At 61.9% G+C, this 57,671-nt stretch carries 44 protein-coding genes (2 of these 44 cut by a window edge); 22 read left to right on the top strand and 22 right to left on the bottom strand.

The annotated features are described in order from the left end of the window. The 3 genes in view from AB6Q56_RS17805 to AB6Q56_RS17795 are tightly spaced (each overlapping or abutting the next) and all read left to right on the top strand, a layout consistent with a single transcriptional unit that may run on beyond the window. On the top strand, window positions 1-220 hold the final stretch of the coding sequence (locus AB6Q56_RS17805; protein WP_434514385.1) for a WecB/TagA/CpsF family glycosyltransferase. 536 nt of this gene lie to the left of the window's left edge; the window shows 220 of its 756 coding nt (coding positions 537-756); the start codon falls outside the window, past its left edge; the stop codon is at window positions 218-220. Next, complete coding sequence (locus AB6Q56_RS17800; RefSeq protein WP_434514384.1) at window positions 210-752, top strand: GDP-mannose mannosyl hydrolase; 543 nt, start codon at window positions 210-212, stop codon at window positions 750-752. The genes AB6Q56_RS17805 and AB6Q56_RS17800 overlap by 11 nt, the downstream gene beginning before the upstream one ends. Next, window positions 749-2,191, top strand: a complete 1,443-nt coding sequence (locus tag AB6Q56_RS17795; RefSeq protein ID WP_434514383.1) for a mannose-1-phosphate guanylyltransferase/mannose-6-phosphate isomerase — start codon at window positions 749-751, stop codon at window positions 2,189-2,191. The genes AB6Q56_RS17800 and AB6Q56_RS17795 overlap by 4 nt, the downstream gene beginning before the upstream one ends. 128 nt (window positions 2,192-2,319) lie before the next feature. Here the strand turns inward: AB6Q56_RS17795 and AB6Q56_RS17790 are convergent, their stop codons facing one another. Continuing rightward, window positions 2,320-2,754, bottom strand: coding sequence for a PEP-CTERM sorting domain-containing protein (locus AB6Q56_RS17790; RefSeq protein ID WP_434514382.1), 435 nt, complete (start codon window positions 2,752-2,754; stop codon window positions 2,320-2,322). Between the two features lie 273 nt (window positions 2,755-3,027). On the opposite strand from AB6Q56_RS17790, the gene AB6Q56_RS17785 reads away from it, so the two are divergent. The 6 genes from AB6Q56_RS17785 to AB6Q56_RS17760 all read left to right on the top strand — a co-directional run bounded on the left by AB6Q56_RS17785 (window position 3,028) and on the right by AB6Q56_RS17760 (window position 9,608). After that, window positions 3,028-3,324, top strand: a complete 297-nt coding sequence (locus AB6Q56_RS17785) for a nucleotidyltransferase family protein (RefSeq protein ID WP_434514381.1) — start codon at window positions 3,028-3,030, stop codon at window positions 3,322-3,324. 98 nt (window positions 3,325-3,422) lie between these two features. Continuing rightward, on the top strand, window positions 3,423-4,919 hold the full coding sequence (gene istA / locus AB6Q56_RS17780) for an IS21 family transposase (protein WP_434517118.1): 1,497 nt from the start codon (window positions 3,423-3,425) through the stop codon (window positions 4,917-4,919). After that, on the top strand, window positions 4,909-5,709 hold the full coding sequence (gene istB, locus AB6Q56_RS17775) for an IS21-like element helper ATPase IstB (RefSeq protein WP_434517117.1): 801 nt from the start codon (window positions 4,909-4,911) through the stop codon (window positions 5,707-5,709). Before istA ends, istB begins: the two co-directional genes overlap by 11 nt. Window positions 5,710-5,916: 207 nt before the next feature. Then, window positions 5,917-6,726 carry a sugar phosphate nucleotidyltransferase gene (locus AB6Q56_RS17770; RefSeq protein ID WP_434514380.1) on the top strand — a complete coding sequence of 270 codons (810 nt, stop codon included), beginning with the start codon at window positions 5,917-5,919 and terminating at the stop codon, window positions 6,724-6,726. Window positions 6,727-7,194: 468 nt separating this feature from the next. Beyond that, entirely contained in the window at window positions 7,195-7,431 is a 237-nt protein-coding gene (locus AB6Q56_RS17765; RefSeq protein WP_434514379.1) for a hypothetical protein, read from the top strand. Continuing rightward, window positions 7,428-9,608, top strand: coding sequence for a GGDEF/EAL domain-containing response regulator (locus tag AB6Q56_RS17760; protein WP_434514378.1), 2,181 nt, complete (start codon window positions 7,428-7,430; stop codon window positions 9,606-9,608). The genes AB6Q56_RS17765 and AB6Q56_RS17760 overlap by 4 nt, the downstream gene beginning before the upstream one ends. 3 nt (window positions 9,609-9,611) lie before the next feature. Here the strand turns inward: AB6Q56_RS17760 and AB6Q56_RS17755 are convergent, their stop codons facing one another. Continuing rightward, window positions 9,612-11,447: an EAL domain-containing protein gene (locus AB6Q56_RS17755; RefSeq protein WP_434514377.1), complete on the bottom strand. Its 1,836-nt coding sequence runs from the start codon at window positions 11,445-11,447 to the stop codon at window positions 9,612-9,614. Window positions 11,448-11,677: 230 nt separating this feature from the next. Here AB6Q56_RS17755 and AB6Q56_RS17750 point away from each other — a divergent pair, with 230 nt between their 5' ends. Beyond that, window positions 11,678-13,141 (top strand): undecaprenyl-phosphate glucose phosphotransferase, encoded by a 1,464-nt coding sequence (locus AB6Q56_RS17750; RefSeq protein ID WP_434514376.1) that lies wholly within the window; start codon window positions 11,678-11,680, stop codon window positions 13,139-13,141. Beyond that, the gene (locus AB6Q56_RS17745) at window positions 13,131-13,490 is read left to right on the top strand and encodes a VanZ family protein (RefSeq protein ID WP_434514375.1); all 360 of its coding nucleotides are present in this window, start codon (window positions 13,131-13,133) and stop codon (window positions 13,488-13,490) included. Before AB6Q56_RS17750 ends, AB6Q56_RS17745 begins: the two co-directional genes overlap by 11 nt. A 123-nt stretch (window positions 13,491-13,613) precedes the next feature. Here AB6Q56_RS17745 and AB6Q56_RS17740 read toward each other — a convergent pair whose 3' ends face one another. From AB6Q56_RS17740 to AB6Q56_RS17725, 4 genes are all read right to left on the bottom strand, one after another. Beyond that, window positions 13,614-15,728, bottom strand: a complete 2,115-nt coding sequence (locus AB6Q56_RS17740; protein WP_434514374.1) for a S8 family serine peptidase — start codon at window positions 15,726-15,728, stop codon at window positions 13,614-13,616. Beyond that, the gene (locus AB6Q56_RS17735) at window positions 15,725-17,461 is read right to left on the bottom strand and encodes an alkaline phosphatase D family protein (protein WP_434514373.1); all 1,737 of its coding nucleotides are present in this window, start codon (window positions 17,459-17,461) and stop codon (window positions 15,725-15,727) included. Before AB6Q56_RS17735 ends, AB6Q56_RS17740 begins: the two co-directional genes overlap by 4 nt. 136 nt (window positions 17,462-17,597) lie before the next feature. Continuing rightward, entirely contained in the window at window positions 17,598-19,106 is a 1,509-nt protein-coding gene (locus tag AB6Q56_RS17730; RefSeq protein WP_434514372.1) for a hypothetical protein, read from the bottom strand. 159 nt (window positions 19,107-19,265) lie between these two features. Continuing rightward, window positions 19,266-19,496 (bottom strand): hypothetical protein, encoded by a 231-nt coding sequence (locus AB6Q56_RS17725; RefSeq protein ID WP_434514371.1) that lies wholly within the window; start codon window positions 19,494-19,496, stop codon window positions 19,266-19,268. A gap of 169 nt (window positions 19,497-19,665) precedes the next feature. On the opposite strand from AB6Q56_RS17725, the gene AB6Q56_RS17720 reads away from it, so the two are divergent. The 4 genes from AB6Q56_RS17720 to AB6Q56_RS17705 all read left to right on the top strand — a co-directional run bounded on the left by AB6Q56_RS17720 (window position 19,666) and on the right by AB6Q56_RS17705 (window position 23,059). Further along, window positions 19,666-20,244, top strand: a complete 579-nt coding sequence (locus tag AB6Q56_RS17720) for a hypothetical protein (protein WP_434514370.1) — start codon at window positions 19,666-19,668, stop codon at window positions 20,242-20,244. Next, the gene (locus AB6Q56_RS17715) at window positions 20,231-20,860 is read left to right on the top strand and encodes a hypothetical protein (protein WP_434514369.1); all 630 of its coding nucleotides are present in this window, start codon (window positions 20,231-20,233) and stop codon (window positions 20,858-20,860) included. Before AB6Q56_RS17720 ends, AB6Q56_RS17715 begins: the two co-directional genes overlap by 14 nt. Window positions 20,861-21,006: 146 nt before the next feature. Then, window positions 21,007-22,422: an esterase-like activity of phytase family protein gene (locus tag AB6Q56_RS17710; protein ID WP_434514368.1), complete on the top strand. Its 1,416-nt coding sequence runs from the start codon at window positions 21,007-21,009 to the stop codon at window positions 22,420-22,422. Beyond that, entirely contained in the window at window positions 22,412-23,059 is a 648-nt protein-coding gene (locus tag AB6Q56_RS17705; protein WP_434514367.1) for a lytic transglycosylase domain-containing protein, read from the top strand. Before AB6Q56_RS17710 ends, AB6Q56_RS17705 begins: the two co-directional genes overlap by 11 nt. Window positions 23,060-23,080: 21 nt before the next feature. Here AB6Q56_RS17705 and epsL read toward each other — a convergent pair whose 3' ends face one another. The 16 genes from epsL to AB6Q56_RS17625 form a co-directional block, all read right to left on the bottom strand. Then, entirely contained in the window at window positions 23,081-24,295 is a 1,215-nt protein-coding gene (gene epsL / locus AB6Q56_RS17700) for an XrtB/PEP-CTERM-associated polysaccharide biosynthesis outer membrane protein EpsL (RefSeq protein ID WP_434514366.1), read from the bottom strand. Window positions 24,296-24,389: 94 nt separating this feature from the next. Then, window positions 24,390-25,085, bottom strand: a complete 696-nt coding sequence (gene phoB / locus AB6Q56_RS17695) for a phosphate regulon transcriptional regulator PhoB (protein WP_434514365.1) — start codon at window positions 25,083-25,085, stop codon at window positions 24,390-24,392. Between the two features lie 89 nt (window positions 25,086-25,174). Then, window positions 25,175-25,876 (bottom strand): CAAX prenyl protease-related protein, encoded by a 702-nt coding sequence (locus AB6Q56_RS17690; RefSeq protein ID WP_434514364.1) that lies wholly within the window; start codon window positions 25,874-25,876, stop codon window positions 25,175-25,177. Further along, entirely contained in the window at window positions 25,873-26,466 is a 594-nt protein-coding gene (locus AB6Q56_RS17685) for a hypothetical protein (protein ID WP_434514363.1), read from the bottom strand. The genes AB6Q56_RS17690 and AB6Q56_RS17685 overlap by 4 nt, the downstream gene beginning before the upstream one ends. Next, a complete protein-coding gene (locus tag AB6Q56_RS17680; protein WP_434514362.1) occupies window positions 26,453-28,123 on the bottom strand; it encodes a putative porin in 1,671 nt (556 codons plus the stop codon). The genes AB6Q56_RS17685 and AB6Q56_RS17680 overlap by 14 nt, the downstream gene beginning before the upstream one ends. 33 nt (window positions 28,124-28,156) lie before the next feature. Continuing rightward, on the bottom strand, window positions 28,157-28,819 hold the full coding sequence (locus tag AB6Q56_RS17675) for an energy transducer TonB family protein (protein WP_434514361.1): 663 nt from the start codon (window positions 28,817-28,819) through the stop codon (window positions 28,157-28,159). Window positions 28,820-28,824: 5 nt separating this feature from the next. Beyond that, the gene (locus tag AB6Q56_RS17670; RefSeq protein WP_434514360.1) at window positions 28,825-29,229 is read right to left on the bottom strand and encodes an ExbD/TolR family protein; all 405 of its coding nucleotides are present in this window, start codon (window positions 29,227-29,229) and stop codon (window positions 28,825-28,827) included. 2 nt (window positions 29,230-29,231) lie between these two features. Further along, entirely contained in the window at window positions 29,232-29,636 is a 405-nt protein-coding gene (locus AB6Q56_RS17665) for an ExbD/TolR family protein (RefSeq protein WP_434514359.1), read from the bottom strand. Between the two features lie 16 nt (window positions 29,637-29,652). Next, the gene (locus AB6Q56_RS17660; protein WP_434514358.1) at window positions 29,653-31,389 is read right to left on the bottom strand and encodes a DUF2341 domain-containing protein; all 1,737 of its coding nucleotides are present in this window, start codon (window positions 31,387-31,389) and stop codon (window positions 29,653-29,655) included. 62 nt (window positions 31,390-31,451) lie between these two features. After that, the gene (locus AB6Q56_RS17655; protein WP_434514357.1) at window positions 31,452-42,896 is read right to left on the bottom strand and encodes a filamentous haemagglutinin family protein; all 11,445 of its coding nucleotides are present in this window, start codon (window positions 42,894-42,896) and stop codon (window positions 31,452-31,454) included. Window positions 42,897-42,925: 29 nt separating this feature from the next. Then, window positions 42,926-44,512 (bottom strand): ShlB/FhaC/HecB family hemolysin secretion/activation protein, encoded by a 1,587-nt coding sequence (locus AB6Q56_RS17650; protein ID WP_434514356.1) that lies wholly within the window; start codon window positions 44,510-44,512, stop codon window positions 42,926-42,928. A gap of 188 nt (window positions 44,513-44,700) precedes the next feature. Continuing rightward, entirely contained in the window at window positions 44,701-46,218 is a 1,518-nt protein-coding gene (locus AB6Q56_RS17645) for a substrate-binding domain-containing protein (protein ID WP_434514355.1), read from the bottom strand. Between the two features lie 27 nt (window positions 46,219-46,245). Continuing rightward, window positions 46,246-47,028 (bottom strand): PEP-CTERM sorting domain-containing protein, encoded by a 783-nt coding sequence (locus tag AB6Q56_RS17640; RefSeq protein ID WP_434514354.1) that lies wholly within the window; start codon window positions 47,026-47,028, stop codon window positions 46,246-46,248. 420 nt (window positions 47,029-47,448) lie between these two features. Further along, window positions 47,449-48,210 (bottom strand): XrtB/PEP-CTERM-associated transcriptional regulator EpsA, encoded by a 762-nt coding sequence (gene epsA / locus AB6Q56_RS17635; protein ID WP_434514353.1) that lies wholly within the window; start codon window positions 48,208-48,210, stop codon window positions 47,449-47,451. A 12-nt stretch (window positions 48,211-48,222) separates the two neighbouring features. Beyond that, window positions 48,223-49,014 carry an ankyrin repeat domain-containing protein gene (locus AB6Q56_RS17630; protein ID WP_434514352.1) on the bottom strand — a complete coding sequence of 264 codons (792 nt, stop codon included), beginning with the start codon at window positions 49,012-49,014 and terminating at the stop codon, window positions 48,223-48,225. A 119-nt stretch (window positions 49,015-49,133) separates the two neighbouring features. Further along, window positions 49,134-49,514: a PilZ domain-containing protein gene (locus AB6Q56_RS17625; protein ID WP_434514351.1), complete on the bottom strand. Its 381-nt coding sequence runs from the start codon at window positions 49,512-49,514 to the stop codon at window positions 49,134-49,136. A gap of 274 nt (window positions 49,515-49,788) precedes the next feature. Here AB6Q56_RS17625 and AB6Q56_RS17620 point away from each other — a divergent pair, with 274 nt between their 5' ends. The 7 genes from AB6Q56_RS17620 to AB6Q56_RS17590 all read left to right on the top strand — a co-directional run. Then, entirely contained in the window at window positions 49,789-52,071 is a 2,283-nt protein-coding gene (locus AB6Q56_RS17620; protein ID WP_434514350.1) for a putative bifunctional diguanylate cyclase/phosphodiesterase, read from the top strand. Continuing rightward, complete coding sequence (locus AB6Q56_RS17615) at window positions 52,068-52,967, top strand: phosphate/phosphite/phosphonate ABC transporter substrate-binding protein (protein ID WP_434514349.1); 900 nt, start codon at window positions 52,068-52,070, stop codon at window positions 52,965-52,967. The genes AB6Q56_RS17620 and AB6Q56_RS17615 overlap by 4 nt, the downstream gene beginning before the upstream one ends. An 86-nt stretch (window positions 52,968-53,053) precedes the next feature. Further along, a complete protein-coding gene (locus tag AB6Q56_RS17610) occupies window positions 53,054-53,365 on the top strand; it encodes a hypothetical protein (protein WP_434514348.1) in 312 nt (103 codons plus the stop codon). 156 nt (window positions 53,366-53,521) lie between these two features. Next, complete coding sequence (locus tag AB6Q56_RS17605) at window positions 53,522-54,283, top strand: PEP-CTERM sorting domain-containing protein (RefSeq protein WP_434514347.1); 762 nt, start codon at window positions 53,522-53,524, stop codon at window positions 54,281-54,283. A 21-nt stretch (window positions 54,284-54,304) separates the two neighbouring features. Beyond that, complete coding sequence (locus AB6Q56_RS17600) at window positions 54,305-56,632, top strand: 5'-nucleotidase C-terminal domain-containing protein (protein WP_434514346.1); 2,328 nt, start codon at window positions 54,305-54,307, stop codon at window positions 56,630-56,632. A gap of 30 nt (window positions 56,633-56,662) precedes the next feature. After that, window positions 56,663-57,136: a PEP-CTERM sorting domain-containing protein gene (locus tag AB6Q56_RS17595; RefSeq protein WP_434514345.1), complete on the top strand. Its 474-nt coding sequence runs from the start codon at window positions 56,663-56,665 to the stop codon at window positions 57,134-57,136. Between the two features lie 140 nt (window positions 57,137-57,276). After that, window positions 57,277-57,671, top strand: partial view of an ExeM/NucH family extracellular endonuclease gene (locus tag AB6Q56_RS17590; protein WP_434514344.1) — the start only. It continues 2,626 nt past the right edge of the window; the window shows 395 of its 3,021 coding nt (coding positions 1-395); its start codon is at window positions 57,277-57,279; its stop codon lies beyond the right edge, outside the window.

The following is a 57,671-nucleotide window of genomic DNA, read 5'->3' as shown; positions in this document are numbered from 1 at the left end:
CCGGGGCCGGGTGCGGGCGGTAATGATCGGAGTGGGTGCGGCTTTCGATTTCCACGCCGGCACGGTGTCACGCGCCCCGGCCTGGATGCGCAACAACGGTCTGGAATGGCTGCACCGCCTGGCATCGGAGCCGCGCCGCTTGTGGAAGCGATATCTGGTGACGAACTCCCTGTTTGTTGTTGGTGCGATAAGACAACTGGTATTTGGCCATGCTCGATAGACAGGCTTTTCTCTCCGTGGTCGATCGGACCGCACTTGTTTCAGTGGACCTCATTGTGGTGCGCGATGCCAGTGAGGTCTTGCTGGGATTGCGCAAGAACCGCCCTGCAAAGGATGTCTGGTTTGTTCCCGGTGGGCGGATATTCAAGAATGAAAAAATCGCCGATGCCCTGATTCGGGTTGCCGGAAGCGAACTTGGCCTGGGAGAAGAAATCCGCCACGGCACGATTCATCCCAAACCGATCGGCTGTTTCGAGCACTTCTACCCGGACTGCTTTGCCGAGGAGCCTCGTATCTCGACCCATTACGTCGTCCTTGGGCATCTTGTCGAAGTACCACACGACTTCAGGCTGCCGGCAGCAGATACCCAACATGCCACGTTTCGTTGGTGGCCGATCGAGGAGGCTGCGGCCGCCAGAGATGTTCATCAGTACACGAAGGATTATCTGGTGTCGGCGTATTTGGATTTGAAACATTTGCCGAAGCTTGCCGCCCACTCCCCTGTTGCCGTTTCCGACTTTCCGAACCCATGATTTCATCCGTTCTCCCCGTCATCCTCTCCGGTGGCTCCGGCACCCGCCTGTGGCCGCTCTCCCGCGAGAAATACCCCAAGCAGTTGCTGCCGCTGGTCGATGACCTGTCGATGCTGCAATCGACGGTAGCCCGGCTCGATGGTCTGTGCGGCCTGGCGCAGCCCTTGTTGATCTGCAATGAGGAACATCGATTTGCGGTAGCCGAGCAGGTGCGCGTGCAGGGCAGGCAAGGTACGGTACTGCTTGAGCCGGTGGGCCGCAACACGGCCCCCGCCATGACACTGGCTGCCTTGTGGGCGCGGCGTGCCGGCGACGACCCGGTGTTGGTGGTGATGCCGGCGGACCATGTGATAGCCGAAGGCGCGGTGTTCCGCGCTGCCGTGGAACGGGCGGTGAAGCTGGCCGAACAGGGCATGGCGGTGACTTTCGGCATTACGCCGGATTGCCCGGAAACGGGTTACGGCTACATCCAGCAGGGTCCGGCGCTGGACGATGGCTCCGGTGCCTTTGCCCTCGCCCGCTTTGTCGAAAAACCGGATCGCGCCACGGCCGAGGGCTATCTCGATGCCGGCGACTACCTATGGAACAGCGGAATTTTCGTAATTCGTGCCTCGGTCTGGCTGGCCGCGCTGGCCGTAAGCCGGCCGGACATCCTGGCGGCGTGCGAGGCTGCCACGGCCGGAGCGTGCAACGACGGCGATTTCGTACGCCTGGCGCGCGAAGCCTTCGTGGCCTGCCCTGCTGATTCGATCGACTATGCGGTGATGGAACGGCTGACTGCCGGCAGCCCCGGCTTGCCCCAGGGCGTTGTCATCCCGCTGGCCGCTGGCTGGTCGGATGTCGGCGCCTGGGATGCCTTGTGGAAGGTCCTGCCCAAATGTGGCGAGGGAAACGCCAGCCGGGGCGACGTGCTGCTGGAAAACTGCCGCAACACACTGGCAATCTCGGAAGGTCGCCTGGTAGCCTGTGTTGGCATTAGCAGCCTGGTGGTGGTGGAAACCGACGATGCCGTGCTGGTGGTCGATCACACCGCAACGCAGGATGTGAAGAAGGTGGTGGATCGCCTTAAGGCCGAGCAGCGCAGCGTGACGCAATGGCACCGCAAGGTGTTCCGGCCCTGGGGCTGGTACGATGGCGTCGATGCCGGGGAGCGTTTCCAGGTAAAGCGCATCGGCGTCAAGCCAGGCGGCACGCTGTCGCTGCAGATGCACCACCACCGGGCCGAGCACTGGATCGTGGTCACTGGCACCGCCCGCGTCACGCGCGGCGAGGAAACCTTCCTGGTGAGCGAAAACCAGTCCACCTACATTCCGCTTGGCGTCACCCACCGCTTGGAAAACCCTGGTGTGATCCCGCTGGAGATGATCGAGGTACAGTCCGGCAGCTACCTGGGCGAGGATGACATCGTGCGCTTCGAGGACACCTATGGGCGAGCCTGAGTGCCCCCCGGCCGCAAAAAATGTCTTTGCCCAACGGCTCACGGCGAGCACCGCCCTCCCTCCGCAGTTTCTCAGCCCAAAGGAAAACAAGGCGGCCGAAGCCGCCCAAACTGATGCAGAGGGAAATTCTATTTTCGACGTGCCATCAAGCCCGATATGACGACGATGCCGCTCAGCAGCATGTAATAGGCTTGGGGCTCGGGAACAGCAGATACCGACGGCTGCAAAACACCATCGCCAGCACTCAATCCGATTTCTCCGCCACGAATCACGATCTGCCCGCCGGGCGCGGGCTGGATTATGGAGGGGTAGGGAATTCTATTCCCAAGACCGGGCACGAGGTCGCCCCCGGGCGAGGTGATCACAGCACCGGCACCTGCACCGAGTTCATCATTCGGTGGCCGCATCAGAACGCAGCAGTCAGATGAGAGTGCTAACCGGCCATCCAGACCCGGCAGCCTGATCTGCATGCCAGCTTCCAGCGGAACTTCTGTCGCATCGATGGTGGCATGGCAAATCAACGGTAGCACAACAAGCAGAGTCAGCAGCGAGAGCGTTTTCATGGCAGGCTTATGAAAATTGAATTAATCAAGTCTAGTTCGCGCCCGTTGTTCATACCATCCGCCGAACGGCTCATTGGCCTGTCACAGTCGGACACGAAGACACCGACCGGATTCGGGAGATTGCACGACTGAAATGGCTTTCCTCATGGTGCGAAAGGGGTTTAACAATTCCCAAACAATCGTCGATCACAATGTCATTTCAGTTTCTTCAAGATTACGTTACTACGGGCCATGATCAGCACTGCCTGACGGCGCCCTATCAAGGAATTCAACATGGCAAAAGGCATGATTCTGGCAGCCGGCCAGGGAACTCGCGTTCGTCCGTTGACCAAGGATTGGCCCAAGCCGATGGTTCCCATCCTGGGAAAACCGGTCATGGAGTACCTGATTGAGCATCTGGTTCGCTACGGCATCACGGAAATCATGGTGAATGTGGCTTATCACCATAAAAAAATCGAGGAATACTTCGGCGATGGCCGGCGCTGGGGTGCTTCGATTGGCTACGCTTATGAGGGCATACACGATCATGGCGATATCGTGCCAAAGCCCAAAGGTGTTGACGCTCGTTGAAAACTGACCAGAAAAGTGGGGGTGTGCGCGCTGAAAATTGACCAGGGTGATTAACTCGTCCGCTCATTTTTTGAGCAGGATTTTAGGAGATGATCACCATGAAGGATCTGGGAAGGATTCGGCGGTTGTTTTATCGGGATGGCCTATCGCTGTCCGAGATTTCGCGGAAGACGGGGTATAGCCGGAACACCGTCAAACGTTGGTTACGGACACCGGAAGGGGCGGAGCCGAAGTACGAACGGCAGAACCCGAACATCAAGATTGCCCCGTATGCGGCGCGCCTGATCAAGGCACTGGAGGCGGATGCCCGCCGTCCGAAACGGGATCGGCGCACAGCACTGAAACTGTTTGGCGAATTGCAGGCCGCCGGATTCACCGGTACCTACTGCCGGGTCACCGAATTCATCCGGCGCTGGCGGGCCGATGGCGGTGCAGCCGTCAGTAAAGCCTTCGTTCCGCTCCACTTCGAGTTGGGCGAAGCCTTCCAGTTCGACTGGAGCGAAGAGCATCTGGTCATTGGCGGGGTCTGGCGCAAGATTCTCGCCTCACATCTGAAACTCTGCGCCAGTCGGGCCTTTGTCGTTCAAGCCTATCCGACGCAAGGTCACGAGATGCTGTTCGATGCCCATACCCGCTCGTTTGCGGCGCTGGGTGGCATTCCCCGGCGCGGCATCTACGACAATATGAAGACGGCCGTGGATAAGGTGCAGAAAGGCAAATCCCGCATCGTCAATTCGCGCTTCTCGGCGATGGCCTCCCACTACCTGTTTGATCCGGATTTCTGCAATGTCGCCAGCGGCTGGGAGAAAGGCGTCGTCGAGAAGAACGTCCAGGATAGTCGGCTCCGTCTCTGGCAGGATGCCGGCAAGGAGCGATTCAGTTCATTCACCGAACTGAACGTCTGGCTGCTCGAGCGCTGCCGGGGGCTGTGGCAGGAATTGCGTCATCCCGAGTACGCTGACCTGACAGTGGCCGAGATGCTCGAACACGAACAACCGAGCCTGATGCCGATGGTCGCATCCTTCGATGGCTACGTCGAAACCTTGGGCAAGGTATCGAGCACCTGCCTGGTGACGCTGGATCGCAACCGCTACTCGGTACCGTGCGAACTGGTGGGCCAAGCCGTCAGCCTGCGTCTTTATCCGGAACGGATCGACATTGTGGCGCACGATACTCGGGTGGCCAGTCATCCCCGCAACTTCAGTCGGCAGCAAACCCTCTACGACTGGCAGCACTACATCCCGCTGATCGAACGCAAGCCAGGGGCCTTGAGAAATGGCGCGCCGTTTGCCGACATGCCGGAGCCATTGCAACGATTACGCAGCTTGCTCCTGCGCCGGGAAGGTGGTGATCGGGTGATGGCCAAAGTGCTATCGGCAATTTCGCAGTTTGATCTGGAAGCGGTGCTGGTTGCCGTCGATCTGGTGCTGGAGTCCGGCCTACCCAGTGCCGAGCACATCGAGAACATGCTCAACCGCCTGAAGTCGGGTCCCATGCCGCCACCGGTGGAAACGCCACTCACCCTCAGCGAAGTACCGATTGCCGATACCGGCCGCTATGACCGCTTGCGTACCGAGGTGACTGATCATGCGTGAGCTGATGAGCGAGTTCAAGGAACTGCGTTTGCACGGCATGGCCGGTGCCTGGGAGGAGCTGACAGCCAACGGTAGCAGCCGTGTCGAAGCCTCACGTTGGCTGATCGAACATCTACTGCAAGCCGAGCATACTGATCGAGTGATGCGTTCGATTGGCTATCAGATGCATGCGGCCCGCTTCCCGGTACATCGTGATCTGGCCGGATTCGACTTCGAACAATCGAAGGTGGATCAGAAGCTGATCCGGCAACTGGCCGACCTCTCCTTTGCCGAGGAAGCCCAGAACGTCGTGTTCATTGGTGGCACGGGCACTGGCAAGACCCACCTCGCGACGGCGCTGGGTGTCTCGGGCATTACCCATCACAGCAAGCGGGTGCGTTTCTTCTCGACGGTTGATCTGGTCAATGCGCTGGAACAGGAGAAGGCTGCTGGCAAAGCCGGGCGGATTGCCTTGGGGCTGCTGCGCATGGATCTGGTCATCCTCGATGAGTTGGGCTATTTGCCGTTCAGTCAGGCCGGTGGCGCCTTGCTGTTCCACTTGCTGTCGAAACTCTACGAGCACACCAGTGTGATGATCACGACCAATCTGACCTTCGCCGAATGGCCGAGCGTCTTTGGCGATGCCAAGATGACCACTGCCTTGCTCGACCGGCTGACGCATCACTGCCATATCGTCGAGACCGGGAATGAGTCGTTTCGCTTCCGGCACAGCACGGCAACGGCCAAGTCGAGGATCAAGGCGCGGGAGCAGAGCAAGCGGGGAAATCCACCCGAAGCAGATCCGTTCTGATCGAGGCCGCGTTGGGAAATCCGTTCCGGACTCCGTCCTCCACGGCTTTCCCAACGCATTCGTCGTGGCTCGGAAATCAGTTGTTCTGAGCTACACTTATCCACAAGCCCACCTATGTCAGGTGGCTATCACACCTGGTCAAAATTCAACGCGCACAGGTGGTCAAATTTAAACGCGCGCCGACAGCCCAAAGGATCTGCCGGTGGCATGAAAGCCATTCAGGACTTTGGCGGCTTCTTTGATGAAACGACACTGGTCATTTGCGGTGATGCGATCATCGACCTCGACATTGGGGCTGCCCTGCAGGAACACCATGAGAAAGGCGCATTGGCCAGCGTAGTTGCGCTGGACGTTCCTCGGGAACAGGTACAGAACTACGGCATAGTCGTGACCGATGAAAACGGCCGGGTGGCGTCCTTCCAGGAAAAACCCAAGCCCACTGACGCCAAATCCACCTTGGCGAGTACCGGTATTTATCTGTTTGAACCGTCCGTTCTGGATTTGATACCCTCGGGAGTCGAATTCGACATCGGTAGCCAGCTGTTTCCACTCCTGGCAGAACGCGGCCTCCCCTTCTACGCACAAAACCGGTTTTTTAACTGGATCGACATTGGCCGGCTGACTGATTATTGGTCGGTGCTGCAACGCGTGCTGCGCGGTGAGGTCGCCGACATAAAAATGCCGGGCAAGGAAGTTCAACCGGGTATTTGGGTTGGCCCCAATACCTCGATTGCCTGGGAAAGCAGCAAGATCATCGGCCCCGTCTACATCGGGTCCGGCGTGAGGATCGAAACGGGAAGTTCCGTCATTGGTCCGGCCTGGATTGGCCATGGCAGCCATCTGCGAAAAGGTGCCAAGGTGATTCGCAGCGTACTTTTCGAATACACGCGGATCGGCGAGGGTATGGAGTTCTCGGAGATGATCGTGTCGCCTCGCTACTGTGTTGATCGTGAGGGCAATACCACCTATGTGGGTGATGATCAGTGTCGGCTGCGCTGGGGTGACGCCCGAGGCTGAATGGCACTAACCGATCAAACTGGAGCGATTAGCGCGGGTTTTCTGGCATTTTGTCACATAGGCGGTGCTTACTAGCTCCATTCGATCCCCACTACAGACAATGTATTTCGGATGCCGACCTCGCCTTCAAACCGAGATGCCAGCGGAAGGCAGTCGGCAGGGTTGGCATTCACCTACTCATCGGTCGCGCATCGCTGAGTCCAGATTCCTACGACATTTGCCCTGAAGCGACGCTTCCAATTTTCGCCCACCCAAAAATACTTGTTTGCCATACACGGAACTTGTCTCACGATTTTCATATTGCTTACTTATTGATGCTGTAACTTGACAGGATTTAGCGCAATCTTGCGGCAATTCATCGGGCCCGCCTTTTCATCACCAGGCCATTCTGCTGACATGCTCCCTCTCCCCGAAGCCGTCCGAAAGTCGATCGAAAGCAGGCAGATTCAGTCGCTGTCGGAAATCTTGATGCGTGCGCAGGATAGCGAGCCGGTGGCGATAACGTCTCTGGGGATCATCGTCGAGAGGAATTCCAGGCTGGCCGGCCGGTTTCGCGGCATCGTCAATCCGTTGGCTGGCGGCCTGACTCGACAGGAGCGCATCCAGATCTCTTGCCGCAGCTCCCTGGGCGTTGAAACGAGCACTGCCTCGTTGATCCCCGGCCCCGACGAAAGCCGCGACCGAACCTTGGATAGCGACTCATGAATGCGATCAATGCGCTGTATGAACTGGCAAGAACCCCGGATGTTCCGACTGAGCAAAACATACTGATCGTCGATGACGAGCCGCGTTTCCGCCATGCCTACCGTACCCTGCTCGCGGCCGATGATCGCAAGATCGGCGAAGCCGGCACGGGCCGCGAAGCGATCGACAAGCTCAAGCATGGCCATGTCGATCTCGTCATCCTCGATCTGATGCTGCCGGATGTTTCCGGGCTGGAAATCATGGCATGGCTGACAGCACACAAAATTGACACTTCGGTGATCGTATTCAGTGCCGACAAGTCGATCAATTCAGCGATCCATGCCCTTCGCCATCGTGCCTTCGAGTTTCTGCGCAAGGATTGCGACCCGGACGACATGATCATCGCCGTCGAGCGTGCCTTGAGCCAGCGCAGCAGGGAGAGGGAACTCACGGCCATCGCTGCCCGATTGCGGCATTCGGAGAGACTGCATCGCTTTCTGGTGGAGGAGTCGCCGGACCTGATCTTCACGCTGGATAGTGAGGGGAGGTTCATCTTCACCAACAACCGGATTCAGTCACTGCTGGGCTATACACCCGAGGAACTGGCCGGCCAGCACTACACGGTCATCGTCGATTCGCGGGACCACGAGCATGCCCAGTATGCATTTACCGAGCGGCGTGCGGGCACGCGCTCGACCAATAACATCGAGGTCCGCTTCAAGTACAAGCCTTCGGCCTCAACGGCACTGAATGGCACGTGTATCACGGTCATCCTGAGTTCGCAGGGCTTGTACAAAACTGCGGAACTTGGTCAATCGCCTGTTTTCCTCGGCACGACCGGCGTCGCAAGGGATATCACGGAACGGAAACAGGCCGAGGAAACAATCGCCTTCCAGGCATTTCACGATCAGCTGACCCGCTTGCCGAACCGTATCCTGTTCACCGATCGCCTGGAAATGGCCATCAAGCAGGCAGCGCGCCGCGAGGAAAAGCTGGCCGTGATGTTTCTCGACCTAGACCGCTTCAAGCTGGTGAACGATACCTACGGACACCAAGCAGGAGACCAGCTTCTGCGGGAATTTTCCGCCCGCCTTCGCCGCTGCCTGAGGACAGGCGATACCCTGGCCCGCCAAGGTGGCGACGAATTCACGGCGTTGTTGCCCAACCTGACGACCCACGATGACATCAATATCGTTGCCGAGAAAATCCTCGCCGAACTGCGCAAGCCATTTCTGGTTGGTGATACCGAGTTTTTGGCCACGGCGAGCATTGGTATCGCTGTTTTCCCTGACGATGCTTCCAGCGCCCAGGATCTGGTTCGCTGTGCCGACATGGCGATGTACCAGGTCAAGGCGCAGGGAAAGAACGGTTACGTAGCCTTTGAGCCTTATATGCACGATGCTCAGCTGGATCGTTTGTCCATCGAAAACGATCTGCGCAACGCGGTCAAGGCCGGCGACCAGTTCGAGCTCCACTTCCAGCCGCAGATCGATGCCATCTCGGGGCGCGTAGTCGGCCTGGAAGCGCTGATCCGCTGGCATCACCCAAGTGCAGGCTTGATCAGGCCCGATGTGTTCATTCCGATTGCCGAAGAATCCGGGCTGATCGTGGCGATCAGCGACTGGGTGCTATACGAGGCGTGCGCAAGACTGAACGATCTCCGGCAACGTGGATTCGGGCATTTGCGCATGGGCGTCAATCTGTCGCCCCGGGAGTTCGAGCGGGAAGACCTGCTGGAACGCATTGCAGCACCACTCGCCCGCTTCGGCATCTCGCCCGAGTCGCTGGAAATCGAGATTACTGAAAGCCTGCTGATGCGGGATGTCGAGAATATCGTCGCCAGGGTCAAGCGCTTGCGCAGCACTGGCGTGCATATCTCGATCGACGATTTCGGCACACGCTATTCGTCCCTGAATTACTTACGTCGATTTTCTGTCAGCCGGATCAAGATCGACCAGTGTTTCGTCCGCGATCTGCAAGCACCGCAGGACTCCTGCGCGATTATCCAGGCCATCGTCGGCCTCGCCCGCAACTTCAACCTGCAGGTGATGGTCGAAGGTGTCGAGACCAAGCATCAGGTTGCCGTGCTTCGCCAACTCGGCTGCAACGAAATGCAGGGCTATTTCTTCTGCCAGCCGATGCCCGCCGAGCAGTTGAACAGCTTCCTGGAGCCCGAGTCCTGCCTGACAGCCAACTGAACTTCAGGTAGCGCCAACTCCGCCCAGCCACTGTTCGACCTGGCTGGTGTTGAGTGGCCGGGCGAAAAAATAGCCCTGTCCTTCCTTGCACCCCAGGCTGTTGAGGAAATCGTTCTCGACAGACTCCTCGATCCCTTCTGCAACCACGTCGAGCGACAGGCTATCGGCCAGAGCGATGATAGCCTTGGTAATGGAGGCGTTGGCCGGAGTCCGGGTAATGCCGCGGATGAAGGACTGGTCTATTTTCAATCGGTCGATGGGAAAGCGTCGCAGGTAGTTGAGACTGGAGAAGCCAGTACCAAAATCGTCGATGGCGAGCATGACACCATGACTCTTGATGCGGCGTAGATTGTCGAGGACCTCCTCTACGTTGTGCATGAGCACGCTTTCGGTCAGTTCCAGTTCAACCAGCGTCGGATCGATGTCGAATTCAGCCAGAGCACGCGCCAAGAGGTCGGCAAAGTCGCCGTGGTGAAACTGAACGGCCGAGATATTGATGGCCATGCGCAATGCTGGCAGTCCGGCAGTTTTCCAGGCTGCCATTTGGGCAAATGCCTGACGCATCACCCAGGCACCGACCTGAACGATCAACCCGGTTTCTTCAGCCAGCGGGATGAACTCGAGCGGTGAAATAAGCCCGCGCTGTGGATGGTTCCAGCGCAACAAGGCTTCGACACCGCGCGGCAAACCACTGGCAATCTCGACCTGAGGCTGGAACACGAGGCTGAATTCGTTACGCGCCAAGGCATGGCGCAAGTCGTTTTCCAGGGAGAGGCGGGATGGGTTGAAGGTGGCAGTAGCTTCGGTGTACATGCGGAAGCCGTTGCGTCCCTTGGCCTTGGCCTCGTACATGGCGGCATCAGCCTTAGCCATCAAGCGGCTGAAGTCGCGGTCGTCACGCGGGTAAATGGCGACACCGATGCTGACGGTGACAACCAGCGAATGGCCAAGCACTTCGATCGGAGCACGCATGGCATCGACCAGGCGACCGGCGAGTAGGTCGGCCGATTCGGGCGTGGCGAGGTTTTCCATGAGGATCATGAACTCGTCGCCACCGATGCGGGCAACGGTATCCATCTTGCGGGCTACCGACTTGAAGCGGCTGACCAGGGCGCGCAACACGGCATCGCCAACCCGATGGCCAAGCGAATCGTTGATTTGCTTGAAACGGTCCACATCGATGAAGAGCAGCGCCACCATACCGTCATTGCGCTCTGCCTCACGGCATGCTTGGCCGATACGGTCGGCGAGCAGCACGCGATTAGGAACGCCCGTCAGGTGATCGTAGTGTGCCAGGTAATAGAGTTCGGCCTGCTTGCGCTGGGTGATCAGGCTGAGCAGGTCGTGGCCGTTGGCGACCCCGACGTACTGTCCGGCATGGGTAACGATGAAACCGGTAACCATGTGCTCGATACCGGAGGAGATAATGATCTGTGCCACATCCTCGATACTGCAAGTCTCTTCGACGATGACTGGAGCTGGCGCGAGATAGTGGTTGCCGTTCAGGAAATCGACGATGCCCTGCCTGCCGAAGAGTTCCTTGCTGTAGGGTTTGGTAAAGAATTCAACGAAGCGCTTGCGGTCGACCAGTGCCACCGGACAGCCTTTGCCATCCACGATGGGCAGTGCATAGACGGCGGACTCGGCGAGAAAGCGCTGGATCAGGTGCTCGCAGGGCGAAAACTGCTCCACCGGGGACATCCAGCGTACCAGGCTGCGCACCGTAGGGGCTTCCTGCAGATGATCGTCTTTGATGAAGAGCATCTGCCCGAGGAATCGCTCCGGCGCTTGCTCTGCATTGTTGTCGAGACATTCTTCCGGCAGTTTGGCTCTATCCATGGCTCTCGGGTGGAATAGTGAATTCGGAAGAGCAGACTACGGCTATCTCATGACGAAATTATTGCCTTAGTAATACCCAATAACGTGATGCCAACAACAAAGCCGCTCACACGTCGGGTAGCGACGGGGAGGTGCGGCAAATCGCCATGCCTGTTTCACACAAGCTTAATGAACTGTGAATATTCTGGACAGTCCGTACCCGACCGGGTACCCGAGCAATCCGGAACTCGATGACTGCAATCACCTCCCAACCCGATACGGAAATCCAGAACTCGGTATCACCACCCCACCTCGGGAGCATCACACGCTTCCGACGTGCCGCGAGCCTGCATATTGGACGTGACGACCTGATCAATCTGGTCGAGGTTATTCTCGAACCCGCAGTGCTGACACTGACGATCTGGCTCATCGCGTTTCTCGAGGAAGGCGAACTCACCCTGCCCTACCTCATCCTGTCGCTGATGTCTTTTTCGCTGACCTTTCCCGCCAAGCAGCGACTCCAGGAATCATTTGCCCGCAGCACCGTGGAGATCTTGATCGGCTGGCTGCTGCTATCGAGTTTGATGCTGCTTTTCGGATATGCCACGCAAAGCCTTACGCTTTTTTCCGCTCATGCCGTGATTACCGGCCTGTGGTCCATCCCGCTCGCCCTGGTGACGACGCATGGCCTCTTCCGCCTGGCTGCCCCCATACTCCTCAAGGCGCAGGGCAGCAAGCAGGCGGTTGTCATAGGCATGAACGAACAGGGAGCAGAATTGACCACCCGTCTGACCCACAGCCCCTACACCGATCTGCGTCTGCTCGGCTTTTTCGACGACCGCAACCCGGAACGCTTGCACAACAGCGGTCGGCATGCCGCCCCGCTGCTCGGACGAATCGACGATGTGGCAGATTTCGTGAAGCGAGAGGGAGTACACCTGATTTACATTTCACTCCCCATGGCAACGCAGCCACGCATCATGCGCCTGCTCGACGCACTGCGCGACACGACCGCTTCCGTCTATTTCGTGCCAGACCTGTTCGTAACCGACTTGATTCAGAGCCGCATGGAAACGGTGTGCGAGATGCCGGTCGTTTCGGTTTGCGAAACGCCATTCACGGGCAGCAACGGCATCCTGAAGCGCCTGTCGGATATTGTGCTCAGCATGCTCATACTGGCGCTCATTTCACCGCTACTGCTGACCATTGCAGCCGGAGTCAAGCTGTCGTCTCCGGGGCCGGTGATTTTCAAGCAGCGTCGCTACGGCCTCGACGGCAAGGAAATCATCGTCTACAAGTTTCGCTCGATGACGGTCTGCGAAGACGGCCGCCAGATCGCCCAGGCCCGCAAGGGCGACCAGCGCGTGACGCCCCTGGGTCGTATTCTGCGCAAAACCTCGCTCGACGAATTGCCGCAATTCATCAACGTATTGCAGGGCCGCATGAGCATCGTCGGACCCCGTCCCCATGCCGTTGCCCACAACGAAATGTACCGCAAGCTGATCAAGGGCTACATGGTGCGCCACAAGGTCAAACCCGGAATCACCGGCTGGGCTCAGGTAAACGGCCTGCGCGGAGAGACGGAAACATTGGACAAGATGAAGGCACGCGTCGATTGCGACCTGGATTACCTGCGCAACTGGTCGCTAGGCCTGGATATTTACATCATCTTCAAGACCGTCGCGGTCGTTATCAAAGACCAGCATGCCTACTGATGCGTTGAGGCGCCGCACCCTTTTGACGGTGCTGGGCACGGCAGTGGTAGTAGGTATATTTTTCCTGCTTTTCGGCTTCGGCAGTACGCCGGGTTCCGGCAATCTGCTACCCAATCCTTGGGACAAGGGCGTGCACATCGCCGTTTTCGCGATACTGGCCATTGGCCTGCGCATGCTGATGCCTGGTCTGCCCGGCTGGGTGCTGTTCGGCCTGGCAATCGTGATTGCATTGGCCGACGAACTGCATCAGCTCTGGGTACCAACCCGGCAGCCGGATTGGAACGATGGCATAGCCGACCTACTCGGTGCCGCCCTCGGCCTCACCTTGTGGGCAAATCTGCTGAAATAGCGAACTGCACTGGCCGCGGAGGGGCTACTACCCTGCCGAACACGAGAGCCCCTAGTCCGGACGCTATCCCGACCGCAAGCCACGGTTAATTCGAACGCGTTGCGTCAAGGGGATTCCCGCGTGTCAGTTGCGCCGACCAGAAATTCCGCGCCCTAGCGCAAGTGCCAACAGGAGCAGGCTCCAGGCCGGGAGCGGCACCTCTTCGCTGGCTCCGTCAGCGGCAAGCATGGTGATCGTGGTAGCTGCAGCCGCGCTGTCGTTGCTTCCCTGAGGATCGCTCCAAGTGCCGGCTGTGTTGGCAACAACCGTGGCGCTACCTGCAGCGCCGGTCGTAACAACAACCTGCCGGACCAGGCTTTGCCCGACGGTGAGGTCACCCAGCGGGCACGCTACCGCCGTGACGGCGATGGTGCAGCCATCGCTGGCGGAGCGAACGCTGACACCACTCGGAATAGTGAAGTTGAGCAGCACGGATTCAGCGACACTCGGACCATTGTTCAGCACGGTGGCGGTATAAGTGACATCGCTTCCGGCCACCACCGGATCCGGGCTATCGACCAAGGTAACGGCAAGGTCGGCAACCGGTTGGCTCAGGCTCCAGGCGAGCGCAATGCTGCCCGTTGCGCCGCCACTGCCGGCCACGGCCAGGCGATAGGTCATTCCGGCACTGGCCCGAAAGGCGATGCGACTGGCAGTCTGGCCTGTTGCGGCATTATTGTTGGCCTTCACCAGCGTCAGCCCGCCAACGCTGTTGCCGGTATACGCGGCGAGTACCGTATCGAAACCGCTGCCCGTCGTTTCGAAAACGGCATCTCCCCCGGTGGGAGCAGTCCATGTCCACCATACCGAGCGAACCGGGCTGGCTCCCGCATGACTCGGCTCGCCACTCTCGACCGTAGCGAGTACGTTGCTACCGTTGACACTGCCGCTTGTTCCGACCAGCGTCAACGCGGCAATAAAATCGTCGTTGCCCGGGAAGTCGAGGGCAGCAGCAAGATTGATGCGTGGCCGGGACAAGCCGTTACGCACATCGGTCACTGCCACGCCGTAGCTGGCCAAGCGACCCGCTGCTCCTTCCGCCCCCTCGGCGGGGCGCGCCGCTCGCAGCACGGCATGCGCACCGGCGGCATGCGGTGCCGCGTAGGAAGTTCCACCCCCCGTTGATCCGCCTGCCGTGATCAGCGCCCCAGGCGCCAGCAGGTCGAGAAAGCTGGCGCTGTTGGAAAAACATGCAACCTTGTCTGCCGTAGTCGTGCTGTCGGTGCAGGCGCTCCACGTCACGCCGCCGACATTGGCGTCATAGACAGCACCGACCGATTCCGCTTCCGGCGTGCAGGCGGGCATGGCCAGGCCGTCGCTGTATGCACTGTTGCCGCTGGCCACGTAGGCGACGATGCCGACCGAGCGCGCACCCTGCAGGGCAGCCCGGAAAGGATTGCCGGTGGTGCAGGGGCTGGTGAACTTGGCCGTCCCGCCCAGGCTGAGGTTGAGGGCAACGATGTTGTAGGTGGTGCGATTGCCAATAGCCCAGTCGATGGCTTCGACAACATCGACGCTGGATGCACTGCCGCCATCGAAGACATCGAGCGCAAGGATTGCTGCGCCCGGCGCCGTGCTGGCGGCGATGGCGGCGACCACGGTGCCGTGCCCGTTGGCATCTCGGACACCATCGTCGGTAGCAAAATCGCCCGCGTAGGCGACGCGGCAACCGGCCGGCACGCCCGGTGCCGTGCAACCGCCGAATTCGCTGCGCGTGTAGTCCACACCGGTGTCGATGACGGCAACAGCAGTGCCTGCTCCCAGTTGCCCCTTTGCTATAGCGACTGGCCGGCCGATTTGCGGCAGACTTTGCTCGAGAATGGGGTAAAGCCGGACATCCTCATAAATCTCCAGCACATCCTCGCTGGCAGCAAGGCGGCGCAAGGCATCGGCGCTGCGAACGCGAACAGCCAGCATGGGCAGTTGCTCGTAGCGGCGGATGCGCTCGACACCGCTGTCGGCAACGCTCGCTTCCAGACGATCCTTGACCGTATTGCGGGCCACGCGCCGCACTGCTTCGGCTATCGAAGCAGATTGGGGCAGAAGGACATCCGGCTCCGCCAGGCGAACCAGCAGCACCGTTGCCTCCCCCTTTTCCACCCCGGCCAAGACGGCACGGGGTATCTTGCCTTCGCTGGCCAGCGTACCGCCGCACACACACGAGGCAACGAGCAGCGCAGCCGGCCGCAGCGAAATCACACTGACTGCAGCCTGCGCTGGCCGACTCCCGGCAGCGTGCGCAGCGACCTGCCGTCAAACGCCGTGTAGTCGGTGCTCTTGACGGTGCTGACATAATGCCAGTCGCAACGGCATTCTTCCGCCGTGGCTGTAACGACCATGTAGCCGCGATCGCCGGTGTTGGCGTAGCGGAGCGGCCCGATGAGGGCTTCCAGCCCGGCAGCGACAGCCAGCGGGCTCTCGGTCGGGAAATATTCCTCCAGCCCAGGCGAGGAAACCGAGGCGACGGCATATTCGACGCCGACCGCGTTACCGTGCATGTCCTGCAAGTCGCTGGCCCAGGCATTGTGGGTGTCGCCGGCGAGCACGACGAGGTTCTTGTCGAGAAAGCGTGCCATGCCGAACACGGTTTCCCGGGCGACGGTGTAGCCATCCCAAGCATCAAGATTATAAGGAATGGCCGGCATGGCGAGAATGGCTTGCTCCTGCGCGGTGAGGCTGCCGGGGGCCGTCTGTGCCTTGACGAGCAGCGCGCTGTAGGCCGAGAAGCTGATCTGGCCGAGCACGAGCGGTGCCGGGATATTCATGCGGCCCATCAGCACCTGCTGACCGAGCACCTGCCAGGTGGCGGACGATTCGCGCAGTTGCCGATGCAGCCAGAGCATCTGTTCGGCACCAAGCAACTGGCGGGCCGGATCAGCCATGTCGGCAGCAAAGCGGGCGCTATCGAAACTGCCGTCGCTGCCGAAGTAAGTGGCATAGTCAAGTTGCAGGTCGCGGGCGATGACGCGGGTGTCGAGCATGTGCAGCGAGACAAGGTTACCGAACTGGAAGGAACGGAATATCTTTTCCTTGCGCTGCGGATCGGGACTGCGGATCGGAAGCCATTCGTGGAAGGCCTGCAGCGCAGCGGCACGACGGACACTGAATTCGCCTTCGCTGGCCATGTCGTGGTTTTCGGCACCGTTCTTCCAGGTGTCGTTGGCGATTTCGTGGTCATCCCAGACGTTGATGAAGGGCATGGCGGCGTGCACGGCCTGCAGGTCTGGATCGGTACGGTATTGAGCGTAGCGCTGGCGGTAGTCGACGAGGCTGAGCAGTTCGCCCGCCGGTTCAACTTCGCGGCCGAGTTCGGCGGCATCGCCCGAGGCGTAGCCGTCGCGACCATACTCATATATGTAGTCGCCAAGGTGGATGGCGGCATGAATGTCGTCGCGGCGGGCGGCCTCGCCGTAGGCGTGGAAATAGCCGGCCGGATAGTTGGAACAAGTGAAGACTGCCAGCCGAACCTGCTCTATGGTGCCGACAGGCAAAGTGCGGGTGCGGCCAATCGGCGAGACATGGCGACCGATGCGGAAGCGGTAGTAATAGATGCTGTCCGGACGCAGGCCCGTCACATCAACCTTGACGGTGTAGTCCTGCTCTTCCCCGGTGAAAGCGACACCTGCACGCACGACCCGGCGGCAGGCTGCATCGGTGGCAACCTCCCAGAGAACGGGTATCCGGCCCTGGCGGTCGGTGGTGACACGAGTCCAGATGATGACCTTGCGAGCCAGCGGATCGCCACTGGCCACACCATGCGCGAAGCTGACATCGAAGCGCTGGCCCAGGACATGCCGGGCATCCACCATCGGATCGATGGCCGCACCATGTGCCAGTACCTTCCCGGAAATGGAAAGAGCCCCGAGCGTGGCACCACCGGCAGCGACGCGCTTTAGGAATTGACGACGATGACGGCGCGGCTGGCTGGACATGGCGGACTCCCTGTTGAATAACGTAATGTCCGGACGATAGACACGTGCAATTACATTGGCATTTCACCCAGGTTTAACCGGTATTGCCGGCAGCTCATGAGCCGCTCCTGGGCATGCCCGGGAGCGGCTGGCGCGCTCAGGGTGCGAGCAGTACGGTGCAGTGGCCGGGCTGGTCAGGCAGCTCGGCGATATTGCCGCCGCGTGCGATGCACTGATCCGGGGGCAGTTCCAGTCCCTTTTCAACATGGCCGACCAGCAGGTCGAAGGCATGCTGGGCATGCGGCTGGATCAGCTCCAATTGCGGCAGGAGCGCCTTGTAGGTCTCGATGTGGTTGCCGTTCTGCACTTCATAGAGGCGATAGGCCGGCTCGCCATGGTGGTGGCGACGCCAGCCGCTGTGGCGCTCATGGTGCACTCCGTCATCGTGCGCCTGGGCAACCTTGCGGGCGTAAGCGCGGGCGTGGCGGTCGATGGGCAGCAATGCGTCCATGGTGCCGGCCACCGTGACAAGCGGGCGCTGGATGCGGCCGCTGGTCGCAAAGTCGGCAATGTTGTCGGCCACCTCGGACACCGCCTGGCGGGCGACGACGTTGTAGTTGGCCGGGCCCGCACCGTAGGTGTCGTAGGCGGGGTCAAGGCGCTTCTGCCATTGGCAAAGGGTAACCTCCCAGAATGAGGCGTTGTTCATCGCCCAAAGGCTGGTGGCCCCGCTGCCGATGTCGGGCGGGAAGCCGGCGGCGCGTATGTTCCTGGCTGCGGTTCCGACCGGATCTCTACCCCCGGCGGCGTAGTCGGGGTAGTTGAGGACGGCGGCCGGCAGATCGCTCAGCAAGTTGGGGGCGACGGCATCGACGAAAGTACCTTCCCAGTCCACGCCGCCATCGAACCACTCCGGTGCCGTCTCGATGGCACGTCGAACCTGATAGCCACCGTTGGAGGTGCCGACCGCATAGGTATAGCGCGGCTTTTTGCCATAGTGGGCACGACTGCCCTGGTGGGCCAACCGTGAGGCGAGCACCATGTAGTCGCGCCAGCGGGTGAATTCCTGACCAGGATCGTTATCGTAGAAATGCACCCAGGTGGAGGATGCGGGATTGAGGCGGCATGCCAGCGGGTCCGACGGATCGCTCAGCTTGAGGTTGAGCGTGCCTTTGTTCTGCGAGGCGTAGGCATAGCCTTTTTGCACGACGTAGTCACTCCAGGCGAAGTCGCCATTGAATTCGCTACGTGTGCCCGAGGCACCAGCGACTACCAGGCGGCCGTTCCAGTCGTTTGGCAGGCGTAACAGGAAACGCGCCTGGCCGGTCGGATCGCTGGCAATGCGGGCATTGAGCTGAATGCCTGGCACCACCTTGACGATGGGCGTCCGGTTGGCGGCATCGGGGGCGATGGTGGCACGGTCGGTCTGCGGGGTGAAGGCAAGCGGTGGCAGGCCGGGCAGGGAATTGTTGGCCGGTGTGGTCGCCATGTTGGCGGTGGTCAGGTCGGCGCTGTCGGTACAACTGACATCAGCCAGCTGGCTGCCGAAGGCCTCTACCAGCGTGCTGCAGCGGTCTGCATAAGCCATGCCGGCCGTGGCAGCGAGGATGGTTGCCAGCAACCCGCGGCAAAGCGTGTGGCGAGCGGTTCTGCGGTAATCGTGCATGAATTGTCTCCTGTCGTTGGTATTGGCATGCATTGCATGCGATGCCATCCGGATATCCGGCAGGAGCCATATTCAACGCCAATTGTTACAAGTCGTGCGCGCCAACATGAGCCGAACAGCTCATCGGCACAAGAGGGAGAACCATGGCGACACTGATCCCTAAGGCATTTCCTGAATTGCTGCCCTGCCCTTTCCCTGGCGCAATCCGTGCCAGAGCAGGCCAGCCCAGATCAGCGACCCGAGAGGCAGTATGGCCCCGGCGATGAACAGGGACATTTTCACCGAGCGTCCGGCACGGCTTGGAGCATCCAGCATCACCCTGGCTCGCCCTGGCATCCATGCCGTCACCCGTAGCGAGCGGCGACTGAGGTATGCGAGGGCCTTGTTCATGATGTGGGCACGACGTGCTGTTAGGTGAAACGACCATGCTGGCAGCCACAGGTTGCCAGATCATGACAAAAACATGACCGTGCAACACACTCCCCGCCACACTGTCGAAATATTTGCGCTCCATCATCGCCAGCATCCTCCATCTGCCTCCTCCATCACTAAAAACTGGATGCCCACCGACCACTCCCCGACCTCTGCGCCAACACCGGGCTGGTCGGCGGACGCTCACCTCGCCCCTGCGTTGCCCCCACCTCGGCCGGGCTGGTTCGGCATCGCTGTCTTTCTGGCTGTGTTTGTCGCCCTGCAAGGCCTCTATGGGCTGGCTGGAGGCTCTGCCGTGGAAAACTGGGTCGTCGAAAAGGCGACCGTGATACCGGCTGCAGGGGCAGTGGCGCTGCTCCAGCCGGAATGGCAGGTGCGTGCAGACGGGCCACGCCTTATAGTGCTTGGAAAGCGCATCAACGTGCGCTATGGCTGTGAGGGTACCGAAGTAGTATTCCTGCTCGTTGCTGCCATGTTTGCCGCCCGTGCTGGCTGGCGCTGGCGGCTGGCCGGCCTGCTCACCGGCATCGCCGTCATCTGGCTTCTCAACCAGATGCGACTGGTGGCGCTGGTGCATGTTCTGGTTCTGCGCCGCGAGTGGTTCGCCAGCATTCACGGCGCCATCGCCCCGCTGCTGGTTGTCGCGCTGGCCACATTGTTCTTCCTCGCCTGGCTGCGCCTGGCACCGGCTGATGCAGCAAGCTGAGCCGGCGATCCTGGCATGGCGAACACTGCTCGCCATCGCCATCGTGCTGCCGGCTACCGTGCTGTTTGGCGAAAGCGTGATCCAAACCTGCCTGCCGGCGATGCGCGCGGTCATCACCTGGCTGGCGCCGGATTTCGTCGTCGAAAACCTGTCCATCGCCGGTCTGAATGCCGACCGCGTGCTGCGCCTCGACATTGCCAACCGCCACCACCTCCACCTTGGCAAGCACCTGATCGCCCCCGGGCGATCGATCAATGCCACGATCAATATCCTGGCGCCACTGGTTCCGGTCGTCACCGCGCTGGTTACCGCGCTGGCCTGGCCGGACCGCTGGCCGCGGGTACTGCTCCGCTTGCCGGTCCTCGCCCTGCTTCTCCCTCCCGTTCTGCTGGCGGACGCTCCCCTGGTGCTGGTCGCCCTGACCTGGGATTTCTGGCAGTACGCCGCCAATCCCGGCGACACCTCAGCCTGGACGCTATGGATGCAGTTTCTGACGCGCGGCGGCCGACCGGCACTGGGCATTGCCTGCGGCCTTTTGGCCATATTGCTGACGCAGCATTACGCCAGCCGCATGAGCCGTTCGGCTCATACCCAGCCCCCAGGAATGACAAATTGATGTAACAGCGGGTCCCGATAATGGGTTCGGGAAGTGGCTGATCGATGGCTGTCGGCTTGCGCGGTTGCCTGCCACACGCGACCACTTCCCGACTCGCCGCGCCCAACCGCCGGTGCCGAACGAACCCCAGGAACAGGAACCCCGACGTGAACAAGAACAAGTCCAAGATAGCCATCGCCCTGCTGGCGATGCTGACTGCAGGCGCCGCCCAGGCGGCCCCCTCCTTCGTCAACGGCCTCGCCCTTGATGGTGGCATGCTCGACCTTTCGAGCGGCACCACGGCCAATAACGGCCGGGTTGGCTATTTCTCCGACATTTACTACGACACCAACCGCAACCAATGGTGGGGCCTCTCCGACCGCGGCCCGGGCGGCGGTACGCTGAGCTACGACACCCGCGTACAGCGCTTCTCGCTCGATATCGACCAGAACACCGGCGCCATCTCGAATTTCAAGATTCTCGAGACGGTCAAGTTCAGCAATGCCGGCAGCGCGATGAACGGCCTGGCCCCCAGCCCCAGCAGCACCCTGGGTAACGCCTTCGACCCGGAAGGCTTCGTGGTCAACCCGAAGACAGGCAATTTCCTGGTTTCCGACGAATATGGCCCGTCGCTGTATGAATACGACCGCAGCGGCAACTTGCTCCGCACCTTCGCCACCCCGGCCAATCTGATCCCGCGCAATGCGGCCAGCGGCATTGCCAATTACGCTGGCGACACCGGCAACGATGCGGGCAAGCGAACCAACCGCGGCTTCGAGGGCCTGGCAATCAGCCCGGACGGCAAGTACGCCTACGCCATGCTGCAGAGTGCAACTCTCGACGAAGGCGGTGGCAACGGCAGCGTGAATCGCATCGTCAAGTTCGACACCGCCACCGGAAACGCCGTCGGGCAGTATGCCTACGAGATGAAGCGCTCCAGCCAAGGGCAAGGCATCTCGGCGCTGGTCGCCATCAACAATCACGAGTTCTACGTGCTCGAGCGCAACAATCGCGGTATCGGCGTCGGTGCCACCCTGGCGACAGCCGACAAGGAGGTCTACAAGATCGACATCTCCGGTGCCACGGACGTTTCCAACATTGACCTCGATTCCGGCGCCGCTTATACCAAGGTCACCAAGTCGGGCCAGATTCTCGACCTCGACGCCAACACGCTGGCCGCACTGGGCAACAAGTCACCGGAAAAATGGGAAGGCCTGGCCATCGGTCCCAAACTGGCCGACGGTAGCTTCATGATGCTGGCCGGCACCGACAACGACTACAGCGTGACGCAGAATGGCACCGGTACGCAGTTTGACGTCTATTTCCGCTTTAGCGACGCCGACCCATACGCCTCGTCGATCCAGTGCCCGCTCGGCACCACGACCGGCTGTACCGGTGCCGCCACTAGCGTACCCGGCGATGGCAGCTACCGACTGCTGCCTGGCGTGCTGCATTCCTACAAGGTCTCGGCCGCAGAACTGGCTGCTTACACGGCTCCGGTTCCCGAGCCGGAAAGCTGGGCGATGTTGATGGCCGGCCTGGGCTTGGTTGGCTTCGCCGCCCGACGCCGGCGTGCTGACTGAAAAGCTTTGGCGGTGGCCGGCCAGCGGCCGCCGCCTGGCCCAACTGGTGTGCCTGACGTGGGTAACCTGCACCCAGGCCAATGGGATTTTTGCATTCACCGACGATGAAGGGGTGGAGTATCTTTCCAATGTACCTGACGACCGCCGCTATCGCCTGATCTGGCGCGATGGCGGCGAAGCACGTACCCCTCTAGGCCGCCCCGCCAGGGGCTTGCTTGCCTTGCCACTGGTTCGCCGGCCATTTCATGCGGAAATTCATCGGGTGAGCCAGGATACGGGCCTCGACCCGGCATTACTGCATGCCGTGGTGACGGTCGAATCCGGTTACAACCAGGCCGCGATATCCCCCAAGGGAGCCCGTGGGCTGATGCAGTTGATGCCGGCTACCGCCCGCCGCTACGGGACGGGAAACCCGTTCGACCCGGAGGAAAACGTGCGCGCCGGGGCACGCTACCTGCGCGACCTGCTGGCCTTGTTCGACAACAATCTGGAACTGGCTTTGGCCGCCTATAACGCCGGTGAGAACGCCGTCCTGCGCCACGGCCGGAAGCTTCCTCCGTATGCCGAAACCCGTCGCTACGTGCCGATGGTGGTGGCCCACTACAACCAGCTTAGCCGGCAATCAGCCAGCAACTGAGCGGCTGCTTCCAGCGCCCCCTCAGAACAGAAACTGGGCATTCAACGTCAGCAAGTTGGCCTTGTAGTCCCAATTGTCCTGGTTGGAGTTGCGACGATCCTGTTGTAGCGCAAGGGAGAGTGAACTCCACTCGGCCGGCATCCACTCCAGGGAGAGGCGGACCACCTGCAAGGTATCCCGCCGCTCGGGCAGTCCCGGGAAAATACCCCCCTCGTAGCGCCGCCTTTCCCAGTCATATTTGAAGCGCAATGCGGTCCGCGCCGAAATCTGCCAAGCCGGCTGCAAGCTCATACCGTCGGTCAGGTAGTAACTGCTGGCAAAGTTCTGGAAAGCAGCGATATCGCGGCGCAACGCGGCGTTCAGGCTCAGTTTTCCGCTGGGCTGCCAGATGTATTCGAGGCGGCCGACAGTGGCCGCGTAATCGCGGTCCGAAAAATGCTCATGCCGCCGCTCCTGCCGCGCCACGCGGGCATTGACGGTGGATTTTCCGGTGAGTGGCAGGTAGAGCTTGAATTCGCTTTCGTCCTGGCTAAAGCCGGTATCGATTTGCGAATTGAACGGCGCTGGCACCTCGGAAAAGCCGATCAACCGCCGTTCCTTGTATTCGCCCTCGCCCTTCTTTCGCAGAATCTGCAGGTAATTGCCGGACGGCCAGACATAGCGCCCACCGAATTCAAGGTTGTTCAGTTCGTAGCTTCCCTGTTCCAGAAAGCTCTGGCTATTGGTTTGCGTGATCCGGCTGAGCCCACCCAGGGCCAGCCAGCCGCCGGTCGCTTCCCACTCCAGAGAGAAGCGCTGGTTCTCGGTACGACGCACGTTTTTGCGCTGCGCGGGTGTGCTGGCAGAGTAGTCCACGAAACTGTTCTGCTGCTCAACTTGATCGAGACTGAGCAAACCGTGCAGGCGTGGCGTGAACGACCAGTTCCAGGCGGCATCGTAGTTCCTGGCTTGGTAGCTGAGGTAGTCGTTTTCCTGATAGCTGTAGTCGATAAGCGTCGCGTTGGCTCGAATCCGCTGCAAGCCCCACGCCTTGTTGAAACCCAGAGTAAAAGCAGCTGTACTCAGCGTGTCGGACTGCTCGTTGCCATTGGTCTGGCGGAACAAATTGCTATCGCGCACCGCGCCAAGGCCAACCGAGAAGGTCACGCTGTCTTGTGCATCGGCATGTGCCTGCGGGTTGAAAATAACCGCCAGCAGCAGGGCGAACAGCAAACGATCGAGTTTTTTTTTCGGCATGAAAATAAGGATTGAAGGTCGGATCAAGGCCGGCATCGGGGCGTAGAAAATGGCCTCGGGGTCTGGCCGGGCCGTCTTCTGACAGGAGAGCGCTTCAGCTCTCCATCCGCGTCGAGAAGCGATAGCCCACCCCCCTGACTGTCTGCAGCAGATTTTCCAGTGCATGGTTTTCGAGCACGCTGCGCAGGCGACGGATATGGACATCGACAGTCCGCTCCTCGACGTAGTTGGCATCCCCCCATACATGATCGAGCAACTGGCTACGGCTATGCACCCGCTCGGAATGCGTCATCAGGAAGTGCAGCAGGCGAAACTCGGTAGGCCCCAGGTTGATGCTTTGACCGCGCGCCAGGGCCTTGCGCATCACCGGCACCAGGCGCAGGCCACCCAGTTCGATGGCGTCATCGACGATCTGCGGATGACGCCGGCGGAGCACAGCCTTGGTGCGTGCAACCAGCTCCCGCGGTGAAAATGGCTTGGTGATGTAATCGTCAGCCCCGGCTTCGAGCGCGGAGATCTTGTCCACTTCGTCGTGCCGTGCCGTCACCATGATCACCGGCACGTCGCGAACCCTGCAATCGGCCCGCATGTGACGAATGAACTGGAAGCCGGAAAGGTCCGGCAGCATCCAGTCGAGCAGGACGACATCCGGCTTGTTGGCGACCAGAAGCTGCCACGCTGACTCGGCACCGTCCGCTACCGAGACGGCGAAGCCGGCATGGCTCATATTCACGACGATCAACTCGGCAACGGCCGGCTCGTCCTCGACGACAAGTACCCTCCCTGACATCCCCTACCCAGCTTGTCCATTGAACCAATCAGCAGGATATTCGCCTGACATTACGAGCAGATGATAGAAATCTTGCGGTTCGGATCAATTCACCAGAAATGCCAGGCGCCGGTAAGCAGAACCACGATACCGAGCCCGGCATTGGTGACAGCGTGAGCGACGACCGCCACCCACAGATTGCGGGTCGCGATGAAGAGCCAGGCGTAGGCCAATCCGGCGACAATCCCGGCAGCCCATTGCTGATGCTCGATACCGAAAACGATGCTGGACATCAGCACGGCAGGCAGCGCCACGTCCCCCGGTTCGAGCATCAGCCAGTCGCTTTCCTGAATCCTGCGCATCAGCCAGGAACGCCAGAACAGTTCTTCCATGACCGGAACTACAAGCGCCGCGCCTGCCAGACGCACTGCAACCAGCGCCCAGTCGAGGCTGCCATCGGCATGCCGTGGGTCAAAGCCCGGGCCGGATTGGCCAACAATGAAAACCCCACCGTCGAGGAACAACCACACAGCGAGCACGCCGCCACCGACAGCAACGGCCAAGGCAAGCTGCCGCCGCCCTGGCAGGCGCATGGCAGCCAATTCGCTCAGGCGCGGCCACAGCCAGATCAGCAAGGCGCCAGCCACCCCTGCTCGCAGCGCATAGAGCCAACGGGGATCGAACGCTTGGGCGACGGCGCCCGACAGCCTTGGGGTCAGCGCCATGAGAACAATAAAGGCGGCGAACGGTAGGATACGGAGGATATCGGGACTTATCAGTCCGCGCCGGAATTCGAGAACCAGTTTTTTCACGAACCGATCTTCTGACTATCCAGCCGCTCCTTCATATCCTCGGCGGTGTTTTCGATTTCGACCCGTTTCAGGCCGGTAAAGGGCTCAGCCTGCAGCACGCTGTCGGAACACCCCTTGGTCTGGTAACGCGCCAGGATGTCCAGCCCGGTCTTGTGCATTTCTTGATTGCGCGCAACGCAGGCAGCATGCTGCTGCTTCTCGCCACCGAGGGTGGCCTGCAAACGCCTTCCCTCGCCCTCCAGATTGGCGATCTGCTCCCGCGCCTGCTTCAATTCGACCTCGACCTGAGCAAGGCGGGCAGCCAGATCTTCCTTCGCCTTGCGTAAGCTACCGAGTTCCCGCCCCAGAGCAGCCACGCGCTGTGCCTCGCCTTCTGCTTTCTTGCGGGCAACATCGCGCTCTGCTTCGACCGAGGCCTTTTCCTGCGCCAACTGGGTCTTTTCCTGTTCGAGCTTGCGCTGAGCCTGCTGCAGACGCTTGACCTGCTCCTTGTTCGGATCGGCCTTCTTGGCGTCGCTGGCAACGGCCGGCATGGCGACCAGCAGGCCGAGCACGGCACACATCGCGAGGGTGGTCTTAGAAGCGAACATTGACGTCAGCCTGCAGAACATTCACCGCAAAGCGATGGTTGGGATTGAGGGAGAACGATTCGATCGATTCGGCGGACATCCAGCGCAGCCCCAGATGGGCATTGGGGTCGAGACCGTAATTGAAGCCCAGGATATAGCCCTTCAGGTTGGTGCCCCCCAGACCGAAGTCGGAATCGGTGAAAGCGTCGACAACGGCGTCGGAACCCAGGTAGCGGTAGGTGAAGGCGGCATTCCAGTCGTGGCGCTGCGCCAGTTTGGGCATGCCGACCATGATCTTGTAGAGATACCCGTAATCCTTGCCATCGGCCATGTTGAGTCCGGTGCGCCGCCGAATTTCGCTGCGGTCGAAGGCAGTGTTCTTGACGTAGTCGGCGGTCAGCACGACGTGGACTGGGTCGAAATGAGCGAGGTCGAGCGAAGCGGTGAGGTTGACCGGCTCAAAGCGGGAGGCAAGGCCCCAAATGGTTGGATTTGGATTCGTAACGACCGGAGTACGATCTGATGATGCGTTTGTCCGAAAGAGCGTATTACCCTTTTGGCGTAAGCTGGAACTATATTCATACTGACCATATGATGGGTTTCCGGCGAGAAACGCCGTATCGTCCTCGACTCGCCCTTCCAGATTGTTGAACTTGTACCAGGCAGCCCCGACCGTCAGGCGGCTGTTCTGTGCGAAATCCCACTTGGCGCCCAGCTGCATCCCTTTCACCCAACGGTTGTCGCGCGTCGGCGGGTTGTCCTCGCGCAAGGGGAAGGCGCCGACCGTCAGGAAGGGCCGGAAGCTGCCCTCGCCCAGCGTCGGCTTGAGGGTGGCCGCAAAGCCTTCGAAATTGAGATCCTCGTCCCAGACCAGATCGGTTGAGAACCACGGGTTGGGGATACGTCCACCACTGATCGTCAGCCACTCGGACGGGTCGTACTTGATGTAGGCGCGGTCGACCAGGAAAGAATATTTGTTGAACTCCTGGCCCATGCTCTGGTTAGTCGACACGCGATCGGTGGTGTTGCCGGTGGCCAGGCGCAGGCCGGCACTCCAGCTGTCGGAAACCCGCGCCAGGATACCCAACCTGGCGCGCAGGCGGAAACGATCCCGGTCTTCGCGCGTATTGCCCGTCGCCACCGAGCCATTGTTGGAAAGGAAACCGGCGGCACGCGTGACCTCTCCCCCGGTCGGATTGCTGCCGGCAGCGGCGACGATGTAATCGAATGGAGCGGTATTCTTGTCGTCCGCGAACTCCGACTGGTAGCGCACCCGCATGTCACCCTCGATCTTGACCCGATCCACCCAGGCCGGCACCGCATTCGGCTCGGCCCAGCGCTCGGTCTTGGCCTGGGCGAGGACTTCCTGGCGCAGTTGCTCGCGGATTTCGTTCTTCACTGTTTCCGGCACGTACTGCACGCGGACCGGTGCGCCAGCCTTGGGCTTTTCCTTGGTGGCCGCCCGCGCGGCCTTGACCTGGGCGGCCTTGACCATCGCATCGGCTTTCTCGCGACTGAACACACCCTGGTCAACCAGCGCATCGATCAGGTTAAGCGTCGTTTCGCGCAGGACTTCCAGCGACTCCCGATCATCGGCAAAGGCGGACTGCCCACCGGTCGATGCCACGAGCAGCGCCACGGCGACCGCATGCTGCAGGGGTTTGCGTTTGAACATCATGAATATCTCTCTGTTTTTCCGAATGGGGTGGGATCAGGCGGCGCCCCGGGCGGTGACCCGGATACGCAAGGGCATGCTCAGGTTGTCCGGCGGCGGCTCGCGCATGGCACCCGCCTGCAGGATGGCGTCCCGCAACTGCTGATCCAGGTCTTCATTGCCGGTGCTCTGGGCCAGCTCTACCCGCTCGACGGAGCCATCGCGGCGCAACCACAGGCGCAGGCCAACGCGATAATCGGCTTCGCGCAGCTTGCGGCTGCGGTTGAGCTGATCCTGCAGGTGGCGCTGCAGCCGCGCCGCGAACATGCCCTGCATGGCAGCACCGGTGCCGCCAATGGCACCGCCGGTGTAGTCACGGCCCACGGAGCCCGAGGCGAACGGGCTGCCGCCCTCGCCGGCCATGCCTTCCATCTTCAGTGGCTCGTTCTGGGCCTGCACCGCTTCCTTGGGCGGTTCGACCTTCATTTCCCGTTTTTCTTCCTTGGGCGGCTCCGGCTTCTTCTCTTCCTTGGGCGGCGGCGGAGGCGGTGGCGGCTTGTCAGGCAGCAGGGTGACGGTTGGCGGCTTGCGCGGCTTTTGCGATTTTCCGCCCATCAGGGTAGTGATTCCCCAGGCGAGCAGCGCGATGACGGCGGCCCCGGCGACGACGATGACGACGATGTTCAACCAGCGCCGGGGCGGCTTGATTTGAGTATCCATGGCGCTCAGTTTCCGATCCGTGCCGTCACCAGGCCGACCGAGCCGATGCCCATCGCCCCGGTCAGGTCGAGCACCTCGACGACGCGGGCGTAATTGACCGCCGGATCGCCCTTGAGGACGACGGAGGCTTTCGGGTCGCGTGCCATGGTCGCCTTGAGCTGGTTTTCCAGTTCGCGGACGCTGACCCCAACGCCGTTCAAGTGCAGCGAGCCGTCAGGCAAGATCTGGATGACCTTGATTTCGTGCTTTTCGGTACTAGGCTTGTTGGACGGCTTGGGGAGATTGATAGACAGCCCCGATACCGAGGCCGTCGTCATCAGGATGAAGATGACGAGCAACACGTAAGCCAGATCGAGCATCGGCGTCACGTTGATGCTGTCGTAGGGTTTGGTTTCTGCCTGGACGTGCATCGCTACCTCGTTGCCCGCGTGGTGGCCAGGCCAAGGTCGGTAATGCCGTTGCGCTTGAGCAACTCCATGACCTCCATCACCTTGGCGTACTGGACATGGGCGTCACCCTTGATGACGATGGACAGCGACGGATTGGCCGCCTGGTACTGGGCGAGCCGCAGGTCGAGCTGCTCCATAGTGACCGGATATGCGTCGATGAAGACGTCGCCGTTCTGGGCGACCGTGACCGCCTTGGTTCCCGGCTTGGCAAGGCTGGCGCTGGCGACGGTTTTCGGCAGCGCCACCTTGACCCCCTGCACGGACGCCGTGGTCATGATGATGAAGATGACCAGCAGCACGTACGCCAGGTCGAGCATGGGCGTGACGTTGATTTCATCGTAGGGCTGGTTGCCTTCCTGGACTTGCATGGCCGCTTCCCTGCGATCAGGCCGAGTAGAGCTCGGCGGAGCGGGTCAGGAACTCGTCGGCGAAGACCTGCGTGTCGGCCGACACGTTCTTGATGCGGATGGCCAGCCAGTTGTAGCCGAAAAGGGCCGGAATCGCCACGGCCAGGCCGGCGACGGTGGCCACCAGCGCGGCTGCAATACCCGGCGCAATGGAGTTGACGTTGACGTCGCCCGCCGCCGCGATGGCGGCGAAGGTGATCATGACGCCAACCACCGTGCCCAGCAGGCCGAGGAAGGGGCCGCCTGAAATAGCGATGGTGAGCAGAACGATCTGGCTGTTCAGGCGCTGGTTCTCGCGCACCAGCGCTGCATCCATCGCTGCTCGAATCGAATTGAGCGCGGCGGCCGACAGGTTGGCCTCGGTAGCGGCCTTCTCCTGATCCACGAAGCGATGGCGCATTTCCTCGATACCGATCCTGTAGAGGCGGAACAAGGTCGAATGGCGCATGGCCGAGTCTTCCTCGATGGCCTTGGTATCCGTCGAATCAGGGCGCAGCAGTTTGCGCGGGTTATCGCGGAAACGGTTAAGAAAGGCGATGTTGGCCTTGTCGGCGCGCCCCAGGAACAGCGTCTTGCCGATCATCACGCTGAAGCTGATGACGCCCATCACAGCCAGAATACCGATGACGATCCAGCCATCGAGGGTCAGCGCACCAAGCAGGATGCCGATATAGGATTCGGATTCACCACCACCGCCCTCCCCACTGACGAATAGCGGCGAATCAGGCTGCTGGCTGCCGTGCAGGGCCTTGATGTAGTCGGCCGAGCGTGACGTAGCGGCGAGGGTCACCTCGTCCAGCTCACCGGCGAAACCAGCACCGAGACGAATGTCGGCCGTGCTGTCGGCAACGGAAACGTCGGCCACGCCCGCCTCGACGCCTTCGAGGTAGAAGCTCAGCCGGCCGCCGATCAGGGTCATCGCAACATGCTGCCAGGTATCCGCCAGCAGCGTGGCTTTCGACGCGACTTCCTTGCCGTCGACCATGGCCAGCAGTTTGCTGCCCTTGACCGCCAGCGCCAGCCCCTTGTTACCCTCGCCTTGGTGGAAGAGCGTGCCGTTCGCGTTGGCGGAAGGCTTGATCCAGGCCGTGAAAGTCAGGCCATTAGCCGCGACCAGCTTCAGCGAAGGCGAGGCCGGTACGGTGAGGACTGCCGTACCGTCGAGACTTGCAGCATCGCCCAGCGGGCCGGCAATGCGGCGTGCGGTGAAATCGCGCGGGTGGTTGGCGTTTCCGGTCGCATCGCGGACAGTGCCTTCATCGGAGAAGTGCAACACCAGCGACTGTTGTCCGTCGTAGCTTGCCTTGGCATCGGCTGCACTAGCCGCCTTGTCGTTACCCCACAGCAGGGTGAGCGCATCAGCCTTGGCCGACGGCGACAGCTTCGACTGCTGCACCCAGATCACCGCCAGTTCGTTGGCCGCATCGTATTTTTCAATATGGAAGCGCAGCGGCGTCTTGCCGTCACCGGATACCACGCGCAAATCGCTGCCGTCCGGCTTGGCTTCGGCAAAGGGGAAATTGCCGGTGTGCAGGCGCAGGGCGAGCGGCACATTGGCGACGCCCTGCTTCAGTTCGACGCCCTCGGCGGTCGTGTCAATCTGCATTTTCTGCCGATGTTTCCAGTCGCCGGCATCGAATCCGTCAGCCGCGTGGGCGGCGAAGGCAATGACGGCTGCGGCGGCGGCAGCCCAGTGTGCAATTTTTTTCATCATGTCGTGATTGGTGGGTGATTCGTCGGATTGAGCAATTATGAAAACGGGTTTTTGCAGGCGTGTTACCCCGGGTTGCATTTCTTGTCCTTGCCGTCCCGGGTTTCGCATTCCTCGCCGGCAAGGACCTCGACGGTCAGGATGCCGAGCGCCCCTTCGCCGCGTTTGCCGGCGGCCGGTGCAGCTTCTTCCAGCATCTTGTCGAGATCGCTCTTGGGCGTGGACACCGAAGCCACCGGCGCCGCTGCCGTAGCGGCCGGAGCGCCGGAAACAGTTCCTGCCGCCTGGATGTTGTTGGCGTTGAGCACCTGCTGCGCCCCCAGCGTCACGTTGCCGGTACTGCGCAGGCCGGCATCGCCCGCATCGATGGCCCCTTGCGGTGCAAACAGGTAAACGTTGCTCACCGGCGTATCGTCGCGCGAGGCGAGCGCACCAATGCCGGAACCGGCCACCGAGTTCGAGGCATCGAGCACAATCTGGCCATTACGGATGACCAGTACCGGCGGCGGCGTGGCGCTCACCGTCTTGGCACCGCTGCCGGCGTCGATGCTGCCCTGGTCGGCCCAGACCAGGATGTCGCCGCCATCGAGCGTGAACACGCGTGACTGGTTGACCAGGAAGCTGTCCTGCACCAGCGCCTGCATGCTGCCGCCACGGAAGGTGAACAAACCCTGTTCGGAAGGCTTCTTTTTGGCCAGCGAGGCCTTGTCCGGTGTCGCCAGGCCGACCGTCACGCCGCCGGCCGGGGCGAGCAATTCGATATTGCCTTCCTGCTCCGTCTTCACAGCGCTGTAGAAGAGATCGATGTTCGCCGGCTTCAGCGCGGCTTTGGGGAACAGCGCGGCGATGGCGGCACGCCCTTCGGCATAGGCAGCCTCGCCGGCCCCGCCCTGCGCCGCCGTACCGGCATCACGCAATATCTCGAAGAGCCGGGCGCGCAAGCCTGCTTCAGAGGTGTCGCCGACGGCCAATCCATTCGCCTGCAGCCAGGCACGGAAGCCCGCATAGTCCGGCTGCGTCGTGCCGGCGATCACGCTGATGTCGGCACCACCCTCCGGAAGGTAGGGGTTCTCGAGATTGCCGCGACTGACGATCCCGGCCGAAACGCCGAGATTGACGCCTTCAGCGGCGAGCACTTCCAGGCGGCCAGGGCCGTTCGTCTGGATACGGCTTTCCAGTGCGCCGGAGGCCAGGATGTTGGCCGGCATCTCGAGCTTGCCGCCGGCCTCGATATGCGTCACGTCACTTGCCTTGGCATGCTGCGTGACGATGCTGAGGTCGCGAATGTCACCCGCCGCCTTGACGGTGGCGGACTCGTTCAGGTTAGCCGCCGAGGCGGCCGAGAGACCAACGATGTCGCCGTCGAGCGCAATGATGCGGCTTGCTTCGCGGTCATCGGCATGCCATGGCGTGGCGCTGTGCACCAGGCTCGCGGCGGTGATGTCCGAAGCGAAAGGATTGATGGCGAAGGTGTTGGTCAGACTGGGCAGACGCGATGCCGGGAGGTCGAACTGACTGATCGAATCGACCGTCACGCCCCCGGCCGCCAGCAGATCCAACTGCCCGTTGCTACCTGGCATCTGCATGATGTTGGCGCGGATATCGCCATTGAGTGCGACGACCGACACCCTTTCCGGCGCCATGTCGACGGGACTCACCCCAGAGTAGCCCAACATCGTGAGGCTGGCGTCGCCGGTCAGTGCCGTGATCGCCAGCCTGCTGTCCGGGCCGTAGGTGCCGATGCGCCGTCCATAGCCGATCGTTGTGTTGCCGTAGCCCGTCGACACCGAGTTACCGAGCGTGTTCTTCGGCTGGTTGCGGCGGAACGAAAGCGGGTTGTAGACGCTGCCGATGCTGGCCGAACCACCCGCGCTTGCGTTCGCTGCGGTATTGCCGAGCGCCATTTCGGTGTCGCTGACGATGTCGCGGGCGGCGGCGAGTATCAGGCGGCCGGTTTCGGCGTAGAACTGCCCGCCGCTGATCGTCTTCGCCATCACCTTGAGGTCACCGCCACCCTGGATCACCGCCTGATCGGCACGCGCCGCCCCGTCGACACCCGGGACTCGACCGTTGGTGGCGACAGCGGCATTGACCTTTCCGATCGTACCGCCCGCGTAGAGCGTGAGATCACCACCGCCGAAGGTGGCGAACCCTTGTTGCATCGAGGCGATGCGCGCCCACCATTGGGTGCTGTCGAAGCCCTTGCTGTAAGAGATCAGCCAGTCGCTGACAGTGCCGGTCTTCGTTTGCATGATGTCGCCGCCGGCGCTGATGTGGAGATCGCCACCATTCTTCATGAAGTGGTTGCGCTGCCCGGTGTCGGACTGATCCTGGGGAAGGCCAGCCGATGTAAAGTTGGCAGGGTTCGTCGTGTCGTCGCGACCCGCGGTATAGACCACCGCCTTGTCGGCCAGCTTGACGTTGCCCTGCGCTGCCAGCGTGATGTCGCCGGTACCGGTACGTACCAGCTTGCCGGCCGCGATATCCAGGTTGCCGCCGCTGGCCGTCGCCTTCACTGCCGTCGCCGAGGCGGCATCGGTAGCTGCACCGGCAACCAGTCGGTAGCTCCAGCTCGCGTCGCTGGTACCGATCTTCGCGTCGCGGCTGCTTGCACTGAAACTGCCGACTGTACCAAACCCATCGCTGATCGAATTATTGATCTTCAGGTTGTTCTGCGCGCGCAGAGTCAGCACCCCCGCTTCGCCGGCAAAACGCAGGGTGCTGAAATCGAGGTCGGCGGCAATGGTGAAATCGCCGCTCGCCGCGCTGACGATCTCGACCCCTGGCCGTACGTGGAAAACCGGATTGGTGCCGAAGCCGAGGTGGCCGCGCAACTTGCTCATGTTGGCGCTCGAATAGAGCGTGCTCAGGTCATTCTTGAACGTCGTCAGGCCGAGCGTCGTGCCGCTGCTCGTGCCGGCGTTCAGGGCCGTGTAGTTGCCGCTGTAGCGGCTGACGATCTCGGCCCCGACATCACGGGCGCCGCTGACCGTGCCGGCCAACTGGATATTCAGATCGGTCGCGTTGGCGATACCGGCCGATTTGTCGGCGCGAAAGGTGACGCGCCCGCCCTGTGCAGCACTACCGACGGCTGTGCCGACATCGATGCTGCTACCGGCCAGCGTCTTCACCTTGCCGCCGGTCGTGCCGAACAGCACGTCGCCGCCCTGGCCGCGGGTACCAGCATTATTGATATTGTCGACTACTTCCTCGCCGCGCGCGACGAGATTGCCCCCCAGCACGACGTCACCATTGCGCGCCTCCAGGGCGATGCGGCCGCCCTTGCTGCCGGAGGCATCGATGGTACCGCCGGCGTTGATGGCAATGCCCCCGTTGTCGGCGGCGATGCTCACCTCGCTGGCGCGTATCGTCTTCGTCGCCCCGGCACTCTCGCTCAGGGCCAGGCTGCCGCTGCGGCGGCGAATGTCCCATTGCCCGGTGAAATGCGGCTGGGTGCCGCCGTTATCCAGCGTTTCGGTGACGGCGTCGGCCAGGTTGTCCAGGCGCAGTGTCTTGGCGTCGGCCCGCAAGCTGCCTCCCTCGCCGGCGCTGGCCTTGCCGCGCAGCGTGCCGGCGGCGGCGCTGACGTCGCCTTCCCGGGCCACCAGGTTCAGCGTGCCGGCATCGCCGCCACCGGTCGCCGCCGAAACCGAAATCGTCACGCCACTGCCGACGGCGACATCGCCCTTGGCGGCACTCAGCGTGATCGTACCGGCGGACGCATAGGCCGCCGTATCGGCGAAAACGACCCGCTTGCCGTCGGCGGAAACGCGTGCGCCGTCGCCGATGACCACGCCGTCGCCGGCGTCACCGCCGGTCGCAGCCAGCGTGATGCGGCCGGCCGTACTGTCGATTCGGCCGGCGCCCTTGAGCACCTTGCCGTCGGCATCCTTGAGCGCCGCTACCTCGACCGACTTGCCACGCAGTTCGAGTGCGCCGCCAAGGCCGGTATCCTCGCCAGCAGTGGCGCTGCCGCCACGCACTGCGGTCTTGCCGCTCGCCGCCAGCAGGTGATCGTCGGTACCGACCGTGGTCACCCGGCCGGCATCCAGCGTCAACTGCGCGGCATTGCCGCTGCCGCCGTCCTTGATGCTGTGGTTGTCGATGCTGGTCACGCCGCGGCCGGCGAAGCGGATGTCGCCACTGGCCACGAGATCGACCGCGTCGAAACCGCGCATGGCAAAGCCGATGCTGCCGGCATCGCGCGTCGCCTGGTCGGCGACGTTGTCGCCGAAAACAATCTGCCCGGCATTGACCTGGAGCTTGCCCTCGCCGCCCGCGACAAAACCTGTGGCGACGCCGCCGGTATTCTCGAAGCGGACCTGCTGTGCAGCGATGTGCGCCGTATCGGCTGAAGTGCCATGCCCGGCGATGCCGCCGGCACTGACAATCAGTTCCTTGAGCGTGGCCGCGCCGAGCGTCGCGTTATCGTAGAAATCGAGCGTGCTGTAGCTGGTCAGGCGCAGTTGGTCGACCGCCACCAGGCGCTCGATATCGCTCGGACGCAGGTTGAAGCCATCGGTCGGCGCCGGTGCGTTGCCGATCACGTTGATGCGCCCGGCGCCGATGGCGAGCGATCCGCCGCTGCGGCTGCCATCGGTCTGGCGCCTTCCGACTTCGAGCGCGCCGTCTACGATGGTTTCCTTCGTCGCATCGACCACCACCGAACGGCCGGCCACCGCCGCATCGGCCTCGACATGAAGGCGCCCCGTGCTCCGGCTGGCGCCAATGCGCTTGGGAGCTGCCTGGCCGCCCTCGGCGACGCGCAGGAAAGCACCATCGCCAGCCAGCGCCAGGCTGCGGTCTGCCGCGTTGCCCGTCGACTCGACGCGACTGCCGGATGTCACCATCACTGCATCCTGTGCGGTCAGCATCACTTCTGCCGCCGTCAGCGCCTTGCCGATATCGCGCACCCCGGCGGCATTGCCCGCGTTCGCGATGCTGACCTCGCCGGCGATCGTTTCAATCGCCGTGCTTCCCGTTTTGTTGCCGCGCGTACCGCCGAGCAGCAGGCTCGAGGCGCCGAGCGCCACCAGTTTATCCTGGTCGATCGTCGACCAGGTGCTGTCGGCTGCAACAGCCGTACCGTCGCTGACCAGCAACTTTGGCGCTGCCAGATCCAGCTCCAGACCGATGCCGTCACGCTTGCGACCGTCGGATGCAGCCACCATGGCCGCCTTCGTCGCGATGATGCTCGGATCGAAGAACAGCCGTTCGCGACCGACGACCGACAACTGGCCGGCATCGGCGGCAAGACGCGCGCCGGCGGTGTCGAAGAAATAGTCGGTGGCGCTGGTCAGCGTGAACTTTCCGCGCCCTGCCACCACGGTTGGACTGGCCACTTCGACAGTCAGCAGTTGCCGGGAAGAGACCGTACTGCCGTTCAAGCCGCTGGCGGCGAGGCGGGTCGCGTTGACCAGCGCGGAACCGTCAGCCTGTTGGAGCGCCCGGGACAGGGCGCTGCCAGTGCCGTACTTGACGCTGATCAGGTAGGCGCCGGGCAACAGCGCATAGCGTGCCGGCAGCAAGGTGTATACGCCGGTCTCAAGACCGCTGCCGGTACTGTCGATGCGAATCTGGTCGCCCGACTTGAGCGAGGGGACGAAATCGTAGCTGTAAGTAGTCTTCCCGCTGCTGTCCTTGCCCGTGGCCTTTGGCGCAGAAACCCCGTACAACCCCAGCGCCGACGCGTCCAGCCCCGAGAACGCGCCGACCCAGTTGGGCAGCACGGCGAAGAGGGTCGGATTGCCCCCCTCGGCAGAGAGCAACGGGTCGTTCTTGCCGCTAGCCCCTGGGCTGAACTCCCAGGCCACCGCCTGCCCCCCGGCCGATAGATCAAGGACCGCGCCGTTTGCCACCTTGCTGTCGCCGGCATCGATACGAATGCGTTTTTCCGGAGCTGCGGCGATTTCGCCCACGGTGCTCGACAGGCTGCCATTCTCCCAGGTCGAGGTTTCGACATTCCAGTACCGTCCGGACTGGCTGGTCTGACCGAGCAGGCTAGTCCGCGTGGCTGCGACGGAGCTCACGCTGCCGTCGTGCAGCGTGACCTTGCCGCCGCTGGCCGGCGCGCTGAAGGCGATCTCGCCGAGCGGTGCGGCTACTGTGCCGTAATGATCAATGGTGTTCGCCGCAAATTCGACCCGGCCGCCCACCGACAGGGTATCGCCGGCAACCGAACCGGCCGGTCGTCTGATCTCTATCTTGCCGTTATGGTCGGCGAGCATATCGACGCGGAAATCGCTGTAGGCCGTTGGCTCGACGCGTGCAGCGGTCAGCTTTAGGGTCCCAGTGGCATTCATCCGGCCGTTGTACTTGCGCGTACTACCGGGCAGGGCAACGTTGTTTTGCACGCCGGCCATGTGAATATCGCCGCTACTGCTCAGAGTTGTGGTCGCGAAACCGTTCCACGCAAAGCTGCCGACCAGCGCGATGTCCTGCGCATTGACTGTGGCCGTGGCCGTGCCGCTGGCCGCGGCAGCCGGCGTACCGGCGTTAAGCGCGAAGTTGCCGAGTTCGACGGCAGCTGCGTTGAGCGTAACAGTTGCGGCCGGCGCGGCGGCGAAGGTATTCGCATCAAGGCGCAACTGGTTGGCGACGCTGACAGTCTGCGTGCCGGCGAAATTGATTTCACCTTCGCTACCCAGGTACCAGGAGCCGAATCCGCCGCGCGCGAGCTGGGCGGTATCGAGCTTGGCCTTGCCGTTGTAGGTCGCCGGGGCCAGCGTTTGTGTCCCATTCAAATACTTGGCCGTTGCCGCGTCATCGAGCGCCCATTGCGCTTCATGCTTGCTCCCCCCGTCATGGAGGGAGAGCGTGCGCACCGCATTGAGCTCGCTAGGCAGCGTACCGCTCTGCAGATACCAGTTGGTCACAGCATCATTGGCAAAGCGCAGCGAGAAGATGCCACCCAAGGCACCTTCCCCGCCGGTCGCCTTGAAATCGCCATCGAGGAACATGCCCTCCCGCGCCGTCAGCGCGACGCGACCGCCACTGCTGCCGATGCGAAGGGGCTGCATGGCTGCCGACGCGCCGCCCGTGACGGTCGACTGGTTCAAGCTATCGGTCGCCCCACGAGCGTCGATTTCCGACCCGGCGCGGGTGATCAGGTAGCCGAGGCCGGCATCGATCTCGACACGACCGCCATCGCTGACCCTGCCAGTGTATTTGCCCATCGCCAGCAATTGTTCGATGCTGGCACCGCCTTCCAGCGCGAGGCGGGTCGCCTTGTCGAGGCGGGTGGTGCCTGCGGCGAGCAGCTTCGCCTTGGGGCCGAGATAAATCGATTTCGACTGCTGCGCATCGCTGTAGTCAACCTGTGAGGGCATACTGCGCGTCAGGCTGATGGTGCCGCCCGGCGCTTCCAGCGTACCCAGTACGCTGAGCTGGCCAGGACCGAACTGTCCGCTGACGCCTGGACCGACGTTGAGGCTGATTGCTCCCCCCGGATCGACCCCGAGGTAGGCATCTTCGCCGATGCTCAGATCGCGGCCGGCGCTAAGCTCCAGTGTCGTCGGCGCATTGCGCACATCGGCATGCAATGGCCGGAGCGGAGCAAAGCTGGCCAGATCGGCACCGCTGGGGACGTAGCGATAGGCAAGGGGCGAAGCCAGCCACCACGAACTCGGCGACGGCTGGACAACGGTCTTCGCCGCGACGCTCAGGCTGTTGAATGCCGTCAATTTGAAATTCGAAAAGCCGCCGTCGGCGAAACGACTGCTGGCCAGGCTAGCACCGGCGGTGCCAGCCGCCAGACGATCCTTGGCCGATTGCTCGTGCCCGGCCGCCACCAGGGCATCGCCGACGCGAATGAAGGGGCTGGTGATATCGAGCGTACCACCCTTGCCGAGCGCGTAGCCGCGCAGTTGGCCATTCGCAAACAGCGACGAGCTCGAGTAAGAATCGCTACCGGGATCGCCATAACGGCCGGTTTTCAGCACGACGCTGCCGGCATTGCCACCACTCAGCTTGCCATCGCTGCCGACGTATCCACCACCGGATACATCGACCACGCTGCCGGTACGCAGATCGAGATCGTAGGCGGAATCAAGCGTGATACTGCCGCCGTTCGTTGCCTTGGCCCGGGTGGACAGGCGCCCGTCCAGGAAATCGTTCACCCAGTTGCCGGCGGTGGACAGGGTCGCCCCATTCTCCAACATCAGCGTGGAATACTGTGCATCGTCTGCAGTTGGATAATTGCCGGCCGCAGCGCTCATGTCACGCGTTGACAGCTCGATCTTGCCGCCGGCAGCAGCGATATCGCCACCAACCACTACCTGCCGGCCGCTGGCCTTGAAACTGCCCCCCGGCCCCAGATTCAGCGCGACGTCAGACGGTATCTCGATGCGCCCGTCGCTCTTCAGGTCGAAGCGCGTGAAGCCGCTGCCCACCAGGTTGTCGGAGAGTTCCAGGCGCGGCCCGGCGCTATCCCCTTCACCGAGTCCGACAGACGCGGCAGCGGCTCCGCGCACGAACACCATCTGGGCTTGCGTGTAGGCCGCCTGCTTTTCCACATCGCTGGCATTGAGACGATCAGCGACGACATAGTGCTGGCCTGCATCCTGAACGATCAGTCGCCCTCCGAACGGGCGCGCGTAGCGATCGCTGTCCGGATCTCCCACCTTGCGCTGTCTCGTGCCCGGTGTCGTGGTCGCTTTGAGTTGGCCATCCAGCGCGATGCTGTGGCCGACGACCTCGACCGTTCCGGCACTCTTACCCTCGCTGTAGGCCGCCTCCTGGCGACTCACCGTGATCAGCGCGGCGTACTGTGCGTCGGCTGGGGCGTCATTGAGGCGATACACCTGGCCGGCACGGGTAATCGCCCGCGATTCCTTGACCGTTCCGCCTGCATAATCGACGCGCCCACCGGAAACGTCAATCTCGGCGCCGGACTTGACGATCACGCTGCCACCGCTGCGCAGTGAGATAGTGCCGCCGGCCGCAGCCTTCTCTTCCACCGTCTGGCCGACCTTGCCGGTCCACCCGCCGAGGTCGGCGATGGCGATGGGGTCGCGCACGTCCACCCAGGCCTTCTGGCCGCGCAACACACTATTGCGCTGCACCGGGTTGGCGGCAAACTCGTCGCCGCGCAATTCGACTTCGATGAAGAGATCGTTGACTGACTTGCTGGCAACGCTGCCCGAGACATCGATTTTCGCGTGATCGCCAACGTACAGGCCGATCTTTCCGTCCGCGCCGGCCGTCTGAGCAGGCCTGACCGGGTCGCCCGCGAAGGCGGCGCTTTCGGCCACGAACACATCGCGCGCCTGGAACTGGATCTTGCCCCCCGAGGCGAGGACACTGCCGTCAATGGCGATCTTCGCCCCCGCGCCTTCGATCGACGAGGCGAGGAAGGTCTGATCGGGCGAAATCATCCTGCCGCTGCTGCCGTCGATAGCGACCGCGGTGGTGCTGCCTTCGGCCAGGGTCAGCTTTCCGCCGACCTGGCCAACGACGAAGTTCTGCTTGTCGAACTTGGCCGGATCTTTGGCGTCGGACGGCACGATTTCGCCGGTCGCCACGTCGATCTTGCGCTCGCCCAGCGAATTGCTGTCCACCACCGAATCGGCATCTCCCGGTGTGCCGGCGAGCGCCATCTGGTCACGCGCCAGCAGGCGGATCGACCCGTTGGCGGTGGCCGAAGTCGAACTGGCCAGCACGCCGGCTTGCACGACCTCGTGGCCGACCAGGGTTATGTTGCCGAGCGCCGCCTCGACGCGACCGGTGTTCTTCACGGCATTGGCATCCGCGCCGCGCGACAGGGCCTCCCAGGCGCTTCCGGCATCGCTGCGCACGACGTAGAGCGGATTCACTTCCGCCGTAAATCCGCGCAGCGCCTGAGCGAACGGCGGCTTGAGGTAGACATCGGCACCGGCGGCAAGAATCGCCTGCCCCTTCGGAGTGCTGATCGTACCGGCATTGTTTACCTTACCACCGGCCAGGATGGCGTAGCCGTTGTCAGCGCTGCGTATCCTGGCGCCCGCGGCGACATTGACTGTCGCCCGGTTGAATTCAGCCAGCGCCTGAGCCTTGGTTGCCGCCAAGCTCGCGGCATCGGCACTCCATTGAGCCTTGCGCAGGAAAAAGGAGCGCGATGCGGGGTTGTTTTGCATCAACAGGCCACCGGTCAGCACATCGTCATGCACATTCAACGCAGACAGCACCATATTATTGGCGAAGAGCGAGGCGCTGCCGCCGACATCGATACCCAGTTGGTTGATCAGGAAAAACTGTCCGTTGGCTTTTAGCGTGCCGTCGATTTGCGAACGGCCGGCATTGCTGTTGCTGCTGGCGCGGCCTGTATCGTTGACGTGAACGAAGTTGTAGGTCACCGCGCCCGAACTCGGCTGCACGAACTCCACCGTTTTGCCGGCAGCGATATTGAAACCGCTGACCCAGTCGATCTCGGCCTTGTCGCCACGCTGGTTCACTGTCAGGCGATCGGCGTCAATGCTGCCATCGACCAGCATGGTCGTGCCGTTCAGGTTGACCGCCTTGGTGGCGTTGACCACGCCTTGTTGGTTCACCGCCAAGGCCGCCAGGCTTACCACGCCGCCGTCGCCCATCGCGATGCGGCCGTTGTCCGCCGTACCGTCGCTCCGGTTGGTGACAGTGCCATCGAGCGTCACCGTGTTGCCCAGCGCATCACGCCCCGTGAAGGCGCGCGTTTCCACCAGCAGGCCGCGCAGATTCGGATCTTCCGGTGCGGTCAGAATAACCTTCCCGCCTGCCGCCAGAATGGCCTCGCCCCCGCCGCCGCTTTCGATCAACCCCAGGTTTTCCACCGTTTTCGGGGCGATCAGCACGACCTTGCCACCAGAAGGCGTGGTGATCCGGGCACCCGCATCCACCGTTACGAAACCGGTATCGAAGCCCGCGGCACTACCGCTCCAGACAAATTCCAGGCTGTCGCCTCGCGCCCTCGGCAAGCCGTAGTTGAGCAGTTTGGCGGCCATGGCGTCTGTCATGTTGAGTGAGGAAGCGACCAGGCCACCGACGTTCACCTGCGCTCCGTTACCGAACAGGATGCCATTCTGGTTGATGAAATACAGCTCCTTGCCGGGCGCCGACAGGCGCCCCATGATCTGGCTCGGATCATTGCTCCAGATGCGATTGAGCACGCGCGCCGCCTCGCCGGTGTATTCCACCATCGCCTTGGCACCGATGTTGAAGCTGTCCCAATTGAGGCCTACCGTCTGGCTGGCGGTGGGCACCCGCATGGTATTGATGCCGTTGATCATGGCGGTGCTTGGCGCCCCGCCGGTAACCGCACCGTGAAAGACGAAGGGACGCGCCCCGCTGGATGGAACCGGCAATGCCGACAGCGATGGCGGGATGGGCGGCGCGGCGAGGGTCGGGCCGATGGCTGCCGCCACACTGGCAAGCGCCAGCGTGCGCGCCAATCGCCGCCGACGGGAAGAAGACTTGCCATGGCCGCGTGCGATTTCCGCCACAGCCATCCAGGCATTGCGCTCGGCATTGAATACCACTCGGTAGATGTCGCGGTTCATGATGTCTCCGTTCCGTAGGCGTTAGCCGCTCAGAATTCGTAACCCAGGCGCATATGCACCCGGTTCTTGCCTGACGCTGTGCGCGGTCCGTCAGTGAGGGCCTGCGCCAGGTCGACAACAAACAACGGACCGCCCCGCTCGCCCTTCAGGCGCAAGCCGATACCCGCCCCGGCCAGGGAAAAATTGCCCTTCTGCCCAGGCAACGGGTCGTGCAGCCAGAGACTGGCACCTTCCACGAAGCCGATGGCGCGCAAGCCGCTGCCCCCCCATTCGGCGAGGGTCGGCGAGCGCAGCTCGGTACGCAGGCGCCAGCCCGCGTCGCCGGCCGCCTCGCCTTCAAGGTAACCGCGCACGGTATCCATACCGCCGCCGATGAACTGCTCGGGTGACACCAGCGCCTGACCACTGGCCTGGAAATCGAACTTGGCGAAGGCCTCCCAGCCGCTCAGGCGAAGGGTATAGGCCAGATCGCCGCGCAACACCGAAAAACCGGGCCGAGCCCCATGGCGCCGGCACGCGAATTGATCCATCTGTACGCCCTGGCAGTCCACCTCGCGGGAGCCGGTATCGATATTCGCGACCAGCGTCAGATTGGCGGCCAAACTGCCCTTCTCGCCGAAATGGCCGGCCGAATACTGCGCGACCAGCGGGGTGTAGCGCAGAGGCGCTTCCTTGGTGTCGGCTCCCAGCACATTCTGGTTTTCCTGCAAATCCTTGTAGTCCATGCCGATGGACAGCGAATGGAAGAACCCGCCGACACCGGCCGCCTGCGGCAGCGTCAGGGAATAGCGCGCCCCCAGCGTGGTGCCCTTGCCGAGCACAGTGCTGCCAACAGCCGAACCGATATTGCTGTTGGAGTGCTGGGCAAATGCTGAAAGGCTACGTCCATTGCCCAGCGGCGCATTGTAGAAACCGGCGAGGACATTCACCTCGTCAAGACTCTCGGGAGAAACCACGTAGTTCAGGCCGGCGCTGTGCTGCTTCTGGAACAGGTTCTCGTAGCGGATACCGGCTTCCAGGCGTGTACTCGACGTATCGGGGCTCTGCCGGTTGTTCAGTTCGATGTTGCCGTGCAGCGGAAGTCCATCCTCCACCGCCAGTTCCACCTCCATGGTGCCCAGGCGGGTACCCGGCCGCAGCAGCGGCGTCACCCGGCGATCCGGCGAGCGGCCGGCCTGCGCCAGTTCGGCCTGCATGGTCGGAAAATGCGGCACCTTGCCCGGCGCCAGTTCCGGCACTTCGCTACGAAGATCCTGACGCGACGTGTATTGGTTTCCGCTCACCTTCAGCCGCTCGACCTGCCCTTCGATTACCTGCAGGCGTACCACGCCGTCGGCAACGCTTTGCACCGGCACGCTCACCGACACCGAGAGGTATCCGTTCTGGTGGTAGGCCGCCTCCAGCGCCGCGCGTGCCTTCTCGACGTCAGCCGGCGTTCGCCCTGGCCCCAGCGAGGGATAGACGGCATTTTCAATATCGATATCGGCCAGGACCGTATTGCCCTCCACCGAAAACTCGACGAGATCGAAGCCAGGCTGGCCGGTCGGCGTTGCCGCGGTGGAGATGCCGCAGAGGAACGCCGCGGCGGCAGGGAGAAGGAGTCGGAGCGTGTGCATAGCTTGAGGAGTATGCGGTCCTGCGTTTACCCACCCGTGACATCGGGGCACTAGAAACGTAGTCCGATCGGACTAGCAAACGACGCCGACATTTAACATTACCCACCCCCAAAAAAAACGGCCCGCCGAAGCGGGCCGAAATTGCTGCTGTGCCGCCATTGCGGCGGCGGGATGAGTCTGCGAGAGAATCAGTCGTTGTAGTTGCGGTTGTACGGCGCGCACTGGTTGTTGCCGAGGTAGGCGGCGTCGAGCATCTGCGAACCCGGGCCGGCCGGGAAGTCAAACGGTGCGTCCTGACCCGGGATGGCCATGGCGACGTTCTTCAGGCTTGAAACGACGGCGAGAACGGCCGGATCGCTGACCTTGGCAGCGAAGTTCTCGAGCAGCGCCTTCTTGTTGCCCGTGGTGCGGCTCGGCAGGTTGAACGACACCCAGCCTTGCAGATCCCAGTCGCCATTTTCGTAGGCGGTCTTGGTCGGGAACTTGCCGGTACCGGTCAGCGAGGAGCCATCGACCACCGCCGTACCGCCAGCCTGCAGGTCAGCCGTCATCTTGCCGGCGCCGTCGAGCGAGCGGAACTGCCAGTTGCCGGCCGCCGTCGAGGAGGAAAGGCTGTCCATCGACAGAACGCCGATCGCCTTGTGGCCGGCGCCGTTGAAGGTAACCTTGACGAGGTTGCCGTCGCGGTCGGCGGTATCGTAGCTACCGCCGGTGACAGCCTTGTTCAGGCAGTCGCGGACCTGACCGGAAGTCGAGTTCTCGACGACGACGACACCACCGGTGCCGGCATTGATCGTGTACTGGCCGGTGTAGTTCTTCGTAACGCCAGCAACAGTTTCGCTGAAGTCGGTACCGTCGTAGTTGCCGGAGGTATCGCGGTCCGCCGGGGTATTCGCGTCGCCGCTGCACGGATAGCTGCCGGCCCACAGGTTCATGACAGCCTGCGTACCCGAACCCGGAACACGACGGCAGATGACGATATCGCCCGATTCGGCGGCGTCGACCTGATTCCAAGTACCGACGTTACCGGACATGATTGCCGCGACAGTCGAGCGCGTGAACTTCACGTTGGAGCCAACGGTTTTGGTCACCGGAATACCGAAGGCCAAGCCATAGATCGGACGGGCAGCAAGGTCGGCAAGTTCGGCGGCGTTAAGTTCAGCCGCAGCGGTTTCACCCTCGGTGTTGACCGGATTCTTGAACAGCGCCGGAGCGACATCGGAAACACCGGCATCCGGGATGCGAGTGGTGGTCGAGCACTTGTACGGCGCCGCCGCAGTACCGGAACCCAGCGAACCGCAGTTGGCGGCGAGAACATCCAGCGCTTCGATCGATTCGGCGCGGGCAACCGGATTGACGCCCATGACCGAGCCGCCCTTGACGCGGTACACCACAACCACGTTGGAACCGGCAGGCCAGCCGCCCGCGGCAACAGCCAGGGTGCCGGCGACGGCGAGGTGGTCGTTCGAATCGATGTTCTTGGTGTTATCGACGCCCAGGAAGAACGGCGTGCCGGAGAACAGGGACGCCACACCGGCGGCGAAGCCCTTCTGAACGGCGGAAGCGCCGGAAATGAAGACGACGCGGCCGTTGCTATTGGCATCGTTGAGGATGGTCGTCTGCGCGGCGGTCAGGGCAGCGTGAGCGGAACCTGCCATGGAGGCGAGCGCGAGCGCGCAAAGAGCGGAGAGTTTCTTGATTTGCATGGGATTGTTCCTTGAAGTGTGGATGAATCAAGCCTGCTTCTGCGAACGGCGGCGAGCGACCGCGCCAATCAGGCCCAGACCAGCCAGCAGCATGGCGTACTCAGACGGTTCCGGAACGGCCTGAACGGCGGCGATGTGCAAGCCAGCGGCGTCAACCCAAGAACGAACGGCAACACCACCGTCGTCATAGGCGTTGTTGGTGCCCTTGGTGATGCCGGAAGCGGCGGCAAGAGTCTTCTGGAACACCACGCCATTGTCATAGCTGTTGTTGGCAAAAGATCCCGAGGTATCGAAATTGAACTTGTTGTTGATCTTGTCGCCAATCAGCTTACCGGTATAGGAATCGGCAGTATTCGACGTAGTCACAGCGAAATTGCCGGTCAGGATCGGGTTGACGTTGTTAAGGTAGGTCTGGATATTGCCGGCGCCGGTGCGCAGCACGTCGCTATTGCTGTTGGTCGCGGGAAGAACGGCAGCGCCCACAGTGGTCAAGATACGACGCTGCGCGACGGTATCGGTGGCGAGGATGCTCCACTGCAGCGTCGTCGTATTGGCGGTAGCCAGCCAGGAGGTGAACGAGGAATTGAAATCACTACCCCAAATCAGGTTCTGATTGCCAGCAGCAGCCAGGTTGGCTTCATAGGCATCAATGGACATGGCCATGTCATAGTTGTATGAGGTCTGGCCATCCCAGGCGTTGAAGAACAAGCCGCCGTTACCACCAGCACCGTTGTCGATCGCAGCGCTGGCGGTACCAGCAACAGCGACCAGCGCGACGGCCGCAGCGAGAGTCTTGAGAGAAAACTTCATTGAATTACCCCTAACCAAAAATAGTTGAACGACCCCCCTTGCGGGGAAAGCGCGACATGTTCGGCAGTGGCATCTGGCTTGGGCGCCCGCTCACACGAACCGCGGATGGCATATTTTTCGCCGGACAGAGGATTCCGCCGCCATGTCGTCAGGGGGTACTTTAGAAGCCGGAAATGACGTCCATTAGCAGGAAAAGGGAGAATTTAATCGGCCGATGGAACCACGTTGCAGGTCCGTTCGGCTCATGCCAGCCGGGGCGCTTTGTCATACTCTGTAACACAAGCGCGGACATGAACAAACATGCCTACAAGCTAGGCACTTGCGCTCTCGGGCAAGGCTGTCGGCACGGATACGGGAGACCAGGATGCGCCGACGAAATATCGCGCCGTGACCCTGTCCGAACGTGCCTGCCAAGCAGCTTCAGTTCGCTGCCGAATCCCCGATCAGCCTGGCCTTGACAGCCTTGGCAACGGCCTGGGCGCGGTTGGCCACTTCGAGCTTGCGCAGGATGTTCTGGACGTGGTTTTTGACCGTCAGAGGGCTGAGTTCCAGCGTCAGGGCGATTTGCTGGTTGGTCTTGCCGTCGCGGATCAGGGAAATAACCTCGGCTTCCCGGCCGCTCAGCTTGACACCGGGACGCAGGCGACGCCCGGGGGCATCGTGCTCGGACTGCAGCATGCGATAGAGGGTGACATAGAGGTAAGGCATCAGGACTTCGGCAAAGTAGGCGTGCCGCCGGTTTGGTGGCTGCGGCATGCGCAGGAAGACGAAGAACCCGGCATTGACGCGGGTAAATTCCCGCACGCCATGGGCCAGCGCGTTACCGAATCCCAAACTCGCCAGGCGAGTTCCGATTTTGCCTCCGCCCTGCTCGGCAGCGTACATGCGCGGCGTGCCGCCGGCATTTTGCCAGTCGTCGACCATGGCCTGTACCAGTTCATCGATTTCGCGCAGCATCGCCCGGTCTTCATAGATATTCGCCCGAGCCAGGACTTCGCAGCGAAAGCCGGGCGTGTCGTACTCACCATAGCCGACAATAAGAATGTCATGGGGCAAAAATCCCTGCAGCGCACCCTGCGACCAAAGAAAATATTGGTGGCGACGATGAACTTGCTGCGATGACTCGATAGTGATGAGCAACCGCTCCACCTCCAGCGGGCTAAGAGTAACCAGGGTATCCATGTTCGCCGTGCTCTAATCGACGTCGATCGGCCATGCCTCACGCACGGCGCCGTGCCGGAGAAGAATTTCCTCGGCCAAGGGACGGTCGAAGCGGCGAGCCCAGTAGAGAGCTGTCAGCCCCTTGCGATCAGGTAAGTCGGGATCGACCCCAGCCGCCAGCAAGGCTTGCAGCGACCCATGGCTACCGCGCGCTGCCGCCAATGCCAGAGGGTGCATTCCTTCCCGGTCATAGCGGGCAACCGCTGGCTCGGCCTTGAGCAAGGATTCCACAACAAGCGCATGGTCGTAACGCACCGCGTCATGAAGCGGCGTGCCGCGATTGTCGCCGGCCATGTCGGGCCGAGCGCCGCCACGTAACAGAATGGTCACCAGGTCGTTACGCCCCTCGGCGGCCGCCATACCAAGCGGGGTGAGGCCGATGGCGCCCTTGACATCGGGGCTGGCCCCGCGCTGCAACAACAGGCGCACCGATTCCGCACTGCCCGCCGCCACTGCAGCAACCAGCGGCCGCTCTCCGTTCGCATCGCTTCCGTTGGCCAGTGCGCCGGCATTGAGCAGGCGTTTCACCTGCTCGGCATCTCCCGTCCGGCAGGCCGCAATCAACTCGACTGTGACAGAAGGCACCACGGGCAGCGTATCACTCCACACCGGGTTGCTGACAGCAGCCATCTGCTCCGGCAGCGAGCGTTGTCGTATCTCGCCGCCAGCGACACGCGGATAGACCGCGCCCGACTCCTCGAATGCCATGGCAACCCCGGGAATGAGGACAAACAGGGAAACCTGGGCGATCATTTTTAGGGGCATAGTGAAGATTCAGTAACCGGGGAAAGATGACGACTGTATCAACCCTTGTTTACCCTTGTGTTGCGGAATCAAGACAAGGCCGCCGATTTGCACCGCGGCGAAGCGCCTCACAATTACCTTCAGGCTACGGCCTCTCCGGCCCCAAGCATGTCCGGCAATTTACGCTCCAGCAGACTACTCACTCCGAGATTCATCGCCACCACCCGGGCCAGTACGCCGCTGGTTGCCGCATCGATATCGTGCAACTCGAGACCGACCAGCCCTTCCCGACAGTAGACGACGACGGCTGCTGCAGCTCCGACCTCCTCTTGTCCGGCATGATAAATTTCAAGGCGGCAGACCGTCCCCGGTGGGAGTTCCAGCGGCTCCGCCGAAGAAAACAGCGCCCCCTTGAGCGACACATCGAGAATGCTGCCCAGGTGCTGCCGTTCGCCAATGGCCAAAAAGCCTCGCGAATGGAAGGGAAAGCGGGGAAAACGGCGACGCTCATCGGTAGTCATGGCAATAGTGAATAGTTGGTTGGTCGGTATTACGAGGAGCGAGCGTAGCCGCCTGATGTTACAAAGTGCTTTCCAGTACCTGAAACATCGTGGCAACAAATTGGCAACATAATCCGCCCCATCCCCGCCCCTCGCTCCATGGAATGACTCGACGGCCCATCCTCCCCCCTGCCGGCATCGCTTGCACACTTTGCCCATGAGGCAACCGGGCATCGTGATCCGCGGCCGCATCTGGCTAAGGCGCCGTTTTCGCAGGGGGTGGAATGGCGCGCTGTTGGCCAGCATCCTTCTTTCGCTAGCCCTGCTGGGAATAACCTGGGCCATTGTCTGGCAAAAGCTGGAGGGCGATCGCCGGGTGGTCGGCGAAAGTGCACGCATGCAGCAGGAAAGCCTGACCGCCACGATCTCCGAGAACCTCAACCAAGTCCTGGATCGCGGGCATCTTCTCGCCCTCGCTGCCGGTCAGGTAGCCGACTGCAGTGCAGAATCATCTGCCCCACTGCTCGGCGCTTTGCGGACAGCTGACCGGGCATTCCTGCGGGTTGCTCTTTACGACATGGGCCTGCGTCCAATCTACGCTTCTTCATCCATGCCCGCGGACGCCGCGCTCGTCGAAGCGCTACACAACCTATCCACCGCCTCGCGCAACACACCCCGTCCGACACCCCGAGTCGCCCCCCGCCCAGCAACCGCCGAACAGGCATGGGAGGTTCCCCTGCTCTACCCGGTATTCGGAACCGGCGGTACACCTTGCGGAATCCTGATCACCGTGCTGGACCTCGGTTACTTTCTCAGCCTGTACCAGGAAATCGACATTGGCGCCTCGGGCGCTATCGAACTGCTGGACAGTACCGGGCTGCTCATCGCCCGTGCTCGCCCGAGTGGCATGGATTCGCTGGAGACGGAATATCGCTCGGCAAAGTATCTGTCGCCGGCCGGCACGCGTGGCTCGATCGTCATTCCCGCCGAAGCGGAAGCGCCGGCGCTTCAGGCCAGTTTTCGCCACCTCGACGACTATCCGCTGGTCGTTGCCGTCAGCCGCGAGATCAATGAACTCCATGACGGCTATTTCACCGCCCGCGGCCGTTTCCTGTCCATGCTGCTTTTGCTCAGCGCCGTCGTCATCGGCGCCACGCTGTGGATTGCCGCCGCCATGCACCGTGGCCAGCGCCTGGTAGCCCGCCTGGCCAGGGCCGATGCTGACAAGCATCGCCTGATTCTACAATTGCAGGACGAGAAGCACCGGGCCTACGAGCTCGCCTCCCACGATCACCTGACCGGCCTGCCCAACCGGAGGATGTTCTTCGAACTGGGCGCCAGCCACCTCGCCCGTGCCAAACGCAGCCGCAAGCACTATGGCCTGATGTACGTGGACCTGGATCGCTTCAAGACCATCAACGATTCGCTCGGCCACCATATCGGCGATCTGTTGTTGCAGACCGTTGCAGCGCGCCTGCGCTCCGTGCTGCGCGACTCCGATGTCGTCGCTCGTCTTGGCGGCGACGAATTTGTCGCGCTGCTCACCGGCCTGGAACGGCGCGAGGACCTTGCCATCGTCGCCGACAAGCTGATCGAGATTGTAGGCCGGCCCTGCCATAATCTGGATGGCCACGACATTCAGGTCAGTCCCAGCATCGGCATTGCCGTGTTCCCGCGCGACGGACACGACATCGAGTCCCTGAGCCGCCACGCCGATGCCGCCATGTACCAGTCCAAGCGTGCCGGCAAGGGGCGCTATACTTTCTACGATCCAACCCTCAACCCTGCCTGCGAGCGCCAATTCGAATTGGAGCAGGGGTTGCCCAAGGCCATTATCGAGAACGAACTGGTTCTCCATTACCAGCCGAAGGTCAGTCTGGCCGATTTCCGGATCACCGGATTCGAGGTCTTGCTGCGGTGGCAACATCCAGAGTTTGGTCTGGTCTATCCACAGGAATTCATCGGATTGGCGGAAACTACTGGCCTGACAGTTCCTATCGGCGATTGGGTTGCCGAAGCCTGCTGCCGGCAACTGGCCGAGTGGCGTGCCGAAGGGTTGGCGATGGTGCCGCTAGCCATGAACGTAACCGCCCGACAACTGGCTGACATCGAACTTCCCCGGCGCATTGCGACCCTGCTCCGTGCATACGACGTGCCGTCCTCACTCCTCGAAATCGAAATAACTGAAAGCAGCCTGGTCGAATCCATCGAAGTCGCGGGGCAGATCCTGCGGGAGCTTGAGGCCATGGGCATCGGCATCGCCCTTGATGACTTCGGAAACGGCTATTCCAGCCTCGGCTACGTCCGGACCTTGCCGATCCACACCATCAAGATCGATCGATCCTTCATCAACGACATCCGCAACAGCCCGGATGACGAAATCATCGTTGGCACCATCGTTACCCTCGCCCACAATCTCAAGATGCGCGTCGTTGCGGAAGGTGTGGAACTCATCGACCAACTGATCCATTTGAAGACCGTTGGCTGCGATGAAGTCCAGGGCTTCTACCTTAGCCGCCCAGCCCCCGCCGAAACTGCCCGCCAGCAGCTCCTCAAAGGAGGGCTACTACAGCCATGACTCGTACCTTTCTCTCGCTGCGCCGTTTCCTGCTCCCCCTGCTTGGCCTAATTCTGCATACCGCTCTGCCGGCATACGCCGAGGAGTGCGACGACCCCAACCCACTCCGCCTGGCCCTGATTCCCAAGAAAAATCCGGAAACCCTTGCTGCAGAATACCAACCCCTGATCCAGCTTCTGGAAAAAAAACTGGCCCGGCCAGTCCTCCTGCAGTCGGCGCCCTCTTACGGCACAGTCATCGAGGCACTCCTCGCCGGTCGGGCCGACCTGGCCGAACTCGGCCCGGCTGCCTACGCCATGGTCAAGAAGCGGGCACCGGAAACCGTTGCCTTCGCTTCCTTTTCATTGCAGCACGGTCCGCACACCCCTTCCGGTAACCACTACCAAGCCCTGCTCATCGTCCGCCAGGAACGGCCCTTCAAGAAGCCGGAAGACCTGCGTGGCGCCACCCTGAGTCTGACCGATCCGGCCAGCACCTCCGGGGCATTGATTCCATCCCAGATATTCGCACAACGCCTGGGAATGCCACTGCACAGCCATTTCAAACGCGTCAGCTACGCCGGCTCCCACGACCGTGCCATCCTCTCCGTACAGCGACGCCAGGTCGATGCCGCCTTCGTTTCCAGCAGCCGTCTGGACGAAGCGATGCGCAAGGGCAGCGTAGCCCCCGGCGAGATCGCGGTACTGTGGAAATCCGATCCCATTCCATACGATCCCTTCGTTCATCGCGGGCGCCTCTGCGCACCGCTGGCAGCAAAAATCCGTCAAGCCTTCCTGAACAATAACGAGGCCCTGAGCGGGATGTTCCACAATCTGCAGATGACCGGATTCATCCCGGTCGATGATGAGCGTTACCGGGATATCCGCCAGCTCTACGACAACCAGCCACCAAAGTAGGCACCGCGTTCACACAAGCGCAACAGGAACCCGGCATGCTCCGCCTGCATCGGCGGTTGCCCGCCGCAACGGTTGTGAATGATCCAATGAACGATACCCTCCTTGCCATCGACCCAGCCCGCCATGAACTGGCCGCCCTGCGCCAGGCCATAAAGCATCTTGCCGTCCGCTGCGGCATCGACATTGCTGACCGAGCCAGCATCCGTGCCCTGCTCGCCGGCGACCTCGCCGCCTTGCCGGATGCCGACTCGCCGAATTACATCGAATTACGCACCATGCTTTCCCTGCTGTACCGCCTGGAGGACAGCACTAGCGAAGACATTGGCATCGACGGCCTGCAACGCCTGTGGCGGCAACATGGCGAAATCATCGATGCTCATACCCGCAGAAACGCCTGAGGCCAGGTTGTTACAGAGTGCGCCCCCAAACTAGTCCATTCGGACCATTCCTGCGCCTTTCCAAACAGTAACCAATGTCATATCCAGCCCCTAATCTGAACCCATGATCGCCACGCTAGGCGATCCCGGGTCCAACACTTCAACAGGGGTTAAAACATGATTCGCAAGACTGCTCTCGCACTATTGCTGGCCGCGGCTGGTGTCAATGCCCATGCGGCGCTCTCGGCCGGCGATATTGCCTTCACTGCCTTCAATGCAGACGAGGATGGTCTCTCCTTCGTCGCCCTCGCCAGCATCGAAGCAAACACTGCGATCTATTTCTCGGACAACGAATGGAGTGGCGCAGCATTCAACACAGGCGAAAGCTACAACAAGTGGACCTCCGGTAACGTTGCTGTCGCAGCCGGTACCGTCATTCGCCTCAGCGCCTACGACAAGACCACCTTGTCGGCATCAGTCGGCACCCTGTCCCGCGAAACGGTTTCCGGTAGCAGCAACTGGGGCATCGCCAACTCCAACGAAACCATCTATGCCTACCTTGGCAGCAATGCATCGACACCGACCACCTTCCTGGCCGCCATCACCAATGGCAGCTTTTCGGTTGATGGTTCCCTGATTGGGACCGGCCTGACTGAAGGCGTCAATGCCATCCGCCTGAACGCCAATGCGCCCAGCGCTACCCCGGATTACGCTGAATACACCGGCAGCCGTACCGGTGAGGCGAACTTTGGTTCCTATCTGCCGGCGCTAGCCAATCCGTCCAACTGGATGGTGGACACGACAAACGGTTCCTATGCCAGTGCCGTTCCTGACACTACTGCCTTCACCGTCACCACGGTTCCAGAACCCAAGAACTACGCCATGTTCCTTGCCGGTATCGGCCTGATGGGCTTCATGGCCCGCCGTCGCAGCCGCTGATCGACAACGGAGAAAACACTCATGCGCCCCATGCTCAAACCGCTCACCCTGGCCCTTGCTCTGGCCCTGCCGGGCTACGCCCTGGCTGAAAGCCTCACTGTCCTGCACGTCGGCGACCAGGAATCCTGGCTCATTTCCGCCCAGGGCAACCTGCGCGACAACGCCGGCCAGCCCATTTCCTTCTATGGCGGCGTCGATCGCCTCGCCAGCGTGATCGCCAACACCAAGGCTGCCGCCACCGCAACCGGGAAATCCGTCGTCACGCTGAATGCCGGCGACTCCTTCCTGCCCGGCCCGCGCCTGACGGCGAGCTTCGCCAACCTGGCCAACGCTCACCCGGAAGATGGTGGTCAGGATTTCTACGATGCCATTGCCGCCCGGCAGATCGGTTTCGACGCCACTACCTTCGGCAACCACGAGTTTGACCTCGACAACACCGGCCCGGTCGCTGCCCGCTTCGCCAAGGTTTCCGGTTCCACCTACCTGTCGGTCAACCTCGACTTCGGCGTCACTCCCGAACTCGCCGACCTGGAAGCCTCCGGCAAGGTCGCCAAGTCCAAGATCATCACCACAAAGGGTGGCAAGAAAATCGGCATCATCGGTGCGACGACGCCGCTATTGCCAGGCATTTCCTCGCCGCCTGACGGCATCATGAAGAGTTGGAGCGCAAGCAATACCGAAGACCAGAACATCCAGGCCATGCTGCCGCTCGTTCAGGCAGAGATTGACCGCTTGCGTAACGACGAAAGCGTGACAGTCGTCATCGTCATGAGCCACCTGCAGAGCGCGCAGAACGAGATCACCAAGATGATCCCCGGCCTGAGCGGCGTAGACCTCGTCATCTCCGGCGGCGGTCACGAACTTATGAGCGACCCCGACGACCTGCTGATCAATGGTGGTGTCGCCCCGTCCTACAAGACGCACCCGGTTTATGCCAACGATGCTGCAGGCAAGGCTGTTCCGGTCGTTACCGGTCACTTCGGCAACCGCTATGTAGGCGAAGTCAACCTGACCATCGATGACGCGAGCGGTCGTGTCACAAGCCTCGACAGCACCCGCATGATCCGCGTCTCCGGCGCTACCGCCGACGCTGATAGGGTGACCGGCGATGCCACACTCAACGCGACAGTCGTGACCCCGGTGCTGAACTACATTTCGGCCCTCAACGCCCAAGTGATCGGCACCACCGCGACCAAGTTGAATGGCCCGACCCACGCTGCCTGTACGCCTGTAGCCCCGGCTACTCGCTGCACCTTCACCGCTGGTGTGCGCAATGCCGAAACCGGCCTCGGCAACTTGGTTGCCGACGCCATGCGCTTTGCCGGCAAGACCGACGTGGCGATCCAGAACGGCGGTGGCATCCGCACCAACATTTCCGCAGCCGGCAACGTCACGATGGGCGACACCTTCAACATCCTGCCCTTCACCAACCTGGTCAAACGCGCACCGGCCATGAATGCCGCCCAGCTCAAGGACATCCTGGAGCACTCCGTCAGCTCAGCCAGCCCGAATGGTGCGGTCAATGGCAAATTCGCTCAGGTTTCAGGCATGAAGGTGTTCTACGACACCAGCAGGACGGCGCGCAGTTCCATCGTTGCCAACGTAGGCACCGGGGACCGTGTTCGCCGTGTTGTACTCGACGACGGTACAGTGCTGATCGATAACGGCGCAGTGGTCAACGGGACACGCAACTTCTCCTTCACCACCATCGACTTCACGGCCAACGGCGGCGACAACTACCCGTTCGCCGCCAATGGCGTGATGTTCGAGAACGATCCATTCACCATCACCTATCAGGAAGCCTTGGCCAACTACATCAAGGCCCCGAAGGCCAATGGCGGCCTGCAGCGGGATGACGCAACCGAAGGTGACGAGATCACTGTCAACCTCTATGGCCTTGAAAACCCGTACGACGCCTACGGTCGTCTGGTTGACCAAGCCATTGCCGTGGTGACCCCGGGGATCATGAAAAACGGCACAGCCGGCCGCGACAAACTCATCGGCACGGCTGGCGACGATGTCATCACCGGCGGCCCGGGAGCAGACATCCTGACCGGCGGTGCCGGCGGCGACAAGTTCGTCTATAACAGCTTGCGCGATGCAGGCGACGTGATCACCGACTTCACCCCCTACGCCGACAGCATCGACCTGAGCCCCCTGCTCAACAGCCTCGGCATCGTCCCAGCGCAAGCAGTCGCCAACGGCCACATAGTGATCAAGGACGTCACCGGCGGCGCTAACCTGCAAATTGACATCGACGGCAATGGCCCGGCCGCTCCCTTCCCGCTGGTCACGCTCAAGGGCCTGACAGCCAAGCAGATCATCCCGGCACGCGACCTCGGCCTGTAACTCATATCGACCCCATTCAGGAGATTTTCCATGCGCAACATCCTCCGCACCACCGCCTTGGCCGCCGCGCTGCTGGCCGCCCTGCCCGCTGCCCAGGCCGCGACCCAAAACTATTCGTTCTTGGGTACGCTGAACACCATTCAGTTCTCCGGCAGTTTCAGCTTCGACGACTCCCTGCTGGCGGTTTTCGATGCAGCCGAGCCGCTGCTGACCGTCGCCCCGCTAATCAATTTTTCTATGACCTACAACGATGTCGGCTATTCGTTGGGTGACGCTTGGGCCGCCCCCGATGTTTCCTACTACAACGGCGCATTCCTCGGCCTGTCGCTATCGAATGACGCCATGACATTCGTTCCCGGCTTGAGCAATGCCAGCGACGCCTACGTTACCGACGGCCTGAATACGGCCAACGTCATTTACGCCGCTGTTCCGGAACCCGAAACCTACGCCATGTTCCTGGCCGGCCTCGGTTTGCTGGCCCTGCGTCGTCGCCAGCAACGCTAGACAAAGCGGAAGCACAAACAACGAGATGGCTCACTCAGCCATCTCTTCTTTTACCAGCCCGCCAGGGCGCCGGTAGGGGTTGGCTTATCTGCGATTTTGCCGGCCCAGCCCACTGCCGCATAACCAAAGCAGAGCAAGCCATGAAAACGCGCCACACTCCCAGCCTCCGCCTCTCCATCATCGCCGCCAGCCTGCTGGCAGCCGCCCCCGCCTTCGCCGCATCGGACGTCGTCATCTCGCAGGTCTATGGCGGCGGCGGCAATAGCGGCGCCACCTACAAGAACGATTTCATTGAACTGTTCAACCGTGGCACCGCTCCGGTCAGCCTGGCCGGCTGGTCGGTGCAATACGCCTCGGCAACGGGCTCATCCTGGAGCAACAAGACCGATCTACCCGCTATATCGTTGCAACCGGGCCAGTATTTCCTGATCCAGCAGGCAGCCGGCACAGGTGGCACCGTCAGCCTGCCGGCCCCCGATGCCTTGGGGAGCATCGCCTTGAGCGGCACTAACGGTAAGGTCGCTTTGGTCGCTTC

Source organism: Dechloromonas sp. ARDL1, from assembly GCF_051122455.1.
GTDB lineage: Bacteria > Pseudomonadota > Gammaproteobacteria > Burkholderiales > Rhodocyclaceae > Azonexus.
Note: the sequence above shows the minus strand (reverse complement) of the source record. Positions and strands in the feature narration are given on the sequence as shown.

What these genes read in the sequence shown, in the direction of transcription:
- AB6Q56_RS17615 (WP_434514349.1), top strand. Translation starts at nt 52,068, where the DNA reads ATGACTCGTACCTTTCTCTCGCTGCGCCGTTTCCTGCTCCCCCTGCTT.
- AB6Q56_RS17765 (WP_434514379.1), top strand. Translation starts at nt 7,195, where the DNA reads ATGCGTGCGCAGGATAGCGAGCCGGTGGCGATAACGTCTCTGGGGATC.
- AB6Q56_RS17625 (WP_434514351.1), bottom strand. Translation starts at nt 49,514, where the DNA reads ATGACTACCGATGAGCGTCGCCGTTTTCCCCGCTTTCCCTTCCATTCG.
- AB6Q56_RS17735 (WP_434514373.1), bottom strand. Translation starts at nt 17,461, where the DNA reads ATGTCCAGCCAGCCGCGCCGTCATCGTCGTCAATTCCTAAAGCGCGTC.
- AB6Q56_RS17770 (WP_434514380.1), top strand. Translation starts at nt 5,917, where the DNA reads ATGAAAGCCATTCAGGACTTTGGCGGCTTCTTTGATGAAACGACACTG.
- AB6Q56_RS17605 (WP_434514347.1), top strand. Translation starts at nt 53,522, where the DNA reads ATGATTCGCAAGACTGCTCTCGCACTATTGCTGGCCGCGGCTGGTGTC.
- AB6Q56_RS17645 (WP_434514355.1), bottom strand. Translation starts at nt 46,218, where the DNA reads ATGCAAATCAAGAAACTCTCCGCTCTTTGCGCGCTCGCGCTCGCCTCC.
- AB6Q56_RS17795 (WP_434514383.1), top strand. Translation starts at nt 749, where the DNA reads ATGATTTCATCCGTTCTCCCCGTCATCCTCTCCGGTGGCTCCGGCACC.
- AB6Q56_RS17595 (WP_434514345.1), top strand. Translation starts at nt 56,663, where the DNA reads ATGCGCAACATCCTCCGCACCACCGCCTTGGCCGCCGCGCTGCTGGCC.
- AB6Q56_RS17715 (WP_434514369.1), top strand. Translation starts at nt 20,231, where the DNA reads ATGCAGCAAGCTGAGCCGGCGATCCTGGCATGGCGAACACTGCTCGCC.
- AB6Q56_RS17790 (WP_434514382.1), bottom strand. Translation starts at nt 2,754, where the DNA reads ATGAAAACGCTCTCGCTGCTGACTCTGCTTGTTGTGCTACCGTTGATT.
- AB6Q56_RS17670 (WP_434514360.1), bottom strand. Translation starts at nt 29,229, where the DNA reads ATGCACGTCCAGGCAGAAACCAAACCCTACGACAGCATCAACGTGACG.
- AB6Q56_RS17640 (WP_434514354.1), bottom strand. Translation starts at nt 47,028, where the DNA reads ATGAAGTTTTCTCTCAAGACTCTCGCTGCGGCCGTCGCGCTGGTCGCT.
- AB6Q56_RS17610 (WP_434514348.1), top strand. Translation starts at nt 53,054, where the DNA reads ATGAACGATACCCTCCTTGCCATCGACCCAGCCCGCCATGAACTGGCC.
- AB6Q56_RS17665 (WP_434514359.1), bottom strand. Translation starts at nt 29,636, where the DNA reads ATGCAAGTCCAGGAAGGCAACCAGCCCTACGATGAAATCAACGTCACG.
- AB6Q56_RS17685 (WP_434514363.1), bottom strand. Translation starts at nt 26,466, where the DNA reads ATGTTCGCTTCTAAGACCACCCTCGCGATGTGTGCCGTGCTCGGCCTG.
- AB6Q56_RS17660 (WP_434514358.1), bottom strand. Translation starts at nt 31,389, where the DNA reads ATGATGAAAAAAATTGCACACTGGGCTGCCGCCGCCGCAGCCGTCATT.
- phoB (WP_434514365.1), bottom strand. Translation starts at nt 25,085, where the DNA reads ATGTCAGGGAGGGTACTTGTCGTCGAGGACGAGCCGGCCGTTGCCGAG.
- istA (WP_434517118.1), top strand. Translation starts at nt 3,423, where the DNA reads ATGAAGGATCTGGGAAGGATTCGGCGGTTGTTTTATCGGGATGGCCTA.
- AB6Q56_RS17675 (WP_434514361.1), bottom strand. Translation starts at nt 28,819, where the DNA reads ATGGATACTCAAATCAAGCCGCCCCGGCGCTGGTTGAACATCGTCGTC.
- AB6Q56_RS17600 (WP_434514346.1), top strand. Translation starts at nt 54,305, where the DNA reads ATGCGCCCCATGCTCAAACCGCTCACCCTGGCCCTTGCTCTGGCCCTG.
- AB6Q56_RS17785 (WP_434514381.1), top strand. Translation starts at nt 3,028, where the DNA reads ATGGCAAAAGGCATGATTCTGGCAGCCGGCCAGGGAACTCGCGTTCGT.
- AB6Q56_RS17680 (WP_434514362.1), bottom strand. Translation starts at nt 28,123, where the DNA reads ATGATGTTCAAACGCAAACCCCTGCAGCATGCGGTCGCCGTGGCGCTG.
- AB6Q56_RS17655 (WP_434514357.1), bottom strand. Translation starts at nt 42,896, where the DNA reads ATGAACCGCGACATCTACCGAGTGGTATTCAATGCCGAGCGCAATGCC.
- AB6Q56_RS17630 (WP_434514352.1), bottom strand. Translation starts at nt 49,014, where the DNA reads ATGCCCCTAAAAATGATCGCCCAGGTTTCCCTGTTTGTCCTCATTCCC.
- AB6Q56_RS17760 (WP_434514378.1), top strand. Translation starts at nt 7,428, where the DNA reads ATGAATGCGATCAATGCGCTGTATGAACTGGCAAGAACCCCGGATGTT.
- epsA (WP_434514353.1), bottom strand. Translation starts at nt 48,210, where the DNA reads ATGGATACCCTGGTTACTCTTAGCCCGCTGGAGGTGGAGCGGTTGCTC.
- AB6Q56_RS17745 (WP_434514375.1), top strand. Translation starts at nt 13,131, where the DNA reads ATGCCTACTGATGCGTTGAGGCGCCGCACCCTTTTGACGGTGCTGGGC.
- AB6Q56_RS17750 (WP_434514376.1), top strand. Translation starts at nt 11,678, where the DNA reads ATGACTGCAATCACCTCCCAACCCGATACGGAAATCCAGAACTCGGTA.
- AB6Q56_RS17800 (WP_434514384.1), top strand. Translation starts at nt 210, where the DNA reads ATGCTCGATAGACAGGCTTTTCTCTCCGTGGTCGATCGGACCGCACTT.
- AB6Q56_RS17755 (WP_434514377.1), bottom strand. Translation starts at nt 11,447, where the DNA reads ATGGATAGAGCCAAACTGCCGGAAGAATGTCTCGACAACAATGCAGAG.
- AB6Q56_RS17730 (WP_434514372.1), bottom strand. Translation starts at nt 19,106, where the DNA reads ATGCACGATTACCGCAGAACCGCTCGCCACACGCTTTGCCGCGGGTTG.
- AB6Q56_RS17650 (WP_434514356.1), bottom strand. Translation starts at nt 44,512, where the DNA reads ATGCACACGCTCCGACTCCTTCTCCCTGCCGCCGCGGCGTTCCTCTGC.
- AB6Q56_RS17720 (WP_434514370.1), top strand. Translation starts at nt 19,666, where the DNA reads ATGCCCACCGACCACTCCCCGACCTCTGCGCCAACACCGGGCTGGTCG.
- AB6Q56_RS17725 (WP_434514371.1), bottom strand. Translation starts at nt 19,496, where the DNA reads ATGAACAAGGCCCTCGCATACCTCAGTCGCCGCTCGCTACGGGTGACG.
- epsL (WP_434514366.1), bottom strand. Translation starts at nt 24,295, where the DNA reads ATGCCGAAAAAAAAACTCGATCGTTTGCTGTTCGCCCTGCTGCTGGCG.